The organism is Bradyrhizobium sp. BR 10289, from assembly GCF_019455385.1.
Taxonomy (GTDB): Bacteria; Pseudomonadota; Alphaproteobacteria; order Rhizobiales; family Xanthobacteraceae; genus Bradyrhizobium.
Genome location: NZ_JACOFR010000015.1, coordinates 113,178 through 167,415, shown reverse-complemented (window position 1 = coordinate 167,415; position 54,238 = coordinate 113,178). Strand labels below are relative to the sequence as shown.

Annotated in this window: 60 protein-coding genes (2 of these 60 only partly in view); 28 read left to right on the top strand and 32 right to left on the bottom strand. The window is 64.3% G+C overall.

Annotated features, from left to right (window positions below; all coding sequences use genetic code 11):
• Positions 1–566, top strand: partial view of a ChbG/HpnK family deacetylase gene (locus tag HYH08_RS23760; protein ID WP_220012247.1) — the 3' portion only. Its footprint begins 280 nt before the window's first position; the window shows 566 of its 846 coding nt (coding positions 281–846); its start codon lies beyond the left edge, outside the window; its stop codon occupies positions 564–566.
• 126 nt (positions 567–692) lie between these two features.
• The gene (locus HYH08_RS23755; protein ID WP_220012246.1) at positions 693–1,496 is read left to right on the top strand and encodes a DUF2076 domain-containing protein; all 804 of its coding nucleotides are present in this window, start codon (positions 693–695) and stop codon (positions 1,494–1,496) included.
• A gap of 206 nt (positions 1,497–1,702) precedes the next feature.
• Here HYH08_RS23755 and HYH08_RS23750 read toward each other — a convergent pair whose 3' ends face one another.
• The gene (locus tag HYH08_RS23750) at positions 1,703–2,515 is read right to left on the bottom strand and encodes a L,D-transpeptidase family protein (protein ID WP_220012245.1); all 813 of its coding nucleotides are present in this window, start codon (positions 2,513–2,515) and stop codon (positions 1,703–1,705) included.
• A 316-nt stretch (positions 2,516–2,831) separates the two neighbouring features.
• Here HYH08_RS23750 and HYH08_RS23745 point away from each other — a divergent pair, with 316 nt between their 5' ends.
• A complete protein-coding gene (locus HYH08_RS23745) occupies positions 2,832–3,623 on the top strand; it encodes a protein phosphatase CheZ (protein WP_220012244.1) in 792 nt (263 codons plus the stop codon).
• A 298-nt stretch (positions 3,624–3,921) separates the two neighbouring features.
• Here the strand turns inward: HYH08_RS23745 and HYH08_RS23740 are convergent, their stop codons facing one another.
• On the bottom strand, positions 3,922–4,446 hold the full coding sequence (locus HYH08_RS23740; RefSeq protein ID WP_220012243.1) for a hypothetical protein: 525 nt from the start codon (positions 4,444–4,446) through the stop codon (positions 3,922–3,924).
• Positions 4,447–4,761: 315 nt separating this feature from the next.
• Between HYH08_RS23740 and HYH08_RS23735 the strand changes: the two genes are divergently transcribed.
• The gene (locus tag HYH08_RS23735) at positions 4,762–5,058 is read left to right on the top strand and encodes a co-chaperone GroES (protein WP_008130129.1); all 297 of its coding nucleotides are present in this window, start codon (positions 4,762–4,764) and stop codon (positions 5,056–5,058) included.
• Between the two features lie 116 nt (positions 5,059–5,174).
• The gene (gene groL, locus HYH08_RS23730; RefSeq protein ID WP_220012242.1) at positions 5,175–6,806 is read left to right on the top strand and encodes a chaperonin GroEL; all 1,632 of its coding nucleotides are present in this window, start codon (positions 5,175–5,177) and stop codon (positions 6,804–6,806) included.
• Between the two features lie 13 nt (positions 6,807–6,819).
• Here groL and HYH08_RS23725 read toward each other — a convergent pair whose 3' ends face one another.
• The gene (locus HYH08_RS23725) at positions 6,820–6,987 is read right to left on the bottom strand and encodes a hypothetical protein (protein ID WP_220012241.1); all 168 of its coding nucleotides are present in this window, start codon (positions 6,985–6,987) and stop codon (positions 6,820–6,822) included.
• 17 nt (positions 6,988–7,004) lie between these two features.
• Between HYH08_RS23725 and HYH08_RS23720 the strand changes: the two genes are divergently transcribed.
• On the top strand, positions 7,005–8,216 hold the full coding sequence (locus HYH08_RS23720) for a hypothetical protein (protein WP_220012240.1): 1,212 nt from the start codon (positions 7,005–7,007) through the stop codon (positions 8,214–8,216).
• A gap of 132 nt (positions 8,217–8,348) precedes the next feature.
• Here the strand turns inward: HYH08_RS23720 and HYH08_RS23715 are convergent, their stop codons facing one another.
• Positions 8,349–8,747, bottom strand: a complete 399-nt coding sequence (locus HYH08_RS23715; protein WP_220012239.1) for an META domain-containing protein — start codon at positions 8,745–8,747, stop codon at positions 8,349–8,351.
• Positions 8,748–8,881: 134 nt separating this feature from the next.
• Positions 8,882–10,546 (bottom strand): L-lactate permease, encoded by a 1,665-nt coding sequence (locus HYH08_RS23710; RefSeq protein WP_220012238.1) that lies wholly within the window; start codon positions 10,544–10,546, stop codon positions 8,882–8,884.
• A 330-nt stretch (positions 10,547–10,876) separates the two neighbouring features.
• Here HYH08_RS23710 and HYH08_RS23705 point away from each other — a divergent pair, with 330 nt between their 5' ends.
• Positions 10,877–12,637, top strand: a complete 1,761-nt coding sequence (locus HYH08_RS23705) for an ABC transporter ATP-binding protein/permease (protein ID WP_220012237.1) — start codon at positions 10,877–10,879, stop codon at positions 12,635–12,637.
• 270 nt (positions 12,638–12,907) lie between these two features.
• On the opposite strand, the gene HYH08_RS23700 is transcribed toward HYH08_RS23705, so the two are convergent.
• Positions 12,908–13,942 carry a TorF family putative porin gene (locus tag HYH08_RS23700; RefSeq protein WP_220012236.1) on the bottom strand — a complete coding sequence of 345 codons (1,035 nt, stop codon included), beginning with the start codon at positions 13,940–13,942 and terminating at the stop codon, positions 12,908–12,910.
• Between HYH08_RS23700 and HYH08_RS23695 the strand changes: the two genes are divergently transcribed.
• Complete coding sequence (locus HYH08_RS23695; RefSeq protein ID WP_220012272.1) at positions 13,872–14,183, top strand: hypothetical protein; 312 nt, start codon at positions 13,872–13,874, stop codon at positions 14,181–14,183. The two genes, HYH08_RS23700 and HYH08_RS23695, sit on opposite strands and share 71 nt — an antisense overlap.
• A 156-nt stretch (positions 14,184–14,339) precedes the next feature.
• Here the strand turns inward: HYH08_RS23695 and HYH08_RS23690 are convergent, their stop codons facing one another.
• The 4 genes from HYH08_RS23690 to HYH08_RS23675 all read right to left on the bottom strand — a co-directional run bounded on the left by HYH08_RS23690 (position 14,340) and on the right by HYH08_RS23675 (position 18,896).
• Positions 14,340–14,690, bottom strand: coding sequence for a histone (locus tag HYH08_RS23690; RefSeq protein WP_220012235.1), 351 nt, complete (start codon positions 14,688–14,690; stop codon positions 14,340–14,342).
• Positions 14,691–14,774: 84 nt separating this feature from the next.
• Complete coding sequence (glcF, locus tag HYH08_RS23685) at positions 14,775–16,097, bottom strand: glycolate oxidase subunit GlcF (protein WP_220012234.1); 1,323 nt, start codon at positions 16,095–16,097, stop codon at positions 14,775–14,777.
• Complete coding sequence (locus HYH08_RS23680) at positions 16,094–17,332, bottom strand: FAD-binding protein (protein ID WP_220012233.1); 1,239 nt, start codon at positions 17,330–17,332, stop codon at positions 16,094–16,096. The genes glcF and HYH08_RS23680 overlap by 4 nt, the downstream gene beginning before the upstream one ends.
• Before the next feature lie 70 nt (positions 17,333–17,402).
• Complete coding sequence (locus tag HYH08_RS23675; protein WP_220012232.1) at positions 17,403–18,896, bottom strand: FAD-linked oxidase C-terminal domain-containing protein; 1,494 nt, start codon at positions 18,894–18,896, stop codon at positions 17,403–17,405.
• Positions 18,897–19,164: 268 nt separating this feature from the next.
• Here HYH08_RS23675 and cycA point away from each other — a divergent pair, with 268 nt between their 5' ends.
• The gene (cycA, locus tag HYH08_RS23670) at positions 19,165–19,560 is read left to right on the top strand and encodes a cytochrome c-550 CycA (RefSeq protein WP_220012231.1); all 396 of its coding nucleotides are present in this window, start codon (positions 19,165–19,167) and stop codon (positions 19,558–19,560) included.
• A gap of 21 nt (positions 19,561–19,581) precedes the next feature.
• Here the strand turns inward: cycA and HYH08_RS23665 are convergent, their stop codons facing one another.
• Positions 19,582–20,538: an alpha/beta fold hydrolase gene (locus HYH08_RS23665; RefSeq protein ID WP_220012230.1), complete on the bottom strand. Its 957-nt coding sequence runs from the start codon at positions 20,536–20,538 to the stop codon at positions 19,582–19,584.
• 329 nt (positions 20,539–20,867) lie between these two features.
• Between HYH08_RS23665 and HYH08_RS23660 the strand changes: the two genes are divergently transcribed.
• Entirely contained in the window at positions 20,868–21,050 is a 183-nt protein-coding gene (locus HYH08_RS23660; RefSeq protein WP_157328585.1) for a hypothetical protein, read from the top strand.
• 109 nt (positions 21,051–21,159) lie between these two features.
• On the opposite strand, the gene glf is transcribed toward HYH08_RS23660, so the two are convergent.
• Together glf and HYH08_RS23650 are read right to left on the bottom strand one after the other, a co-directional pair.
• Positions 21,160–22,341 (bottom strand): UDP-galactopyranose mutase, encoded by a 1,182-nt coding sequence (gene glf / locus HYH08_RS23655; RefSeq protein WP_220012229.1) that lies wholly within the window; start codon positions 22,339–22,341, stop codon positions 21,160–21,162.
• A 551-nt stretch (positions 22,342–22,892) separates the two neighbouring features.
• Positions 22,893–23,159, bottom strand: a complete 267-nt coding sequence (locus HYH08_RS23650) for a hypothetical protein (protein WP_220012228.1) — start codon at positions 23,157–23,159, stop codon at positions 22,893–22,895.
• A gap of 198 nt (positions 23,160–23,357) precedes the next feature.
• On the opposite strand from HYH08_RS23650, the gene HYH08_RS23645 reads away from it, so the two are divergent.
• Complete coding sequence (locus HYH08_RS23645; RefSeq protein ID WP_220012227.1) at positions 23,358–23,783, top strand: glycosyltransferase family protein; 426 nt, start codon at positions 23,358–23,360, stop codon at positions 23,781–23,783.
• A gap of 19 nt (positions 23,784–23,802) precedes the next feature.
• Here HYH08_RS23645 and HYH08_RS23640 read toward each other — a convergent pair whose 3' ends face one another.
• From HYH08_RS23640 to ykgO, 3 genes are all read right to left on the bottom strand, one after another.
• On the bottom strand, positions 23,803–24,063 hold the full coding sequence (locus tag HYH08_RS23640) for a hypothetical protein (RefSeq protein WP_220012226.1): 261 nt from the start codon (positions 24,061–24,063) through the stop codon (positions 23,803–23,805).
• 125 nt (positions 24,064–24,188) lie between these two features.
• Positions 24,189–24,830 carry a tetratricopeptide repeat protein gene (locus HYH08_RS23635; protein WP_220012225.1) on the bottom strand — a complete coding sequence of 214 codons (642 nt, stop codon included), beginning with the start codon at positions 24,828–24,830 and terminating at the stop codon, positions 24,189–24,191.
• Positions 24,831–24,936: 106 nt separating this feature from the next.
• A complete protein-coding gene (gene ykgO / locus HYH08_RS23630; RefSeq protein WP_006611362.1) occupies positions 24,937–25,062 on the bottom strand; it encodes a type B 50S ribosomal protein L36 in 126 nt (41 codons plus the stop codon).
• Between the two features lie 341 nt (positions 25,063–25,403).
• On the opposite strand from ykgO, the gene HYH08_RS23625 reads away from it, so the two are divergent.
• Positions 25,404–26,288 carry an amidohydrolase family protein gene (locus HYH08_RS23625; protein ID WP_220012224.1) on the top strand — a complete coding sequence of 295 codons (885 nt, stop codon included), beginning with the start codon at positions 25,404–25,406 and terminating at the stop codon, positions 26,286–26,288.
• A gap of 73 nt (positions 26,289–26,361) precedes the next feature.
• Here the strand turns inward: HYH08_RS23625 and HYH08_RS23620 are convergent, their stop codons facing one another.
• On the bottom strand, positions 26,362–27,096 hold the full coding sequence (locus HYH08_RS23620) for an SDR family NAD(P)-dependent oxidoreductase (RefSeq protein ID WP_220012223.1): 735 nt from the start codon (positions 27,094–27,096) through the stop codon (positions 26,362–26,364).
• A 161-nt stretch (positions 27,097–27,257) separates the two neighbouring features.
• On the opposite strand from HYH08_RS23620, the gene HYH08_RS23615 reads away from it, so the two are divergent.
• Positions 27,258–27,629: a winged helix-turn-helix transcriptional regulator gene (locus tag HYH08_RS23615; RefSeq protein ID WP_220012271.1), complete on the top strand. Its 372-nt coding sequence runs from the start codon at positions 27,258–27,260 to the stop codon at positions 27,627–27,629.
• Between the two features lie 105 nt (positions 27,630–27,734).
• Here the strand turns inward: HYH08_RS23615 and HYH08_RS23610 are convergent, their stop codons facing one another.
• Entirely contained in the window at positions 27,735–28,265 is a 531-nt protein-coding gene (locus HYH08_RS23610) for a hypothetical protein (RefSeq protein WP_220012222.1), read from the bottom strand.
• A gap of 217 nt (positions 28,266–28,482) precedes the next feature.
• Here HYH08_RS23610 and HYH08_RS23605 point away from each other — a divergent pair, with 217 nt between their 5' ends.
• The 4 genes from HYH08_RS23605 (at position 28,483) to HYH08_RS23590 (ending at position 31,382) form a co-directional block, all read left to right on the top strand.
• On the top strand, positions 28,483–29,169 hold the full coding sequence (locus HYH08_RS23605) for an LOG family protein (protein WP_349631457.1): 687 nt from the start codon (positions 28,483–28,485) through the stop codon (positions 29,167–29,169).
• A complete protein-coding gene (locus HYH08_RS23600; protein ID WP_220012221.1) occupies positions 29,166–29,576 on the top strand; it encodes an NUDIX hydrolase in 411 nt (136 codons plus the stop codon). The genes HYH08_RS23605 and HYH08_RS23600 overlap by 4 nt, the downstream gene beginning before the upstream one ends.
• 187 nt (positions 29,577–29,763) lie before the next feature.
• Positions 29,764–29,982 (top strand): hypothetical protein, encoded by a 219-nt coding sequence (locus HYH08_RS23595; RefSeq protein ID WP_220012220.1) that lies wholly within the window; start codon positions 29,764–29,766, stop codon positions 29,980–29,982.
• Positions 29,983–30,212: 230 nt separating this feature from the next.
• A complete protein-coding gene (locus HYH08_RS23590; protein ID WP_220012219.1) occupies positions 30,213–31,382 on the top strand; it encodes a tetratricopeptide repeat protein in 1,170 nt (389 codons plus the stop codon).
• 337 nt (positions 31,383–31,719) lie between these two features.
• Here the strand turns inward: HYH08_RS23590 and HYH08_RS23585 are convergent, their stop codons facing one another.
• The 4 genes from HYH08_RS23585 to HYH08_RS23570 form a co-directional block, all read right to left on the bottom strand.
• A complete protein-coding gene (locus tag HYH08_RS23585; RefSeq protein WP_220012218.1) occupies positions 31,720–32,442 on the bottom strand; it encodes a hypothetical protein in 723 nt (240 codons plus the stop codon).
• A gap of 225 nt (positions 32,443–32,667) precedes the next feature.
• Complete coding sequence (locus HYH08_RS23580; protein ID WP_220012217.1) at positions 32,668–33,198, bottom strand: VOC family protein; 531 nt, start codon at positions 33,196–33,198, stop codon at positions 32,668–32,670.
• Between the two features lie 105 nt (positions 33,199–33,303).
• Positions 33,304–34,152, bottom strand: a complete 849-nt coding sequence (locus tag HYH08_RS23575; protein WP_220012216.1) for an alpha/beta fold hydrolase — start codon at positions 34,150–34,152, stop codon at positions 33,304–33,306.
• A 27-nt stretch (positions 34,153–34,179) separates the two neighbouring features.
• The gene (locus HYH08_RS23570; RefSeq protein ID WP_220012215.1) at positions 34,180–35,067 is read right to left on the bottom strand and encodes an NAD(P)-dependent oxidoreductase; all 888 of its coding nucleotides are present in this window, start codon (positions 35,065–35,067) and stop codon (positions 34,180–34,182) included.
• Between the two features lie 143 nt (positions 35,068–35,210).
• On the opposite strand from HYH08_RS23570, the gene HYH08_RS23565 reads away from it, so the two are divergent.
• The 3 genes from HYH08_RS23565 to HYH08_RS23555 all read left to right on the top strand — a co-directional run bounded on the left by HYH08_RS23565 (position 35,211) and on the right by HYH08_RS23555 (position 37,429).
• On the top strand, positions 35,211–36,065 hold the full coding sequence (locus HYH08_RS23565) for a LysR family transcriptional regulator (protein WP_220012214.1): 855 nt from the start codon (positions 35,211–35,213) through the stop codon (positions 36,063–36,065).
• A 125-nt stretch (positions 36,066–36,190) separates the two neighbouring features.
• Entirely contained in the window at positions 36,191–36,922 is a 732-nt protein-coding gene (locus HYH08_RS23560) for a haloacid dehalogenase type II (protein WP_220012213.1), read from the top strand.
• 39 nt (positions 36,923–36,961) lie between these two features.
• The gene (locus HYH08_RS23555; RefSeq protein WP_220012212.1) at positions 36,962–37,429 is read left to right on the top strand and encodes a YbaK/EbsC family protein; all 468 of its coding nucleotides are present in this window, start codon (positions 36,962–36,964) and stop codon (positions 37,427–37,429) included.
• A 6-nt stretch (positions 37,430–37,435) separates the two neighbouring features.
• On the opposite strand, the gene HYH08_RS23550 is transcribed toward HYH08_RS23555, so the two are convergent.
• Both HYH08_RS23550 and HYH08_RS23545 read right to left on the bottom strand, forming a co-directional pair.
• Positions 37,436–37,777 (bottom strand): hypothetical protein, encoded by a 342-nt coding sequence (locus HYH08_RS23550; RefSeq protein WP_220012211.1) that lies wholly within the window; start codon positions 37,775–37,777, stop codon positions 37,436–37,438.
• Between the two features lie 94 nt (positions 37,778–37,871).
• The gene (locus HYH08_RS23545; protein WP_220012269.1) at positions 37,872–38,858 is read right to left on the bottom strand and encodes a tripartite tricarboxylate transporter substrate binding protein; all 987 of its coding nucleotides are present in this window, start codon (positions 38,856–38,858) and stop codon (positions 37,872–37,874) included.
• Positions 38,859–39,006: 148 nt separating this feature from the next.
• On the opposite strand from HYH08_RS23545, the gene HYH08_RS23540 reads away from it, so the two are divergent.
• On the top strand, positions 39,007–39,264 hold the full coding sequence (locus HYH08_RS23540; protein ID WP_220012210.1) for a hypothetical protein: 258 nt from the start codon (positions 39,007–39,009) through the stop codon (positions 39,262–39,264).
• 112 nt (positions 39,265–39,376) lie between these two features.
• Here the strand turns inward: HYH08_RS23540 and HYH08_RS23535 are convergent, their stop codons facing one another.
• Together HYH08_RS23535 and HYH08_RS23530 are read right to left on the bottom strand one after the other, a co-directional pair.
• The gene (locus HYH08_RS23535) at positions 39,377–39,898 is read right to left on the bottom strand and encodes an REP-associated tyrosine transposase (RefSeq protein ID WP_220012209.1); all 522 of its coding nucleotides are present in this window, start codon (positions 39,896–39,898) and stop codon (positions 39,377–39,379) included.
• 57 nt (positions 39,899–39,955) lie between these two features.
• Positions 39,956–40,891, bottom strand: a complete 936-nt coding sequence (locus tag HYH08_RS23530) for a LysR family transcriptional regulator (protein ID WP_145656329.1) — start codon at positions 40,889–40,891, stop codon at positions 39,956–39,958.
• A gap of 120 nt (positions 40,892–41,011) precedes the next feature.
• Here HYH08_RS23530 and HYH08_RS23525 point away from each other — a divergent pair, with 120 nt between their 5' ends.
• The 3 genes from HYH08_RS23525 (at position 41,012) to wrbA (ending at position 43,247) form a co-directional block, all read left to right on the top strand.
• Complete coding sequence (locus HYH08_RS23525; RefSeq protein ID WP_220012208.1) at positions 41,012–41,764, top strand: SDR family NAD(P)-dependent oxidoreductase; 753 nt, start codon at positions 41,012–41,014, stop codon at positions 41,762–41,764.
• A 34-nt stretch (positions 41,765–41,798) separates the two neighbouring features.
• Positions 41,799–42,497, top strand: coding sequence for a pirin family protein (locus HYH08_RS23520; RefSeq protein ID WP_220012207.1), 699 nt, complete (start codon positions 41,799–41,801; stop codon positions 42,495–42,497).
• A 150-nt stretch (positions 42,498–42,647) separates the two neighbouring features.
• Entirely contained in the window at positions 42,648–43,247 is a 600-nt protein-coding gene (gene wrbA / locus HYH08_RS23515; protein WP_220012206.1) for an NAD(P)H:quinone oxidoreductase, read from the top strand.
• Between the two features lie 45 nt (positions 43,248–43,292).
• Here the strand turns inward: wrbA and HYH08_RS23510 are convergent, their stop codons facing one another.
• The 4 genes from HYH08_RS23510 to HYH08_RS23495 all read right to left on the bottom strand — a co-directional run bounded on the left by HYH08_RS23510 (position 43,293) and on the right by HYH08_RS23495 (position 48,014).
• The gene (locus HYH08_RS23510) at positions 43,293–44,177 is read right to left on the bottom strand and encodes a protein-L-isoaspartate O-methyltransferase family protein (RefSeq protein WP_220012205.1); all 885 of its coding nucleotides are present in this window, start codon (positions 44,175–44,177) and stop codon (positions 43,293–43,295) included.
• Between the two features lie 82 nt (positions 44,178–44,259).
• A complete protein-coding gene (locus HYH08_RS23505; protein WP_220012204.1) occupies positions 44,260–45,405 on the bottom strand; it encodes a GNAT family N-acetyltransferase in 1,146 nt (381 codons plus the stop codon).
• 139 nt (positions 45,406–45,544) lie between these two features.
• The gene (locus HYH08_RS23500; RefSeq protein ID WP_220012203.1) at positions 45,545–46,891 is read right to left on the bottom strand and encodes an O-antigen ligase family protein; all 1,347 of its coding nucleotides are present in this window, start codon (positions 46,889–46,891) and stop codon (positions 45,545–45,547) included.
• A 55-nt stretch (positions 46,892–46,946) separates the two neighbouring features.
• Positions 46,947–48,014, bottom strand: coding sequence for a glycosyltransferase (locus HYH08_RS23495; RefSeq protein WP_220012202.1), 1,068 nt, complete (start codon positions 48,012–48,014; stop codon positions 46,947–46,949).
• A 252-nt stretch (positions 48,015–48,266) separates the two neighbouring features.
• Here HYH08_RS23495 and HYH08_RS23490 point away from each other — a divergent pair, with 252 nt between their 5' ends.
• Complete coding sequence (locus HYH08_RS23490; RefSeq protein ID WP_220012201.1) at positions 48,267–49,253, top strand: glycosyltransferase; 987 nt, start codon at positions 48,267–48,269, stop codon at positions 49,251–49,253.
• Between the two features lie 7 nt (positions 49,254–49,260).
• Here HYH08_RS23490 and HYH08_RS23485 read toward each other — a convergent pair whose 3' ends face one another.
• Positions 49,261–50,289, bottom strand: a complete 1,029-nt coding sequence (locus HYH08_RS23485; RefSeq protein WP_220012200.1) for a glycosyltransferase family 2 protein — start codon at positions 50,287–50,289, stop codon at positions 49,261–49,263.
• Positions 50,290–50,294: 5 nt separating this feature from the next.
• Complete coding sequence (locus tag HYH08_RS23480) at positions 50,295–50,510, bottom strand: hypothetical protein (protein WP_220012199.1); 216 nt, start codon at positions 50,508–50,510, stop codon at positions 50,295–50,297.
• Positions 50,511–50,685: 175 nt separating this feature from the next.
• Here HYH08_RS23480 and HYH08_RS23475 point away from each other — a divergent pair, with 175 nt between their 5' ends.
• The 3 genes from HYH08_RS23475 to HYH08_RS23465 form a co-directional block, all read left to right on the top strand.
• Entirely contained in the window at positions 50,686–51,486 is an 801-nt protein-coding gene (locus tag HYH08_RS23475; protein WP_220012198.1) for a class I SAM-dependent methyltransferase, read from the top strand.
• 276 nt (positions 51,487–51,762) lie between these two features.
• Complete coding sequence (locus tag HYH08_RS23470) at positions 51,763–54,135, top strand: exopolysaccharide transport family protein (RefSeq protein ID WP_220012197.1); 2,373 nt, start codon at positions 51,763–51,765, stop codon at positions 54,133–54,135.
• Positions 54,128–54,238 carry the start of a WecB/TagA/CpsF family glycosyltransferase gene (locus HYH08_RS23465; protein ID WP_220012196.1) on the top strand. 693 nt of this gene lie beyond the right edge of the window, so 111 of the gene's 804 nt are visible here — the first part of the coding sequence; it begins with the start codon at positions 54,128–54,130; its stop codon lies off the right edge, out of view. The genes HYH08_RS23470 and HYH08_RS23465 overlap by 8 nt, the downstream gene beginning before the upstream one ends.

Sequence of the window (54,238 nt, the reverse complement as noted above, 5' to 3'; positions counted from 1 at the left end):
TGCCGTTTCCAAAGCTGCTGCGCGCCGGCCTGATGCGGCGGCTCGACCGCGAATTCGTTCGCAACGAGGTGAAGGCGCAGCTGGCGGCCTTCCTGGAAGCGTTCGGCCACGTGCCCGATTTCGTCGACGGTCATCAGCATGTGCAGCTCTATCCGCAGGTGCGCGACGGCTTCGTCGATGCCGTCAGCGACGGCGCGCCGAACGCCTGGGTCCGCCAGGGCGGCCGCGACCTGCCGCTCGCTCAGCGGCTGGCGTCACCAAAGGCCATGGTGCTCGATGTGCTCAGCGCGCAATTCCGCCGCCGCGCCGGCTCGGCCGGCCTGAGCTTCAATCCCGGTTTTGCCGGCGCCTATGATTTCACGCGCGCGGCCGATTTCGGCGCGCTGATGCGGCAATTCCTGGAAGGCCTCCCCGATGGCGGCCTCGTGATGTGCCACCCCGGCTTCGTCGACGACATCCTCACCGGCCTCGACCCGATGACGGATGTCCGCGAACGCGAGCACGCCTATCTCGCCGGCGATGACTTCGCGCGCCTGTTGGCGGAGAGCCATGTGACATTGGGGTGAAACCTTCGGAAAGCGGGCCAAAAGGGCAGCTTGTCGCATACCGAAATTTAATCCGGCCGGCACTGTTGGGGCCACAATGGAACCCTACATCCTGTGCGCGCTTGGTTTGCGCAGAGGAGAGAGATCATGACGCCGCAGGAACGCCAGCTCGTTGACGACCTTTTCGACCGGCTTTCGAAACTGGAAAATGCCCCGCGCGATCCCGATGCGATCGCCGCGATCTCGGACGGGCTGCGCAAGGCGCCCGGTGCGGTCTATGCACTGGTGCAGACCACGCTGTTGCAGGACGAGGCGCTGAAGCGCGCTCATAACCGCATCCAGGAGCTTGAAGCGGCCCACGCGCCCGAGCCGGCGCAGTCCGGCGGCTTCCTCGACACCATGCGCGACACGCTGTTCGGCGGAAGCTCCTCGCGCAGCTCGGTCCCGAACGTGCCGCAGCGTGAGCAGCGGCCGGTGTGGAACACCGGTCAGGCGATGCCGCAGCCGGGTTACGGTGCACCGCCGCCTTACGGGCAGGCGTATGGCCAGGGTCCGGCTCCGGGCTATGGCGCTCCGCCGGCCGGCGGTGGCGGCGGCTCGTTCCTCGGCACGGCAGCGGCGGCGGCAGCCGGCGTCGTCGGCGGCTCGCTGCTGCTCTCCAGCATCCGCGGCATGATGGGCGGCGGCTCGCATCAGGCCTTCGGCGACACCACCATCATCGAGGAGCGCGGTGGCGGAAGTCCGTGGGGCGGCAGCGATCAGTCCAGCGGCTCGCTGGCGCGCGATGCAGGCCTCGACGACATCGGCTCGAACCGGGACTCACGTCAGGGCTTCTTCGACCAAGCCTCGAACGATCAGGACAATGACGACTTCGATCGCGACAGCGGCAACATGGACGTGGCCGACGACAGCGATTTCGGCAATGACGACGGCGGCAGCGATTACGCGTAAGGCTGCCCCAACGCCCAAACAAAAGCGGCCGCCGATGAGGCGGCCGTTTTCATGAGAACCTTCCTTCTCCCCTTGTGGGAGAAGGTGGCGAAGCGCCGGATGAGGGGTTTTCTCCACTCGCAAAACCGTTCGTGAGAATAGAGACCCCTCACCCGGTTCGCTGCGCGAACCAACCTCTCCCACAAGGGGAGAGGACAAAAAAGAACTCACATCACCACGACCTTGGTGCCGACATTGACGCGGCCGTAGAGGTCGATGACGTCCTCGTTGCGCATGCGGATGCAGCCCGAGGAGACGTTGGTGCCGATGGTCCAGGGCTCGTTGGAGCCGTGGATGCGGTAGAGCGTCGAGCCGAGATACATCGCGCGGGCACCGAGCGGGTTTTCCGGGCCGCCCTCCATGTGCCGGGGCAGGTCGGGCCGGCGCGCGATCATCTCCGCCGGCGGGGTCCAGTCCGGCCACTCGCGCTTGGCCGTGATCGACTTCACGCCCGACCAGGTGAAGCCGGGGCGGCCGACGCCGATGCCGTAGCGCATCGCGCGGCCGTTGCCCTCGACGAGATAGAGGAACTTGTTCGGCGTATCCACCACGATCGTGCCGGCACTTTCCTTGCCGCTATAGTCAACAGATTGTTTCTCGAATTTCGGATCGAACGGACGCTGGCGCGGGTCGACCGCGTCCTGCTGGACAGCGCCCTGCTGATATCCACCCTGCATCTGCGGCTCGCCCATCGGCGGCAGGCGGCGCTGGTCGTAATAGCCCGGCTGCTGCTGGTAGACCGGCGCCTGCGGCGCATAGGCCGGACCACGGCCGGGGCCGTCACCGAACAGGAACTCGATGAAGCCGCCGCCCATCTGCGAATTGGACGCGACGCGCACCGGCGCCGGGGCGACCCTCGGCTGGTAGAGCACCGCGGGCGGATCGTTCGGCACGGTATTGTCGAAGGCGCTGGCGCTGCCAGCGCCGCCAATGAAGGTGCAAGCGCTGCCGAGCAGCGCGACAGACATTTTCTTGAACATCGACGTACTCTGTACTGTTTCGTCTAGATCACATGCGTCGTGCGAAGGCGCCAGGCTGATCGGCGATCCGCGACGTGGTCAATAAAAAGCAAAAGCCGTTTTGTTTGGTAAACGGATCGGGCGTTTCGATTCACCACGTCGCCAGCGAGCTGCAATTTGGCGATCAGCGTTTATTTTCGATGAACGCCGCGCGGCCATGGTTAATCCCGGGTTTTCACGCCGTCGCGCGCGGCCGCACGACAGTTCCTGCTGTGAACTTCGTGTTAAATCGCTTCTGCCTACAAAGACGCGTGAGTGAGGTGGGGGGAGTATCCTGATGGCTGTTCACCGCAAGCGTTTTCGTGTCGAGGACATCCTCGGCGGAGAGATGCCGATTTTTGAGGCGACCGAAGAGGCTGGTCCGATGCATAGCGAAATCATGGCTGAGCTGCGCGCGATCCGCGCACAGATGGCGAAGGGCGTGACTGCTGCCCCGCTGTCCGGCAGCGCGGCGATGGCGGCGATCGACGCCTCCACGGCGCAAGAACTGGCCGACGCACGCACGATGCTCGAAACCTATCGGGCCCAGATCGAGCAGTGCGAGAAGCTGAAGATCGAGCTCGACCTCATCCACGACGCCATCGACCGCACCAAGCGCGAGATCGCGGTGCTCCATGGCAAGAGCTTTGACGGCGCGGAGATGGCCAAGGTCAATGGCGAACTCGGCGCGGTCGTGGGCGGCACCGAACAGGCGACCCAGCAGATCCTCGAAGCAGCCGAGTCGATCGACCAGGCCGCCAGCGCGATGTCCAAGGTGGACTCGGTCGACCAGCAGAAGCGGCTCGCCGACGACATCCAGGAACGCGTCATCTCGATCTTCGAAGCCTGCAACTTCCAGGACCTGACCGGCCAGCGCATCAGCAAGGTCATGACCACGATGAAGTTCATCGAGCAGCACATCAATGCGATGATGGACATCTGGGGCGGCGTCGACGCGATCAAGGCCCATGTGCCGGCGCACGTGCATGCCGACAACCGCAGCGACGACGAGAAGCTGCTCAACGGCCCGAAGCTCGCCGGCGACGTCGGCCACGCTTCCCAGGACGACATCGACGCGCTGTTCGACTGAGCGGGCGCGAGATCACGAAAAACGAAACGCCGGCGCGAGCCGGCGTTTTTGTTTTCCCTCATTGCGACGCTGCCTTCCCTTCTTCCTTTGTGGGAGAAGGTGGCATAGGCGGCCTTTGGCCGCCGTTCTTAAGGAACGCCGAAGCGAAGCTTCGGCTACGGCGCCGGAGGAGGGGTTCGCTCCGCGCATTCAAATGAGAGTTGGACTCGCGGAGAGAACGCCTCACCCGGCTCGCTTTCAGCGAAGCCACCCTCTCCCACGAGGGGCGAGGGTGCAGCTCGAACGTGGCGCTAGCTTATCACGCCCGCGGCGCGCAGCGGACGTAGACCATGTTGCCGTAGCGGGTGGCGGCGTCCTTGTCTATGAAGCGGGTGATCATGACGCGGCCGTCGAAGGAGACGATCTCGCGGTCCTGTTCGCCGGGGGTGGGACCTGCCGGGCCGATATAGTTCTTGCCGCTGGGCGAGCCCTTCAGCCGCAGCTCCTGCGGCGTTGCCTGGTCGGCCAGATGCATGACCACGCCGCCGGAGGTGCCGGCGGTGATCACGTAGGGGTTCTTGCACTGCGCCCTCGCCGCGGCCTCGGTGCGGGCGCGGTCGGCCGGGTTCTGGAACGAGGCGAGGCCCCAGCGGCCGACGATCTCGTCGGCGCGGATGGTCGCCGGCATTTCGGGACCGGTGCCGGTATCGGCCTCGGGCGGCGGCGAAGACGACGTGCCGAAGGACGGCAGGCTCAGGCCGCCGCCGCAGGCGCCCAGCAACAGCGCCAGAGAAGACGCGGCCGCCAGATTGGCAACCGTGCGCGCGCGAGCTGAACTGATCATGGCATTCCCCCGAACAAGACCATGGCCGCACCCCTCCCGCAGCCAAGCGCAAAACCGCCGCCGGAGCAATGACGTCCTTTGATACGCCGGGGCCCCGAACAAGTTTCCAATGCCACCATCCTATATCCGCCTCACCAATCGCTTAACCACCTTTGCTTGACAGGATCGCAGCCAAGCCATATTCCCGGAACACTCTTAGCACTCGGAAAGCCCGATTGCTAAGCGCGCCGTTCGATCCTCGCACAAGTGGGTGGACGGACGCGCCGCCCCACCCACTTCCGCTAGTTCCGAAGCGAGCCTCCAAAGGGAAACGTCATGGCTAAGTCCAAATTTCGTCCGCTGCATGACCGTGTCGTGGTCAAACGTATCGACGCCGAGGAAAAGACCAAGGGCGGCATCATCATTCCGGACACCGCCAAGGAAAAGCCGTCCCAGGGCGAGGTTGTCGCCGTCGGCCCCGGCGGCCGCGACGAGGCCGGCAAGCTGATCCCGATCGACCTCAAGGTCGGCGACCGCGTGCTGTTCGGCAAGTGGTCGGGCACCGAGGTCAAGATCGACAACGAAGATCTCCTGATCATGAAGGAGTCGGACATCATGGGCGTTCTGGCCTAAGGCCGCCCCCCTGAACGGCTGCTGAATGTCATGCCCGGATCGAGCGATCCGGGCATCCATCATTCCGGACACATCACGAAACAAGACACATCACGAAACACGAGGGATTGCAGATCATGGCTGCCAAGGACGTCAAGTTTTCCGGAGACGCGCGCGATCGCATGCTGCGCGGCGTCGACATTCTCGCCAACGCCGTCAAGGTGACGCTCGGCCCCAAGGGCCGCAACGTCGTCATCGAGAAGAGCTTCGGCGCGCCCCGCATCACCAAGGACGGCGTCACCGTCGCCAAGGAGATCGAGCTCGAGGACAAGTTCGAGAACATGGGCGCCCAGATGGTCCGTGAGGTCGCCTCCAAGACCAACGACCTCGCCGGCGACGGCACCACCACCGCGACCGTGCTGGCCCAGGCCATCGTGCGCGAAGGCGCCAAGGCGGTTGCCGCCGGCATGAACCCGATGGACCTCAAGCGCGGCATCGACACTGCGGTTGCCGCCGTCGTCAAGGACATCGAGAAGCGCGCCAAGCCGGTTGCCGCCTCCTCCGAGGTCGCCCAGGTCGGCACCATCTCGGCTAACGGCGATGCCGCCATCGGCAAGATGATCGCCCAGGCGATGCAGAAGGTCGGCAACGAAGGCGTCATCACCGTCGAGGAAAACAAGTCGCTCGACACCGAAGTCGACATCGTCGAGGGCATGAAGTTCGACCGCGGCTATCTCAGCCCCTACTTCGTCACCAACCCCGAGAAGATGACCGCCGAGCTCGAGGACGCCTATATCCTCCTGCACGAGAAGAAGCTCTCGGGTCTGCAGGCCATGCTGCCGGTGCTCGAAGCCGTGGTGCAGTCGGGCAAGCCGCTCGTCATCATCGCCGAGGACGTCGAGGGCGAGGCGCTCGCCACCCTGGTCGTCAACCGTCTCCGTGGCGGCCTGAAAGTGGCCGCGGTGAAGGCGCCGGGCTTCGGTGACCGCCGCAAGGCCATGCTGGAAGACCTCGCGATCCTGACCGGCGGCCAGCTGATCTCCGAAGACCTCGGCATGAAGCTCGAGAACGTCACGGTGAAGATGCTGGGACGCGCCGGCAAGGTCGTGATCGACAAGGAGAACACCACGATCGTCAAGGGCGCCGGCAAGAAGCCCGACATCGAGGCCCGCGTCGGCCAGATCAAGGCCCAGATCGAGGAGACCACCTCGGACTACGACCGTGAGAAGCTCCAGGAGCGCCTCGCCAAGCTCGCTGGCGGCGTCGCGGTGATCCGCGTCGGCGGCGCCACCGAGATCGAGGTCAAGGAGAAGAAGGACCGCGTCGAGGACGCGCTCAACGCCACCCGCGCCGCGGTGCAGGAAGGCATCGTGCCCGGCGGCGGCGTGACGCTGCTGCGCGCCAAGAAGGCGGTCGGCCGTCTCTCCAACGCCAATGCCGACGTCCAGGCCGGCATCAACATCGTGCTGAAGGCGCTGGAAGCCCCGATCCGCCAGATCTCCGAGAACGCGGGCGTGGAAGGCTCGATCGTCGTCGGCAAGATCCTTGAGAGCAAGTCGGAGACCTTCGGCTTCGACGCCCAGAACGAGGATTATGTCGACATGATCGAGAAGGGCATCATCGATCCCGCCAAGGTGGTGCGCACCGCGCTCCAGGACGCCTCCTCCGTGGCCGGCCTGCTAGTCACCACCGAAGCGATGGTCGCCGAAATGCCGAAGAAGGAAGCCCCGCCCGCGATGCCCGCCGGCGGCGGCATGGGCGGCTTCTGAGCCGATCCTTTCATTACAACGTCACGAAGGCCGCCTCCGGGCGGCCTTCTTTTTTGCCGACCATCCCCGCCGCTTTGCAATTCAACCGACGATCAAAACCAACTACGGTGGCGGCCGATTCGAATTTTCTGGGCATGATCCGACCGGAAAACCGCTTCACACTTTTCCGGATCATGCCCATTGCGCGAGGATTTCATCATGCGTGCGCTTCTGGTTTGTTCGACGGCCCTATTGGCGGCTCTGCTTGCCGTCTCGCCTGAGGTCGCATCCGCCCAGATGAAATTGTCGCCGAAGGCCACGGCGCCGGGTGGAACCGAGACGCGCTATTTCACGTCGATCGACGGTCTGATGGACGGCAATGCCGACGTGATCCTGAAGGAGACGCGCCAGGGCAAGACGGTGACGGCGGCGGTGCTCGACGTCTGCTATCCCGTCGCGAAGAATTCCGACCGCAAGGACCGCTTCGTCGTCAATCTCCAGGTCGCCGGCCAGACCCTGACCGGCACGACGCAGAGCCTCGGCGCGAAAGCGCCCGTGAGCGTCAAGCTGCTGCGCAAGCAGTCCGGAGACAATTTCGAATTCCGTGGCCAGATCAGCATCGGCCAGACCGTCACCGAGGTCACCTCGTCCGACAATTCCGATCTCAGCGAGAAGGAATTTCAGGACAACCAGACCTCCGACGACGGCATCACGCCGCAGCCGAAGGATTTCACCGACGTCTCCCCGGAGGCGATCGCGGTGAAGGTCAAGCTCGATGCGGCGACCGACTTCCTGAAGAGCCTGAAGGGCCAGGACGTCGAGGTGACGCTGTCGAGCCTCACCGTCGGCTGCGACGCGCTGCGCGCCGGCGAGCAGACCATCAACATGTCGGTCGACCCGGAGCGCGCCGCCGCGCTGCTGGCAAAATTCAAGGCGATGCCCGGCGTCACCGCCGCGGGCTGGACCGCCGGCATGACCGAGATGGACCGCACCATCCGCTTTGCCGCCGCCGACTGGCGCACCGGCGACAAGATCGACAGGGACAAGCTCGCCACTGCGGTGGCCGGGGTGCTGAGCAGGACGCTCGCGGCAAAGCCGGTTTCGCAAAACTTCAATCCCGCCACCGGCAAGCTCAAGCTGGTCTTCAAGCGGCCGAACCAGGATTTCCCCGCGCTCGATCTCACCGACACGATCGAGGTCGCAGGCCTGATCTCGCCCGACAAGCCCGGCACCACCGACAAGCTGATGCTCTGGATCGGCAGCCCCGCGACCACGACCTCCGATGAGAGCAGCGGCGCCAAGCTCATCCTCTCTGACGAAGCATCGGCCGACGAGGAAGGCGACCAGCCCGACGACAACGGCTCGATCGAGGCGCTCGCCAAGGAGTTGAAGGGCCAGCGCTGGGACGCCGACAAGTCGGCGTGGAAGTGACGTCGCCACGAACTCAGCTGTCGTCGCCCGGCTTGACCGGGCGATCCAGTACTCCGAGACACCTTTGATGAATCGAGAAGCCGCGGCATACTGGATTCCCCGCTTTCGCGGGGAATGACAGCGAGGGTTTCGCTAATTCCCCGTCGTCCTGAAGCGCAGCGGCTTCGGGCCGATCAGCGTCAGCACATCGCCCTGGCGCCTCCAGGTCTCGACGCTGCTCAGCGCCGCGACGAGCTCGTCGTCGGCCTGCGCTCTCGCCGGCGAACAGTTGCGGTCCTGGATCTGGCCGGGGACGAAGATCACGGTGTTGCCGGCGACCGAGAACTGGCCCTTGCCGCCCTTGCACCAGAGCTCCAGCACGACCTCGCCGTTGTCGCCGATCTCGATGTTCGGAATCCGCTTCGAGCCTGGCTGCGGCAGCGCTTCCAGCGTCATCTCGGTGCCGAAGGGAAAACCGTCCTCCGCGCGCGCGAGCGTGGACATCGCGAGCGTTGCAACCGCAAGACACATCACCTGCTTCAGCGAAACCATGAGACCTCTCGACCCGACCTGATTTGCCGCACCTTCTATAAGACGGCGGCGCCGTTGAGAAGGTTCGCCCCCGCATGATGCAAAAATCCCCGCGAGGCGCGAGCCCGCGGGGATCTGCGTCGAAGCGTTGCCTGCTACTTCAGGACCAGCGCCGTGAACGGCCAGACATAGGCCTGCAACGTCACGAGCACGCCGACGAGACAGGCGAGCACGATCGAGTGCCAGAACACGAAGCGCAGGATGGTGCCCTCGTGGCCGTACCAGTTGGTGGCGGTCGAGGCGACCACGATCGACTGCGCGTCGATCATCTTGCCCATCACGCCGCCGGAGGAGTTCGCCGCACCCATCAGGATCGGCGACAGGCCGAGCTGCTCGGAGGTGATCTTCTGCAAGTTTCCGAACAGCACGTTGGAGGCGGTGTCCGATCCCGTCAGCGCCACGCCGAGCCAACCGAGCAGCGTGCCGAAGAAGGGATAGAGCACGCCGGTTGCGGCGAAGGCGAGACCGAGCGTCGCGTCGACACCGGACAGCCGCGTCAGTGTGCCGATCGCGAGCATCGCCGAGATCGTGATCAGCGAGATCGCGCACAGGCGGATGGTGCGGCCGTACTCGGTCGCAAGCCGGCCTGGACCGACGCCCATCAGGAAGCCCGAGATGATCGCGGCGATCAGCATGCCCGTGCCGGTGAAGGACAGATAGGTGAAGCCGAACACCGCGCTCTCTTTCGTCGGCCCTGGCGCGACCGGCGGCATCTTGTTGATCATCTGATGCAGCTCCGGCACGGGATAATTCCAGACGAAGATCGAGTTCGCCCAGGTCTTGAAGCTGCCATTGCCCCAGATCAGCATCACGATGCAGACGATGATCCACGGCAGCAGCGCGCTGAACAGCTCGCTCTGCGTCAGCGGCGTCTTGTCCAGCGGCTTGGCTGCGGCCATGGTCGCGGCCGATTCATCGTTGCCGCGCAGCGCCGGCGAGAGCCAGAGCTGCTTCGGCTGCCAGACCTTCAGGAACAGGATCAGCGCGCCCATCGAGATCAGCGATGCGCCGATGTCGACGATCCAGGGATTGACGTAGTTCGAGATCACGAATTGCGGGATCGCGAACGAGACGCCGGTGACGAGGATCGCCGGCCAGACATCCTTCATGCCCCTCCAGCCCGCGAAGGCCCACACCACCCAGAACGGCACGATCAGCGAGAAGAACGGCAATTGGCGGCCAACCATCGCACCGAGGATGTAGGGATCGAGCCCAGTGACGGAGGCAAGTCCCTGGATCGGGGTGCCCAGCGCGCCATAGGCGACCGGCGCGGTGTTGGCGATCAGCGAGAGGCCGGAGGCTGCGAGCGGCGAGAAGCCGAGGCCGATCAGCACGGCTCCAGTGATCGCCACCGGCGTGCCGAAGCCCGAGGCCCCTTCGAAGAACGCGCCGAACGAGAATGCGATCAGCAGCAATTGCAGCCGCCGGTCCTCGGTGACGCCGCCGACCGCGCGTTTCAACAGCTCGAACCGTCCGGTGGTGACAGTCACCTGGTACAGGAAGATGACGTTGAGAACGATCCACCCGATCGGGAAGAAGCCCGTGACGATGCCGAGGATCGAGGCCCGGATCGACATGTTGGCCGGCATCGTGAAGACGAAGATCGTGATCAGGTTGGTCACGATGACGGCGATGATCGCGGCGATATGCGCCTGCACGCGGCCGCTTGCGATCAGGACCAGCAGCGTGACCACCGGCACAGCCGCTGCAATCGTCGACAGCACAGGGCTGTGCAACGGATCATAGATTTGATTCCACATGGTCTTCCTCCCCCACGCATCTGTTGGGCAAGCGGCCTTGCGTGGACGGCCAAGCCTGCTTGACGCTGGAAGCGATAACCCCCGAGCCGGACACGAATTCCTCGCGAATGCGGCGGTTCCCGCCTGCTCACAAGCTCGCGAATTCCGGGAGGTCCCCACCCCGCGCCGTTATGCCCATGCTAGGGTTGCGGGCTGCGACAAGCCAACGCAAATTGCAGAACTTGCGACTTTAGTCTAAGCGCGCCCATTTTCGCCATTGCCGCAAGCCTTTGGTTTCAGGCAATTGGGCTTCAGGCAATCGTGCACATCCCCTCGAGGAGACAGAGCTCTGTGAAGAACATCAGCGCCACGCTCGCGACCGTCTGGCGAATCGCCATCCCCTATTTCCGGTCGGAGGACAAATGGGCCGGCCGCGGCCTGCTCGGCGCCGTGATCGCGATGGAGCTGGCGCTGGTCGCGATCAACGTCCTGGTCAGCCAGTGGCAGAACCGGTTCTTCAGCGCGATCCAGGAATATCAGCTGGATCAGTTCGTCCGCGAGATCTGGATCTTCCTCGGCCTTGCCTTCACCTTCGTCGCGCTGGCGGTCTACAAGCTCTATTTGAACCAATGGCTCCAGATCCGCTGGCGGCAATGGCTGACGCAACATTATCTCGGTGAATGGCTCGAGGATGCCACGCATTATCGCATGCAGCTCAAGGGCGACGCCGCCGACAACCCGGACCAGCGCATCACCGAGGACGTCAAGAATTTCGTCGAGCAGACGCTGACCATCGGCCTCGGCCTGCTGTCGTCGATCGTGACGCTGTTCTCCTTCGCCTTCATCCTCTGGGGCCTGTCCAACAAGGCCCCGCTGCACATCAACGGGACCGACATCATCGTTCCCGGTTTCCTGTTCTGGTGTGCGCTGGTCTATGCGGTGCTGGGGACGGCGCTGACGCACTGGATCGGCTCTCCGCTCATCAACCTCAATTTCGAGCAGCAGCGCTTCGAGGCCGATTTCCGCTTCAACCTGATCCGCGTGCGCGAAAACTCCGAGCAGATCGCCCTGCTGAAGGGCGAGACCGCGGAGCGGGGAAGTCTCCTGCAGCGCTTCGGCTTCGTCATCGGCAACTGGTACGCGATCATGAGCCGGACCAAGCGCCTGACCGCCTTCACGGCGAGCTACAATCAGGCCGCCGTGATCTTTCCCTATGTCGTGGTGGCGCCCGCCTACTTCGCCAAGCGCATCCAGCTCGGCGACATGATGCAGACCGGCTCGGCGTTCGGCAGCGTGCAGGATGCGCTGTCGTTCTTCGTCACGGCGTACCGCTCGCTGGCGGAATGGCGCTCGGTGATCGCCCGCCTCGATGGCTTCGAGATGTCGGTCAGCTCGTCCGCCAACCTCGCGGCGCAGGAGCCGACCATCGGCGTTGCGCCGTCGAACGGCCATGCGATCACGCTCGGGCAGCTGCTGGTAAACCTGCCGAACGGCGAGCCGCTGGTCAGTGTCGCCGCCTTCACGGTGCAGCCGGCGGAGCGGGTGCTGGTGACGGGACCGTCCGGCTCCGGCAAGTCGACCCTGTTCCGGGCCGTCGCCGGCATCTGGCCGTTCGGCAGCGGGACGATCGCCATTCCCGAGAAGGCGAAACTGATGATGCTGCCGCAGCGCCCCTATTTCCCGATCGGCGCGCTCGGGGATGCCGTGATCTACCCCTCCGGGCACGGCACGATCGCGCCCGAGAAGATCGCGGACGCACTGGTCGCAGTCGGCATGCCGCGTCTGGCCAAACGGCTCAATGAGGACGGCCACTGGAACCGGACGCTGTCGCTCGGCGAGCAGCAGCGCCTGGGGCTTGCCCGCGCGCTGCTACATATGCCGGACTTTCTGTTCCTGGATGAGGCGACGGCCTCGCTGGACGAGCCGTCCGAGGCCCGGCTGTACCGCCTGCTGGCCGAGAAGCTGCCGCAGGCCACCATCGTCTCGATCGGCCATCGCTCGACGCTTGATGCCTTCCACACCCGCAAGGTGACGATGGTGAAGGACGGCGAGATCCACGTCCTCGGCAAGGACGGCGAGCCGGCCGCGAAGGAGACGAGCGCGGCGGGCTGAGGCGTGAAGGCGGGGGCCAGCAGCCCGTCGAAGAAGGAGGGGACGCTTCCTCTCGTGTCCCGGACAAGCCGCAACGCTCTTCAGCGTTGTGGCGCAGAGCCGGGATCCAGTGGTGCCCTCCAGAAGCATGGGCCCCGGCTCTGCAGCGCACCGCTGAAGGAGCGCTGCGCTGCGTCCGGGGCACGAGGACGAGGCGCCGCTCACCTCCGCCCCAAAGCAAAAGGGCGGCAGGTTGCCCTGCCGCCCTCGGAAGTCGTCTCGGGAAGAAACTTACTTCAGGTTGCTCATCGCCGTCAGGTCGAACGAGAGCTTGGCGACGCCAGCAGCGCTACACCAGTTGGAGCCGAAGGCGGTGGCAGCGCCCGCACCACCGTTGATCGGGGTGACGAAGCCGGGGCTCGAATTGGTGGCCGAGAAGTCGCTGGTGAAGGCGTTGCAATTGCCCTTCGACAGGTCGGTGTCGTAGTAGCGCAGGTCGAGCGTGAACACCTTGTAGGTGAAGCCGACGCCGATATTCCAGGTGTTGTAGCTCGGCTCCTTGATGCCGCCAGCGTACAGCGGGTCGCCGGCGATGCCGTAGAAGATGTCGGAGGTGCCGAGCCACTGACGGCCGAACTCACCCGACACGTACATGCCGACGCCGCTGGAGCCGAAGGTCGTGCTCGGCGCGGTCCACTTGGCGGTGATCGAGGAATAGTTGCCCCAGGCACCGAGGTTCAGGAAGTTCGGCGAATAGTACTCGTTGAAGCCGACCGTCCACTGGTCGTTGATGTTGATGTTCAGCTTGGCGTAGACTTCGTAGAAGCTCGCGTCCTTCTTGGCGAAGTTGCCGTTGATCGGAAGGCCGATGGCGCCCTGGGAATTGTCGAGGCTGGTGCCGCAATTGCCTTGGGCGAGCGTGCCCTGCGAGCCGAAGCAGCTTCCGCCCGGATACAGGTAGCCCCAGATACCGAAGTCGAAGGCGAACATGCCGAAGGTCGGGCGGATACCGCCGTAGATGTCGACTTCAGCCGCAGCGCGGTTCGGGAAGGAGATGCTCTCGGCCGACGCACCGACGTAGAGCTGGAGGTCCTTGTTGACGTTGTAGCGCGGCTCGAAATAGGCCGCGACCGACGGGTTATGGTTCGACTGGGTGACACCACGGAAGATGTAGTCGTTCATGATGCCGCCGCCGAAGGCGATATCCCAGGGGTCGAAAGCAGCGACCGGCGGGGCCTTCTTGGCCTTCACAGCCATGTCTGCCGCGAAAGCCGAACCCGTCGTCACCATTGCCAGCGCCGTTGCCAACAAAGCCACTTTTTTCATTTCGATCCCCATCACCAGTTTTTACCCAGTCGGTTTCCCGGAAGCCCCCCGGGGATGCGACCTGTCTGCAAAATTGCGTTACCGCGACAATTTGTATTGGGGGGCGCAAACCGTGAAGCAAAAAACGCGGGCACCTGCCGACTTTTTAGGCGTTTTGGCGATTCTACGAAAGGTTGTCAGTTTGTGTGGCTTCTGGATCACATTATTTGCATTCCAAAGTGCACAGGAGCGGCCGGGTTAGTACGGGGACCCCGGGGCGTGGTGCCCACGCACGAATCATTCTGGCGCAGGAAAGGGCGCGAGGCCTCCAGCGATGCAAAAAGGCCGCAGCGTCGCCGCCGCGGCCTTCCTGTGATCGATCAAGGTCGTCGGGACGGACCCGGCGTTCCGGCGGGGCCTAACCCTGCCCCTCGGCCGGCGTCGGTTCCGCAGAAGACGAAGGCATCGCCCAGCTGGTCTCGGCGACGGGCTCGGGAGCCGGAGCTGCCGCCGGCTTCGGCGCGGGAGCTGCCTTCGCCTTCTTCGGTGCTGCTTTCTTCGGAGCCGTCTTGGCTACAGCCTTCTTGGCCGACTTCTTCGCAGCCTTCTTCGGGGCGGCCTTCTTCGCTTTTTTAGCAGACGTCTTCGCGGACTTCTTGGCCGCCTTCTTCGTCGCCTTCTTGGCGGACTTCTTCGAAGTCTTCTTGGCCGCTACAACCTTCTTGGCCTTTTTGGCCTTCTTGCTTTTCTTCTTCTTCGCTTTCGCCATCGTGGTCCTCCTGTTGCCGCCGAACAATGGTCGATCGGGCGTCGTCTGCCGTCACCCCGGGAGGAAAGCTCAGGCTCTGAAAGCTCAAACTTGCGCAGTCAGTGCCGGCCGCGACCCGCCCGTAGCCCAATCGAGAAGCTCAATCGTGTGTACGACCGGAACTGACGTGCCACTGGCAATCTGCACCATGCAGCCGATATTGCCCGCGGCAATCATGTCCGGCTTGACGCTTGCGATGTTGGCGACCTTGCGGTCGCGCAACCTGCCCGCAAGCTCGGGCTGGAGAATGTTGTAGGTCCCCGCCGAGCCGCAACACAAATGGCTCTCCGGCACATCTTTCACCACGAATCCATTCTTGGAAAGCAATTCTTTCGGAAGCCCCGTGATTTTCTGACCGTGCTGCAACGAGCACGCCGAGTGATAGGCGACGACGATGTCGTCGTGCCGTGCAGTCGATTCCAATCCGAGGCCGGCAACGTATTCGGTGATGTCCTTGGCCAGTGCGGACACCTTCGCCGCATCGGCTGCGAAGGCTTGATCCTCGCGCAGGAGATAGCCGTAGTCCTTGATCACCGTGCCGCAACCGGACGCCGTCACCAGGATGGCGTCGAGGCCTTCGCCCGCCGCTTCCGCGCTCCATGCCGTGACATTGGCGCGGGCCCGCGCCAGTGCATCCTGGTCGTTGCCGAGGTGATGGGTCAGCGCCCCGCAGCACTGCTCGTCACGGACCAGGACGACCTCGATGCCGTGGCGCGTCAGCAGGCTGATGGCGGCCTGGTTGATGCGCGGCGCCAGCACCTGTTGGGCGCAGCCCTGGAGCAGCGCGACGCGGCCGCGCTTCTTGCCGAGCGCCGCGAACACGCTGCCGGGCAGCGCCCCCGGCGCAGGCAGCCGGTTTGGGGCCAGCGCCAGCATCGCCTTGAGGCGCTGGATCAGGCCGGGCGTGGCCGACGGCCGCGGCGTCGGCAGGAAGACGGCGAGCGGACGGGCCAGCCGTGCCAGCCACATGCTGGCGCGAAACCACTTCGGATCGGGCAGGACGAAGGCCAGCACCTGGCGCAGCAGGCGCTCGGCGAGCGGCCGCTGATAGCGCTGCTCGATCCGGACCCGGGCCTGGTCGACGAGGTGCATGTAGTTCACGCCGGAAGGGCAGGTCGTCATGCAGGACAGGCACGACAGGCAGCGGTCGACGTGCTTGACCACCTCGGCGGTCGGGGCTTGGTCCTTCTCCAGCATCTCCTTGATCAGGTAGATGCGGCCGCGCGGGCTATCGAGCTCGTCGCCAAGCAGCACATAGGTCGGGCAGGTTGCGGTGCAGAAGCCGCAATGGACGCAGGCGCGCAGGATCTTGTCGGCCTCTGCGACATCGGGATCGGCGAGCTGGGCCAGTGAGAATTCGGTTTTCATACCGCCGTGCCCCGTATCAGGCGTCCCCGGTTGAGAATGCTCTTCGGATCGAAGCTGGCGCGCACCCGCTCGCTCAGCGCGGCAATGCCCGGCGCCTGCGGATGGAACACATCGACTGCCCGCCTGACGTCCTCGCCCGCACGGATCAGCGTGGCATGGCCCCCGGCGGCGTTGGCACCCGCGCGCACGGCGGGCGCATGGGCATCGGCCTTCGGCGGCAGCGCCGCCCAGATCAGGCCGCCACCCCAATCGTAGATCACGTCGCCGCCGGTCTCTCGCGCCAATTGCGTGCCGAGCGCCGCACCCGAGGCCGGCGGGCAGACGATCCGCCAGACCGGCCAGGCGCCCAGCGCGCCGCCAGCCGCGAACGGCAGCACGTCCCGGATGGTGGTCCACAGCCCTGACGACGCGGCGTCCTCGATCAGCGTTGCGGTCCCAAACGGCGCGAGCAATTCGCGCAGCGAGCCGGCGCGGTGGCGGGCCGAGGCTGTGATGCCCTCGAGCCGCAGCACGGTCAGCGCCTCGCCCTGGCCTGCGATGTCACCAAGCCCGTCAGTGTTCGCCCGGAACGCGGATTTCGGCAGGTGCGCGGCGGCGGAGACGTCGAAGGGAGAGCCGAGCGCCGCGGTCATGGCCTTGTTGGCGGCGGCATCGTCGAGCCCGCGCAGCAGCAGCGTCCGCTCGGCCTCGGGCTTCGGCATCACCTTCAGCGTGACCTCGGTCATGACCGACAACGTACCCCAGGACCCCGCCAGCAGCTTGCAGAGGTCGTAGCCGGTGACGTTCTTTACCACCTTGCCCCCGGTCTTGAAGCTGTCGCCGAAGCCGGAGACGGCATGCGCCCCGAGCAAATGGTCACGCGCCCCGCCCACCTTGATCCGACGCGGACCGGCGAGGCCGGCCGCGATCATGCCGCCGATGGTTCCGACCGCCGGCGTGCCGAGCAGCGGCGCCGTGTTCATCGGCTCGAAGGCGAATTGCTGGGTCTTGGCGTCGATCAGCGACAGCACGTCCTCGAGCGGCGCGCCGGCCTGGAGCGTGATGATCAGTTCGTTGGGTTCGTAAGAGGTGACGGCGTTCAGCGCGGAGATGTCGAGCACGGCGTTGGTCGCCATCGCATGGCCAATGCTGCGCTTGCTGCCATGGCCGACGATCTCGAGCGGCTGCTCGTTGGCAATCGCCGCGCGCACCACCTCTTCGACGTCTTTGGCGTCTCTGACCTTGAGCGTATCCACGGGAAAAGCGGGTATCCAAGTTTAGAGCGGAAAGCAAATCTGGCGCATCGCAGCAATAAGCAGCGCTCGCCTAGAACCGCGGAATGTCCGGGAACGCCACCTTCCCGGCATGGACATGCATGCGGCCGAGCTCGGCGCAGCGGTGCAGGGTCGGAAACACTTTTCCGGGATTGAGCAGGCCTTGCGCGTCGAAGGCGCATTTCAGCCGCTGCTGCTGATTGAGGTCGATCTCGCTGAACATGTCCGGCATGAGGTCACGCTTCTCGATGCCGACGCCGTGCTCGCCGGTGAGCACGCCGCCGAACTCGACGCAGGCGCGCAGGATGTCGGCGCCAAAAGCCTCGGCGCGCTCGATCTCGCCGGGCTTGTTGGCATCGTAGAGGATGAGCGGGTGCAGGTTGCCGTCACCGGCGTGGAACACGTTGGCGCAACCGAGCTGGTATTTTTCGCCGAGCTCGCGGATGCGCGCCAGCGCCTTCGGCAGCGCGCCGCGCGGAATGGTGCCGTCCATGCAGAGATAGTCGGGCGAGATGCGTCCCACCGCTGGGAATGCGGCCTTGCGGCCGGCCCAGAACAGGTTGCGCTCGGCCTCCGAGGTCGAGATCTGGCAGGTGGTCGAGCCGCAGCCATTGGCGATGGTCTCGACCCGCGTGATCAGCTCGTCGACCTCGATCTTGGGACCGTCGAGCTCGATGATGAGCAGCGCCTCGACGTCGAGCGGATAGCCGGCATGGACGAAGGCTTCGGCGGCGTGAATCGCCGGCTTGTCCATCATTTCCATGCCGCCGGGAATGATACCGGCGCCGATGATGCGCGCCACGCACTCACCTGCCGCCTCGACCTCTGCGAAGCCGACCATCAGCGCGCGCGCCGTCTCCGGCTTTTGCAGGATGCGTACCGTGATCTCGGTGATGACGCCGAGCAGGCCCTCCGAGCCGGTGATGACGCCCATCAGATCATAGCCGGAATTCTCGCATCCCTTGCCGCCGATGCGCAGGATCTCGCCGCTCATCAGGACGATCTCGCAACCGAGCACATTGTTGGTGGTCATGCCGTATTTCAGGCAGTGCACGCCGCCGGAATTTTCCGCGACATTGCCGCCGATCGAGCAGGCGATCTGCGAGGATGGATCGGGCGCGTAATAAAAGCCGGCATGCGCGACCGCCTGGCTGATCGCCAAGTTCGTGACGCCGGGCTCGGTGACGACGACGCGATTGTCGAAATCGATCTCGCGGATGCGCTTGAACTTGCCAAGCCCCAGCAGCACGCCGTCCTCGAGCGGCAGCGCGCCGCCGGACAATGACGTACCGGAGCCGCGCGGCACCACCTTGATGCCGTGGGCAGCACAATATTTCAGGACGAGCGAGACCTGCTCGGTCGTGTCGGGCAGCACCACCACCATCGGCGGCTGGCGATAGGCCGTCAGCCCGTCGGATTCATAAGCCCGCATCTCAGCCGCGCTGTCGATCACGCCTTCGCCTGGCACGATTGCGCGCAATGCAGCAATGATCTCAGCGCGGCGCGCAAGCACCGCCTGGTCGCTTGCAGGCATCATGATGGCCATGACATATCCTTCCGACTCGTAGGCCCACGATCAAATTTGTCGCGGCAAATCAATCACGTCCGCGCCTGTTTGGGTAGGGCATCCGAAAGTCGGAGCGGTGTTCTCCGGCGAGTTCGCTCTGGGACAAGTAGGAAAGCATGAAACCTGTCATGGTTTCCTGGCTTGTCCAAGCCAAGCGGGCCTGTCACAACCGGCAGGTTCGACGGTCTGCCGACCGGCAAGAGACCGACCACTCTAGACCCACCAGGGAAGAGACGAAGAGCACCCGATGACAAAACTGATTTTTGGCGCACTGACGATCCTCACCGTGACTGCCACCGCACCCGCCGCGATGGCGCAGGACGCCGCGGCCGGCAAAACGTCGTTCAACAAATGCCTGGCCTGCCACGCGATCGGCGAAGGCGCCAAGAACAAGGTCGGCCCCGAGCTCAACGGCCTCGACGGTCGCAAATCCGGCACCGCGCCCGACTACAATTACTCCGATGCGAACAAGAATTCCGGCATCACCTGGAACGAGGCTCAGTTCAAGGAATACATCAAGGACCCAAAGGCCAAGATCCCCGGCACCAAGATGGCCTTTGCCGGCATCAAGAACGAGACCGAGATCAACAATCTCTGGACCTACGTCTCCCAGTTCGACAAGGACGGGAAGATCAAGCAGTAAGCGGCGAACGGCGGCCGTTGATTAATCGGCGGCCGCCTGCGCCGGAGCCATCGTCGCGATCATCGCCTCGACCTCCGTCTTCACCAGATCCGGCACGGCGTTCTGCACCATGTGGCCGAGATCGGGCAGCACGATCAGCTTTGCGTTCGGCACGGTCGCGGCGAACGGGCGCGCGTGGATGTCGGTCTTCACGGTCTTGTCGGGCTCGCCGGCGATGATCGTGACCGGCGCCTTGATCTCGCCGTAGCGCGGAGCTTGCGCCGTCACCGCCTCCTTCAGCGTCACCAGATCGCAGGCATTGGCGATGAACTCGCGCGGCCGCAACAGCAGCGGCGTCGCGGAGTCCTTGACGAAGCCGTCCGGCATGGTCTGCGGCAGAAAGACGCTGCGCGCGCCGGAATCAGTGACGAAATATCCGAGCGGCAAGGTGATGGTGTAGGCGAGCAGCGGGCCGATGACAGGCGTAGCGATGATCTCGTTGTAGCGGCCGACGCCGCCGCGCCAGGGATGGGTGACCGGCGCGAGCATCATGAGGCCCGCGACGCGGCCGGGATGGTCGAGCGCAATCCTCGCGCCCAGCGCCCCGCTCCAGGAATGCACGACGAAGATCGCGCGATCGATCCCGAGCTGATGAAGCGCCTCGTCGATCATCCGCGCCTGGACCTGCGGCGTCGAATCCTCCCGTCGCGCGCGCGTGCTCCAGCCATGGCCGGGGCGATCGATCAGGATGACGCGATGGTCTTTTGCGAGAAGGTCGCCGAGCGGGCGCCGCATCACCTCGAGGTTCGAGCTCGCCCCGTGCAGTATCACGATCGGCAAGCCCGCATCATGCGGGCCGATCTCGACGACGTGAAGCACGGCGCCGTCGACCTCGATCATACGGCCCTGGGGCGGAAAGGCGCGTTGCACGGCAACGACACCGGCCTGCGTGACCAGCGCCAGCAGCACCAGCGCGGTCGCGACTGACATCACGATCATGGAAAGGGTCCGGGAAATCCTGCGCACATCGCAGCTACGGGTTTGGCAGCCGGCAGTTTCGCCCCGCACGCTCCGGCATTTCCACCGGAAATGGCGGGGCTGTGGATATGTGCATAATTGCCGAACCAAAATACTCAATGGAATCAATGCAGCACGCCAGTGACGGCAAGCCTCGCACCAGCTTCATGCTGCGGTCATAGCCGCTTCCTTATAATCGCCACGGTCGGTTCCGCCACTTGGACGCGGGTGGGCGCCGATCCTCCTCGCAACCTCAAGGGATGTTGGGAAAGGCCGGCAGGATTTGTCCTGGTTTGAACCGGAGAATGTCGATGAGCTTCAGATCCAACGACACCGCGATCGACGAGATCGTGGCGAGCTGCAACGGCGACCTGCGCGGTGCCGTGCGGGCGCTGCTCCTGATCAACGAGCATCTCGAAACCGAGCTTGCCAAGGCTTACGCCGCAGCGGCCGACCGCGGCCTCGCCGAACGCGGCGGCAGCGCCTTGCATTAGTTCGAAGCCGCTCGATGGCTGACACTGCCTTGTATGGGCCGTGTCTCGTCTCCCAACCTTCGATCGCCGGATGAGCGCCCTGCTCCCGTCCCGCATCGACGCATTCCGCTCAGCCCGCCACCGCGGCGGTTGAGGGCATCGCTTGGCCGGCAAGGAACGCGGTGACTTCGTTCTCGAAGGTCTTGAGCGCCGCCCCTATCGCCTGGTGCATGTCGAGATATTTGTAGGAGCCGAGCCGGCCGCCGAAGACGATGTTCGGATACTTGTCCATCATCATCCGGTAACCGGACAGGATGGCCCGGTCAGTGGCTGTGTTGATCGGATAATAGGGCTCGTCCTTGCGGCCGGCGAAGCGGGAATATTCACGATAGATCGTGGTCTTCGGCTCCCGATAGTCGCGCTCGGGATGGAGATGCCTGAACTCGTGAATGCGGGTAAAGGGCACGTCCGCATCGGCGTAGTTGATCACCGAAGTGCCCTGGAAGTCGGCGACGTCATGCACCTCGCGTGCGAAGTCGACAGTGCGCCAGCCGAGCTCGCCGCAGCGATAGCGGAAGAAGCGGTCGATCGGGCCGGTATAGATCACGAGCTGGTCGGGGCGGATCTGGTCGGCGACATCGAAATAATCGACGCCGAGATGCAGCTCGATATTCGGTGACTTGAGCATGCGGTCGAAGATCGCAGTGTAGCCGTCCAACGGCATGCCCTCGTAGCGATCGTCGAAATAGCGGTCGTCGAAGCTGAGCCGCACAGGCAAGCGGCCGATGATGTCGGCCGAGAGCTCACGAGGCTCGGTCTGCCACTGCTTCTGCGTATAACCGCGGATGAGAAGGTCATAGAGCGTGCGGCCGACGGAGGCGATCGCCTTGTCTTCCAAATTCTGGGCGGCGTTCGCGCCAACTGCGTCCGTCTCCGCCGCAATCGCGCGCCTCGCCTCTTCCGGCGTCATGGCGCGGCCGAACGCGGCCGAGATGGTCGCAAGGTTGATCGGCATGGAATAGAGCCGCCCCTGCGCCACCGTGAAGACGCGGTGGCGATAGCCGGTGAATTCGGTGAAGCGCTGGAGGTAGCGCCAGACCACCTCCGAATTGGTGTGAAAGATATGCGTGCCGTAGCGATGCACCTCGATGCCGCTGTCGGGATCAATCTCCGAATAGGCGTTGCCACCGACATGCGCGCGCCGGTCCAGCACGCACACCTTCCGCCCGAGCGCGTTCGCCACCCGCTCGGCAATGGTCGCGCCGAAGAAGCCGGCGCCCACGACCACGACATCGAAGCTATCGAGTTGCATGCGAGTCCCCCATCCCTCTGCGTCGGAGGCACGGCCGACGAGGCTTCAACGATGCGGTTCGCGACTTCAGGCGCAACTATTGCGGGGTGCGCCATCAAATCGCGCGCCCGGGAGAGGTGTCCCGAGCGTTCAACGTGAGCGGCGAGACGGCGCTGCAATCGGCAAGCCGGCCACGCCATTGTTCCTCGGAGACTGCCGACCATGTCCCTGATCTGCATCCTGTCCGCGACCAACAGCGCCTATCTGTCGGTGCGCGGCCTCCTCCTGATGGCGGCCGCCGAGCTCGACCGGCTCGGCCATGAGGTCAAGGTCCTCGATCTGGAGGCGCCTGACACGCCGGCGCGGATGGAAGCGCTGCTGCCGCGGCGCGACGAGATGATGGCACTGGTGATGTCGGGAATCGGCCTCGAGATCTTCGCCAGGGACGGCAAGCTGCTCTGGGACGCGGCGGAGCTTCCCGTATTCAACTGGAATTGCGACCACCCTTCCTATTTCCCGCGCCGCCACCGGCTGAGCAGTCCTTACATCGTGCACGGCTACGTGTTTCCGGATCATGCCGCGTTCAACCAGAACCATCTGCACGCCAACGGCGCGGCGTTCGGGACCCATATCGGTATTCCCGATCCCGGCTTCTTCGGCGCCCGGCCGGCGGACAAGCGCAACGGCCGCATCGTGTTCGCCAAGTCCGACTGGAATCCGGCCAGGCTAGAGCGCGCCTGGCGCACGATGCTGCCGCCAAAACTGTTCGCCATCCTGTTCGATGCGATCGCCACCGCGCGCGGCAGGAATTGCTCGGCGTTTCCCGAGATCATCTGCAACGTTGCAGCCGAGCATCTGGTCCATCTGACGCCGGGCGGGGATGTCTTCAATGCGATCCTGACCCGGCTCGACAATTACACGCGGGCGGTGCGCACCCGCGAGGTGGGCGCGGTGCTGTCGAGATATCCGGTGGATTCATCGGCGGCGGCTGGGAGGATTTCAAGGGCGAGACGCCTCACGCCCGTTTTCTCGGGCCCATGCCGTTCGACGGCTTGCGCGAAAATCTCGGGACTTATCTTGGCGCGGCCTCGCTCAATCCCAATGTCGATCTCTCGGTACACGACCGCGTGTTCTTCGCGCTCGGCGCCTCGACGGTGCCGATCTTCGATGCCAACAGCTTCTCGCAGGCGAATTTCCCGCGCCTCTCCCGCTTCGGCTTCGCCCAGGATGCCGACAGCATCGCTGCGGCCGTCGAAGCGGTGCTCGAAGATCCCGAGGCCGCGCAGGCGGCTACCGCCGCGACGCTCCATGAGACCTATCCGCGATTGTCGATGCAGCGCTCGGTGCAGGACATCTGCGAGATCACGACGCGGATGGCGGGCAAGGCCGGCGCAAAACTGAGTCCCGCCGCGCCCTCGCCGTCGAGCTATTGGCCCAAGGAGCGGCCGCCGGCGGCAGCCTGAAGGGGCCGCGGTCGCCGACCTAGTTCGAGCCGTCCTCGGCCTTCTCCTCGTCGGGCGTCGGCGCGGGACAGGCGCGGATGGTCGAGCGGGCGAGCTTGGCATCGGCCTTGGACTTGTAGGGGCCGTCGCCGAACCAGATGTCGCCGTCGATGACGGGATTGCTGGTCACGATGTTGCACTTGCCGGTGGCGCGGTTGCCGACCACCCAGAACAGCCCGTCGGCGAAGCTCACCGTTCCCGACGCAAGCAGCAGGACGCCTGCAAAGATCAAACGCTTCATGGCTTTTGCTCCTGCCCTGCAGGTAGGCCTGCGGCGGCGCCGGCAATAGTCCTGAAGATGCCGCGCTTCGGATCGTGGTTAATCCGCGGATGCCGCATTCGCTCAAGACATGATCGACTTGTCGGCTAAATATCCCGGCCCTCGACCTTCTCGGTCAGCGCCTTGACCTGGTCGGGGATTTTCTCGAGATACGGATTGACGGCGAGCGCCTTGCGGTAGGCGTCGAGCGCACGCTTCTCGTCGCCCACCTCCTGCATGATCATGCCGAGGCCTGCGAGCGCGCCGAAATGACGGGGCTCGCGGATCAGCACCTCGCGGATGTCGGCGAGCGAGCGGGCGTAGTCGTTCTGCATGTAGTAGAGCGTGGCGCGCCGGTTCCAGGCCTCGATATAGTCGGGCCTGAGCTTGATGACCGAATCCAGCAGCTTGATCGCAACATCGATTTTCTTGGCGTCGACCGCGGTCTTGGCCCGCGCCATCAGCAGCGAGGCGGTGTCGCTCGGGGTCTGGATCCAGATTGCCCAGATCCGCGCCTCGACATGCTTGGCACTGGCCTCGTCGGGAGCGGCCTTCAGCGCGCCGAACAGGAAATCGAGATTCTTGGTGCGGTCGACCTTGGGCAGTTTTGCAGGCGCCTCCGGGAGCTTCTTCTGCTCCTTGCCGGGCGGGGCCGGCAGTTCCTTCTGAGCAAGGGCCGGAGCCGAGCCCATGGCGCCCAGCACGAGGGCCAGGCACAGGGTGCGCGCACAAAGGAATCTCACTGCCATGGACGAAGTCTAAACGCGCAAAGCCGCCCTTGCATAGCAGGGGCGGCGTCAAACTCGTGTGAAACCGTGGTCTTGCGGGGCGCGCGCGAGGGCTTAGCCGCTCAGCTCAGCCCTGGCGAGCCTTGAAGCGGCGCTGCACCTTGTTGATCACGTAGACCCGGCCCTTGCGGCGGACCAGGCGGTTGGCGCGATGGCGACCGCGCAGCGACTTCAGCGAGTTACGGACCTTCATGGCAGAATCCTGAACGTTCGAAAGGCCGTGTTCGGCACACCCGTTTCGGCACGCGCGAATGTGGCAAAATGAGATCTTTCCCGCTGGCGGACCGACCGCCCGGGACGGGGCGGTTCTTAAGGCATGGCGGGAGGTCATGTCAATGTTAACCGCCCGGTTCCACCCCGGCAAAATCTCGAAAACAACCCCATGCACAGTAGATGAGGCCGGTTCGGCCCGATCCGTCCTGCCGCCGGTCAAGCACCGCAAAGACTTTCGCGGGCGGCGGTTTCGCCGCCGCCGGCGCTTGCCAAATTCGTTATATCCTATAATCAATTTGACAACCGGTCGGGAGGACACCAATGCCGAAGCTGAAGCTGCCTGATATCGACAAAGTCGTCGCCATCGACATCCACACCCATGCCGAGGAGCCCTGCGGCACCCATCCCGACGACGGCTATGACGATTTCCAGGCGCAGATGGCGGAGTATTTCAGGTCGCCGCACAAGCATCCGCCGACCGTGCCGGAGACCGCGGCCTACTACCGCTCCAAGAACATCGCCGCCGTGATCTTCCCGGTCGACGCCGAGCGCGAGACCGGCTTCCGCCGCTACAAGAACGAGGAGATGCTGGAGATCGCCTCCGAGCATCTCGACGTCCTCATTCCCTTCGTCTCGATCGACCCGCACAAGGGCAAGCTCGGGGTGCGCGAGGCGCGCAAGCTGATCGAGGAGTACGGCGTGCGCGGCTTCAAATTCCACCCGACCATGCAGGGCTTCTACGCCAACGACCGCATGGCCTATCCGCTCTACGAAGAGATCAACAATGGCGGCGCGATCGCGCTGTTCCACACCGGCCAGACCGGCGTCGGCTCGGGCATGCCCGGCGGCATGGGGATGCGGCTGAAATATTCCAACCCGATGTACATGGACGACGTCGCGGCCGATTTCCCCGACCTCAAGATCATCCTCGCCCATCCCTCCTTCCCATGGCAGGAAGAAGCGCTCTCGGTCGCGACCCACAAGCCCAACGTCTATATCGACCTCTCCGGCTGGTCGCCGAAATACTTCCCGCCGATCCTGGTGCGCTACATCAACTCGATCCTGCAGGACAAGATGCTGTTCGGCTCGGACTGGCCGGTGATCACGCCCGACCGCTGGCTGTCGGACTTTGCCAAGATCGACATCCGCGACGAGATCCGGCCGAAGGTGCTGAAGGCCAACGCAAGGAAGATTCTGGGGATTTAGGAAGCGCGCACGCGTCAACGCATCGAGGGCTTCGATCGAATGACCGAAGCCCTCGCCTTGACGCGCTCAAGCCTCAGACTTGCGCGAGACCGCCGTCGACGAAGACCTCGCCGCCGGTCATGTAGCTGCTGTCTGCGGAGGCCAGGAACGCAGCGACCGCACCTGTCTCGGCCGGATCAGCGACGCGCCCGAGCGGCGTTGTGCTGCCGAGCGCATCGAACGCTTCCTCGCCTACGATCTCCAGCGCGAGCTCGGTCTTGGTCGGCCCGGGAGACAGCACGTTGACGCGGATGCCGGTGCCGCGCAGGTCCTGGGCCCAGCTGCGCGCGAGATTGCGGATCGCGGCCTTGGTCGCGCTGTAGATGCTGAATTGCGGCGTCCCCATCACGCCCGTGCTCGAGCCGGTCAGGATGATCGACGAGCCGCGGCGCATCAACGGCAGCGCCTTCTGCACCGAAAACACAAGACCCTTCACGTTGACGTCGAAGATGTGGTCGTAGTGCTCGACCGTGATCTCGCCGAGCGGCGCGAACAACCCGGTGCCGGCGTTGGCGAACAGAATGTCGAGCCCGCCGCGCTCGGCTTTCACCGTTGCGTACAGCCGGTCGAGATCGGACATGTCAGTCACCGAGCCCCTGATCGCGCGCGCCGAGGAGCCGAGTTGCGCAACGGCCGCATCAAGCGGCTCCTGCCGCCGTCCGAACAGATAGACGAACGCACCTTCGTCGACGAACCGCTTCGCGGCTCCAAGTCCGATCCCGGTTCCGCCGCCGGTCACCACTGCCGTCTTGCCTTGTAGTCTGCTCATGATGTGCTCCTTCATTGAGGTTGCACTGAGCTGGCGGCGTACCCACCTATCGACAAGTATGCACCTTTTGGTAAGTGCCAAAAAAAATGTCGATCGATCGTTCAGACCCAATCTCTTCGCGGGCGCAGACGCCACCAGCGGTCCAGCGCTGCACGCCGACTCTGCCCGGCTTCACCTGCGGCCTCGATGCGACTCTCCGGGTCATCGCCGGCAAGTGGAAGCCGCTGATCCTCTACTTCCTCGCCCAGGACGGCCCGACCCGCTACGGCGAGCTCAGGCGCGCCGTGCGTGATGTCAGCGACAAGGTGCTGATCCAGCAGCTCAAGGAGCTCGAGGCCGACGGCCTGGTGAAGCGGACCGATTACAAGGAGGTGCCGCCGCGGGTGGACTATAGCCTCACGCCGTTAGGCCGGAGTCTGGCCGAGGCGCTCGTGCCGCTCTGCACATGGGGCACGGAGCATGTTGCAGAGGTCAGCCAGGTCTTCGCCGAGCGGGCGACGTGGACGCGGCGAGAACGTCAGCCGACCGGCTAGGTTGGTCTGCCCTTCGCTCGAGGTCTGCAACGCTCCTGATAGCGGCGTATCGGCGCAGTTCGTCCGGGGTCCGGCTTGGGCCAGAAGCGGACCCTCGATCTTTGATTATTTTCGCAACGACCTCAGCCGCTCTCGCTCAAAGTCAATGATCTCTTGCTGCCACTCGTTGTACTTGGCAGCGCTTATAGGAATTTCGATAAGGTGAAACCCCAAGGCGTCTTCGTACATCGCGACAAAATAGTCCCGCGCGAGCTGGCTCGGGATGCTGGGCCCCAAAGCGTAGTCGTACTTTGGATCGCCCCCACCGAACCTAACATTTAGGCGATCTCGTTCTGGTCGCGGCCCGCGAATGACATTGAGCACCTGTAACGAAGCTGACCAGGGCTCGCGGAGCTTTTCCGCCGGGGGACGCCCGGACTGATCGGGAAGAAGCAGAAATGTGGGTCGATCCATGACCCGCACCTTGGCGAAGATGACCTGACCCGTTGACGGCAGGAGTTCAGGCTTCGGAACTTCAACAGGCACTTCGTCTGAAAAGTAAGCAAGTCGGCCGTCGGCCGCTCTTACGACGGAGCTTCCCGGAATCATCACGAATGCTGCCATTAGCAGGATGTAGACGTCACGAATGTTGTGCATCACAAAGTTCGGCCATCCCTACTCGACAATCGGACTGGGAACGCCTTACCACAAGACCGATCCCCGGTCCGCTTCGGGTCAATGAGCGAAGAACTCAGATTGAGCAATTCTGGTCCGCTCTGGCTCAACGAGCGGACTTCCGACCGCCGAGGCGCAACTTCGCAGATGGGCCAAGAGGCGAAGTGATACGCGCCAGGAGGTGCTCTGAAAAAAGGCTATGAAGCGCGATATCGGGCCGCTTGCCTCTCCAGGCTCAAGAGGACGATATCGAGTTCGCGTCCTGATTCCCTACAGGTCCCTGCGAAGCGCGCACGAGGTCGCCATGCGGATATGTGTATTTTGCGGATCAAGTCCGGGTATCGATCCCTACTACGGCGTTGCCGCCGCTGCCGCAGCACGTGCCATTGCGGCAACCGGCGCAACGATCGTCTACGGTGGAGGGCGTGTCGGACTCATGGGAGTGATCGCCGACGCTGCAATGAACGCGGGCGGGAAGGTCATTGGCGTCGTGCCGCGTGCGCTGGTTGAGCGCGAGATCGCGCATCGTGGCCTCACCGAACTCCATGTGGTCGAAACGATGCACGAACGAAAGACCAAGATGTCTGAGTTGGGCGACTCATTCATGGCACTTCCCGGTGGAGCTGGTACCCTCGAAGAGATATTCGAGCAATGGACCTGGGGTCAGTTGGGCATCCACGCCAAACCATGCGGCTTCCTCAATATCAAACATTATTTCGATCCGCTTCAGGCGATGATTACCCGAATGGTGGCGGAAGGTTTCATGATCCCGGCCTTTGCAGACATGGTGAGCTTCTCCGACCAGGTTGAGGCGCTGCTTGCCGCGTTCCAGTCCTATGTGCCCCCACCGCGAAAATGGTCTTCGAACGACGTAGTCAAAGCATGACGGCTCAAATTATCGTCGCCGCAGCGTTGGTGCAAAACGCGATTGGAGAGGTTCTGCTTGTTCGCAAGCGCGGTACGGACCGCTACATGCTGCCGGGAGGCAAGATGGAGGCGGGCGAAACGCCTCTGCAAGCGCTTGTGAGAGAGCTTCGCGAAGAGCTGGGCGCAACCTTCCAAAGCTTGGGAGCGCGTTTTCTGGGCGTATTTACAGCCGCGGCTGCAAACGAACCCGAACACGAAGTGGTCGCGCATCTCTTAGCGGTTAGCCTCGACGCGGATGTCAGTCCCTTGGCGGAAATTGAGGAGGCCATCTGGGTCGATATTCTCAAGCCTCACTCCCTCCCGCTTGCACCGCTTGTAACGACAGCAGTCTTGCCGATCATCTGCAAAATGGGCAATTCGTCCTGATTGCCAATGTTCGCCGTGGGACATTCGTGTCGATTTGGCCGCGCCTCTAGGATGACCGGTCTAGCCCCGATTGCCGACGTACGGGACAGCAGAGCCGACCTTCGCCTTCGGGCCAAAAGCTGACATTCTCAAACGAGAGACCGCCAATCGAGGTGGCGCAGTTCCCGCAACATGATAAGCTCGCACAATGGGGAAGTTGACGTTCGAAGACCGGATCGTGGAATACCAATGGGCGAGCGACGTCGAGTTCGACGGAATTCGCATGGAAGTTCTTTCGGACGATGGGAGAACGCTCTTTGACCTTAGTGTGCCCGATGATGGTCCAATCACCATCAACACCTTCGGCAAAGAGATTGCGGCCTCTCTGATCGAAGCAGCAATCGAGGTCGCGCGCCGTCCACGATAGCCAAGTTGATGCTGGGCGCGATATCACTGATATCACCATCCGTGACCCGTGACCCATATCGGCAATGTCCGCAGAGCGCGTAGGATGGGTTGAGCTCTTGCGAAACCCATCGCTGCCTCGTTGCGAGGCTTTGATGAGTATCGCTTTCGCTCTACCCATTGTACGAGCTAGCCTCGTCAGTGTGCACCGGATAAATTGCCCTCAATCTCCCTTTACAAGACGGAGTTGCCGTGCGGTTGCTGTTGCTGATCGTTTTCCTTGCCGCGACGTCGCCGGCGCTCGGCAGGTGGGTGGGCGTGGAAGAGGAACGTATCCCGGTCGCCAGGCTCATCGAAAATCTGGAGAAGATCGCCAAGGACGATCCTACCAGCGTCGAGGCATTGCTGAACCTCGGTCGTGCGCACGGCATGGCTTACGCCCAGAAGTCCGACCCGCTGACGGTGCCGAAGGCATACCATGGCATTGAGCCGCCAGCCGTTCCTTTCGGTGCGGTAACGGCGGCCGCTGACCTCACTCTGACTACCGCCTCCCAGGCGCATCTGGAAGCCGCGTTGAAAGCGTACAAGCAGGCGTTGGAACTGGACAAGGATAACCTTGTGATCCGGCTCGGCCTCGCCTGGCTGACCGAGCAGGCCGGCAGGAAGGACGATGCTGTGGAGCAGTATCGAACAATCGCGACCGACGCCTGGGAGAAGGAAAAGAGCTTGACGGTGGTTGGTTTCCGCGGGCGGACGCTGACGGGCGAAGTCGCCTCTTATCTCATCCCCCTTCTCGACGCCGAGAAGGATAAGCGCGAGATCGAGACGCTGAAGGAACACGCCGCCACCTTGGGAAAGCGGCCTCACCCGGTCACACCCATCGCAGTGCCGCTTGCCGATGGCCTCACTGCCATCGACCTCGAAGCACCAGGCACGCGGGTGACGTTCGACGTCGATGGCAGCGGGCTAGGTCGGGAATGGAGCTGGATTACTCCCAAAGCTGCCTGGTTGGTCAGCGACCCCGCACGCGATGGCAAGATCGACAGCGGCCGCCAGTTGTTCGGCAACGTCACGTTCTGGATGTTCTGGAGCAACGGATACGCGCCACTCGCCGCACTCGATGACGACCGTGACGGCATTCTGACCGGCAAAGAACTGGCCGGCCTCGCCCTGTGGCACGATGCCAACGGCAATGGCGTGGCAGATCTTGGGGAAGTCAAGCCGGTTTCGGCCTATGGTATCGTCGCGATATCGTGCAAATGGCAGACGCTGAACAACAATTCGGACAAGGTCGCCTTCAGCCCGAAGGGCGTGGTGTTCCAGGATGGAAAGACGCGCCCGAGCTTCGATCTGGTCTTGAAGCCGCAGCTTGGTCTCCAGGTCACGTTGCGGAAGCCAGACGCGCTGCGGAATAATCCCTGAATCACTCGAATGACGGGTGGCGCCCTATTTGAAGCAACATTTTGCTGAGCCCGTGCCAGCATTCTGAGCGCCAGCCAAAACTTCCGTTCTGGGGTCAAAAGCCGACCGATCAGAGCATGCCTCAGCTGGTCAGCTCTGGGCCACAGCCGAAGTCCGTTGACGTCGCGAAGCGACCGCGGGAAGACGGCTTTGGTCACATCCAAACTTCTTCGCGGCAACCGCGGCATCGATGGATGGGCACCATTCGGTCATTCTTCACGTCAGGGATCGACACCGTTTACCGCGAAGAGAAATTGCACTTCGGGCATGTGGTATTGGCGCCGAGGCCAACCGCCTCCTAAGCAGCGCAGATGAGTTCCAGACGCGCTTCGAACCTGATGCTGCGCTTGCCGGCAAGCGCCGTACCCTCAAGGACTGCGCCCTTCGCATCGCACGTTCCTGCAAATCCAATTCCGATCTCGTGTCCGCCAAATACCGGGTCTTCGCCTCGCGCCGGCGTGTGCTCCTGATTGACCATCTGGCCCTTCCATCGACCGTCGGCGGAGGAATACGACCCGAGATAATAGAAGAAGGCGTCGCCGCCCAGGATTCGGCCGTTGTTCAACAGCATCACCCCGGTCAGACCGCCGGGCACGCCGTCCAAAATCTCGAGATGGATAGAGTATAACCCGTTGGAAATGCCGCCTTCGCCAATCATCCCGGGCGCAGGAAGGTCGGTTTCGTCCAGCGGGGTCATGACGGACCGAAACACGGCGCCGGGCACCTGCGGCGAACTGCCCTCGAAGTGAAACGCCTTGCCGACTGCCCCTCCAACGACGGAAATCGATGAAACGTCGGACCCGAGCAAAGACTGGTGATCCGCCCCGAAATTGTGCCGCCGGCTGGTGACATCGACCCGGATGGAATCCCCCTCGACATGATAACTTCCGATATGCGCAAAGCCTGAATTGCCCCCCAGCAACTTGCCCCCGCGCACATACGTGACACTCCGTCCGACCATCCGGTTGATCGAAAACTCGCTTTTGAAGAGGCCGTCAAAAGCGCTCGATAACCCGTTCATTCCCGCCCCGCCCTTTGACTCCGCCCCCGATTTTGCTCGGCGGCTATGCTAGCGGCGGAGCATGCGCTTGTATACAGGCGGCGCTTGGCGAAGCAATTTAGCTTGAGGCCAGAAGTCAGGGATGTCGGCCAATCTCAGAACCATAAGGACCGGACATAGCGACCGACAGTGGCTTAGAGCACCAAGTTGAACGCCTGCTCCTCGCCACCCCTTTTCGCACCCAGCTCAGTCCTCATCCTGCCACCTGCGCAGATCCGTCTGGTCATGATAGGCCATGCGGTCCGGCGTGGTGATGAATTCCATCGTCGTGCCCCACGGCATGCGGCAGTAGCAGACCTTGTTTCCAGGACCTTTCTCGGTTGCATAGGGAATAGCGCGCGGCGTGGTGAGGGGTGTGCCTCCCGCCTTCGCGAAGCGCTCGACCGATGCGTCGATGTCGTCGGTGTAGAGAGCGAAATGCGTGATGCCGAAGTCACTCGCCCGGATCGGCCCGGCTTGCTCGGGACCGTGCATTTCGAACAGCTCGATATCGGGGCCGGTTCCGATCTTGACCATCGCCTGCGCACGCACGACCGTTCCGGGAAAAGCGCCGACGGCCCGCTCGAATTCCGCTCCCTGCCGCGGCGGATCCTGCGGTCCGAAGGACTGATAGATCACCTGGCCGCCGAAAGCTTCCACCAGGAACGATTTTGCTGCTTCGATGTCGGGCACCGTGATGCCGATATGATTGACGCCGCGAATGACGGGTGCGGTCATGACAGTCTCCTTTGCTGTTTATTCGATCCATCGCGATCGCTGAAGGCGCAAATTCGCCAACAGCCTCTTGATCCGCCCGGCCCACGATGGCCCGGACGCCGGGTTTCAATTGGCTTTGAGGAATTCGATCAGGGCGGCTGCGACTTCATCCGGCCGCTCATCCGCGACATAGTGGCTGCACCGCGCGATCGAGCCGCCCCTCACATCGGTGGCGAACTCCTCGAGCATCGGCACCATCTGCGCACCGAACCGCTGATCCCCACCGAGGCCCAGCACCGGTATCTCGAGCGGCTGCTTCTTGTAGTCGAGCGCAGCCGCATGATCGGCGGCGAGGCTGCGGTACCATTCCATTCCGCCACGCGTGCGGCCAGGAAGCGCCATCGCTTTTGCGTAGATCTCGATGTCCGCCGGATTGAAGGTGCTGTGATCGTAGAACCGCTCTGCCATGAAGGTCGAAACATAGTCATGTTCACGGCCATGAAGCAGGCGCTCGGGCAGGTCCCGGTTCATATGGAAGCTGAAGTGCCAGAGCCTTGCGATCGTCGCCTCCCATCCGGTCCAGCCCGGAAGGGGAACGTCGAGGACGGCCAGGTGGGTCACGGCTTTCCGATAGATGGCGGCCTGCGGCAAGGCGACCATTCCGCCGATGTCATGTCCGCACACGGCGTAGCGTTCATGCCCGAGGGCAACCATCACTTCATGCGCGTCGCGCGCCATCGTCGCCTTGTCGTAGCCGTCGAGCGGGCAGTCGGAAAAACCCGCGCCGCGCAGATCCATGGCCACCACGCTGAAATGCCCGGCCAGCAGCGGCATCACCTTGTGCCATTCCCACCATGTTTCCGGCCAGCCGTGAAGCAGCAGGACCGGCGGGCCCGAACCTCCCGTGACGGCGTTGATCTTGATGCCGTTCACCGGCACCAGCTGCTGGGTAAACCCCTTCAAAGTCGCGATCATGATCGCCTTCCAGTCGGATGTTGATGTTCAAACGGAGCTCGCGGCCGGCGCCACGCTGTCGCCGCCGCGAACCGTCATCTCGGCCATGATCGACCAGTCCTTCTCGCCGAGGCCCGCCGAGACAGCTTTGCTGAGCCCCTCGCGGACAGCTTCAAGCATCGGGAGCGAGCGTCCGATCTCGTTGCTGGCCTCAGTCGCCAAGCGCATGTCCTTGAGAGCGAGCCTGGCTTTGAAACCGGGCTCGAATGATCGTTCCGTGATCTGCGCGCTGTAGCTCTCATAGGCGCGGCCCGAGAACAGGGTGCCGAGGATGAGCTCGAAGAAATCGGCACGGTCGAGGCCGACGCTCTCGGTCAGCACGACACCCTCAGCCATCGCCTCGATCGCCATGGCGATCATCATGTTGCAGGCGAGCTTTGCCGCATTCGCCCGAGCAGGGTTCTCACCCAACTTCCAGACCTTCTTGCTGAGCGGGGCGAGCAGCGGCTCGATCGCGGCAATTGCATCGGCCTTCCCGGCCGCCAGGATGTTGAGCTGGCCAGCCGCCGCGACGTTCGGTCGACCGAGGACCGGTGCGGACACATAGCCGAGGCCCGCCTCATCGTGCAGCAGCTCCAGCTCCCGCGCGAATGCGACCGAGATCGTCGATGTGACGACATGGGTCAGCCCTGGTTGCGCGCTTGCGAGCAGGCCGGCATCGAGGATCACCTCCCGAATGGCTGCGTCGTCGGAGAGCATCGTGAAGACTGCGTCAGCCTGGAAAGCGTCCGCCGCGAGTTCGACAAGCGTTACCCCGGGGACGCTACCCTGTGCGACCTTGCTACGGTTCCAGGCCCGGACATCATGGCCTGCCTTCACCAGGTTCAGGGCCATTGCCGAGCCCATACTGCCGAGACCGATGAAGCCGATCTGCATGTTCTATCTCCTGTTGTTCGGTCAGAGCTGTGCGCCGAACCGGACGCAGGCTGCCGCGCGATGGCAGGAAGCTAGGTGCTTAGATTTGTTCTTTAACTGACATAATTGTACTGTCGGCGTTCAGTTTTGTGTGGGTACTCGCGATGGAATGGAGTGACGTCAGAATCTTTCTTGCTGTTGCGCGATCCGGCACGCTCGGCGGCGCCGCGCGTTCGCTGCGGACGAGCCACCCGACCGTTGGCAGGCGCCTTCGCGCACTCGAGCAGGCGATCGGTCACACGCTCTTCCAGCGCACGGCGGACGGCCTTGTTCTGACCGACGAGGGCCACGGGATCATCGCGCTGGCCGAGCAAATGGAAGAAGGTGCGCTGGCCATGGAGCGCCGGCTTGCGGGGCAGGAGCAGAATCTCAAGGGCAGCCTGCGCATTTCATCAACGGACTGGTTCGGGGCCTATGTCCTGCCTCCCATCCTGGCAGATTTCTCGAACGCCTACCCCAATGTCGACGTTGAGATCCTGACCGGCACGCGCCGGTTCAGCCTCGCCCAGCGGGAGGCCGACGTCGCTTTTCGTGCCGTTCCGTTCGACACTGCCGACGTCATTCAGCGGCGGCTCTTCAGGCTCGAATACGGCGTCTATATCGCGGAGGAGGCGGCTGATCCCAAGTATGGCGATGGGACCGGTTTTCGGCTGATCGCGCCATCCACGCCCCACTTCCCTGACATTGCGTGGCTCGTCGAGAGTTTCCCCAATGCGAGACCGGTCCTGCGGTCGAACAACCGCAACGTCCAGGGGCGCATGTGCAGGCAAGGCGTCGGCATCGCCGTCCTGCCCCGCGTGGTCGGCAATCAGACCCCTGGTATCCGCAGACTGGACCTACCGACGCCGCCGCCAGCCCGGGACATCTGGATGGGATACCACCGGGACCTGCGGCGTCTTGGGCGTCTTCGCGCCTTCATCGCGACGGTATCGGACCATCTCGTGAACGCGACCGCATGATGTGCGGCCCGGGCATACTCATGGCTCTCGCAGTGGCGGACGTCCGCTGCGCTTTGGTAAGCTGACGACGATATGCATTCCCCAATCGAAGGGGTGGGGATCGCAAAACCGCGGAAGGACAGCCAATGCCCATCGAAGCCGTCGTGTTCGACGCCTACGGGACGCTCTACGACATCCAGTCGGTGGCCGAGATCACCGAGGATGCGTTTCCGGGCTATGGCGAGATCATCACGCAAATCTGGCGGATCAAGCAGCTCGAATACACCTGGCTGCGTTCGCTGATGCGGCGCTACCAGGATTTTGCCGTCGTCACCCGCGACTCGCTGGCCTATACGCTGCGCCTGCTCGGGCTGGCCTATGAGAAAGAGGCGTTCGAGCGCGTCATCGAAAAATATCTGCATCTCGATCTCTATCCGGACGCGGCGGCCGCGCTTGCGGCGCTCAAGCCGCGAAAACTTGCCATCCTCTCCAACGGCAGTCCGGAGATGCTGAATGCGCTGGTGCGCAATTCGGGGCTCGACCAGCTGCTCGATGCCACCATCAGCGTCGATGCGAAAAAGATTTTCAAGCCGAGCCCTGAGGCCTATGAGCTGATCGGCGAGGTGCTCGGCACCGCGCCGGATGAAGTCCTGTTCGTCTCGTCCAATCCCTGGGACGTCGCCGGCGCAAAATCGTTCGGGCTGAACGTCGCCTGGATCGAGCGGGTGACGCCAGAGGCGATGGCGCTGGCTTGCGTCGAGAACGAACTCGTGGCACCGCTGACCATGTTCAAGGCGATCCGCACCCAGATGGACGAGCTTGGCTTTGCGCCGGACTACCGCGTCCGCGCACTCTCCGAGTTGCCCGGGATCGTTTGAACCCCGCCTGAAAGATCATTGCCCGCCCATGAGACTTGAATGAGCCTGGAATCCGTTCGCGCCTTCTTCGCCGAAAGAGCCCCCGACATCTCCGTCATCGAATCCCCGATCAGCTCCGCGACCGTGGCGCTGGCCGCCGAGGCCTATGGCGTCGAGCCCGGCATGATCGCCAAGACGCTGTCCTTGCGCGTCGGCGACCGCGTGATCCTGATCGTCGCGGCCGGCACCTCGCGGATGGACAACAAGAAGGTGAAGGCGCAGTTCGGCGGCAAGCCGAAGATGCTCGGGCTGGAAGAGGTCGCCGACATCACCGGCCACGAGGTCGGTGGCGTCTGCCCGTTCGGGCTGAAGTCGCCGCTGCCGGTCTATTGCGATGTCTCGCTGAAGGCTTTCGAGGTGGTGGTGCCGGCCGCAGGCTCGACCCATAGCGCGGTGCGCATCACGCCCAACAGGATGGCTGAGCTGACCGGGGCCGAGTGGGTCGACGTCTGCGAGCACCGACCCTAAAGGGTTCTAATCATCGTCATCATAAGGCGACCGCGGCGCAGGCGGAGGCGGCGCATTATTGTAGCGCTGCTGCGGCACGGCGCGACCGCGCGGCACCGGCTGCTGCATCTGGTTGTTGGACTGGAACACCGCACGGCAGCCGCTCGACAGCTGCGGCGTGTTCTGCTGCAGGCAGGCGGTGATGCGGCCGACGTCCGGAATCTGGTCGCTGCACAGGCGCCACACATCGGGCGTGCAGGCCATCTGCTGTTCCATGGTGCCGCGATATTCTTCGGCGAATGCTGCGCCCTGCGCGACGATGCCGCCGATCGCAAGCGCCACACCCAGCGCAATCCGCTCTGTTCGCATGGTCCTGATCCTTCCAAATCGCCCGAATTCTTCTCAATCAATGAGGCGCGGACAGGTTCTGGACCAACAAAAAAATGTGAAGGCGGATCCGGAACTATTCGACCTTGCCGATCTTCTTGACCGCCGCGATCAGCCGCTTGCTGTCGTCGGCAACGAAGTCGGAGAACGCCGGGGCATCCTGATAGGCGACGAGACTGCCTGATGTCTCGAACGCCTTGAGCACATCCGGGCTCGCCATCACCTGCGCCATCGCCTCGCGCAGGCGGCTCGCGATCGGGGCCGGCAGCGCGCGCTGCGCAAACAGGCCGGCCCAGATATACATCTCGACGTCCTTGTAGCCGAGCTCCTGGAAGGTCGGCACGTCGGGAAAGCTCGCGATGCGCTGCGCGCCGCAATTGCCGAGCACGCGCAGCCTGCCGTCGTCGACCTGCGGCTTCAGCGTGCCCGGTGCCGCGGCGATGGCCTGCACAGTGCCGCCGAGCAGCGCGGTGAGCGCTGGACCGGCGCCACGGAACGGCACATGCAGCAGCTTGATGTCGGCGCTGCTCGCGAACATCTCCATCGCCACGTGCAGCGTGCCGTAAGGCCCGGACGAGCCGTAGGTGATCTGACCCGGCCGCTTCTTCGCGTCCTCGACGAAATCCTGCGCGGTCTTCCACGGCGCCGAGGCCGGCACCGCGAGCAACGTGGGATCGGCCAGCACGCGCGCGATCGGCATGAACTGCGAGACCTCGTAGGCGACGGGCCGGCCGAACAACCGGTCGGCCTCGGGAAGCACCGCGAGCGAGGACAGCGTCATCAGCAGCGTGTAGCCGTCGGGCTCGGCGCGCGCGGCGGCGGCATTGCCGACCGATCCGCCACCACCGCCGGCGCGGTTGTCGACGATCACGGGTTTGCCGAGGATCCGCTCCAGCGCCATCGCCACCGGGCGCGCCGCGAGATCGGCCTGCCCGCCGGCCGGGAACGGCACGATCATGGTGATGTTGCGCGCCGGATAGGTTTGCGCGAAAGCTTCATCAGGCAAAACAGCCCTCAGCAACGGCAATGAAGCAGCCGCGCGCAAGAGATCGCGTCGATCCATCATGGTCCCCTCCCCCGATTTTCTTTTGTACGGCCAGCCTAGCCTGTCGCACGGCAAGAACAAGGCATTAACGAAGCATTGACCATGTCCGGCCCGGTCAGGAACGCTTCCGTGCAGCCGCTGTTGCCGTCCTCGAGGGAGTGTGGTGATGCGGAATCTTGCGGCCATCGACATCGCGCTGGACGAGATGCTGGTCAATCTCGCGGCGATCGTGCTGCGGCTTTCGAAGCCCGAATTGACGCAAACGCCGGAAGCGCGGCGCGCACTGGCGCAGTCGGTCCATCAATACGCCGTGTGCGCGGCGCGATCGAGCGACCCGCGGGTGCACGAGTTGAAGACGCAGCTCGAAGAGACAGTGAAGCCGAATTTGCGCATCGTGGCCGTCGATGGCGTGGAGGTGTCGTAGTCGGGCTCCTCCGGCAAAGTCGTGGGCACGCTGCGCTTTGCCCACCCTACGAGAGACGAGCGAGCTGCCGTAGGGTGGGCAAAGGCGCGCTCTTTGCGCGCCGTGCCCACGATCACTCGCCGTAATGCCCCGCAATATCCCGTATATCCCCTCCCCAATCCACGGGAAGCATCCCCTGTTTGACGTAGCGATGGAAGCTGCTGAGCGACCAATCGCCCACGCGTGTGACGAGGCCGTGCTTGACGGGATTGTAATGAATGTAATCGACGTGTCGTTCCAAATCCGCATCGTCGCGAATGGCGTGCTCCCAGTAGCGGCGTTGCCAGATGCCTTTCTCGCGCTTAAACAGCTTGCTTGCCGAACGCTCTTGCGGTTCTAGGCCGCGCGAAAAGCCGCCCTTGATCAGATTCCACCGCAACGAAAAATCGACGTCGTGGTCCGGAAGCGACCAAACGGCATGGAGATGGTCGGGCAGGATACAAATAGCGACCGTCTCGAATGGACGGCGCTGCTGGATGGTTTGATAAATTCGCCTCAGGCGATCAACGTGGTCGACGAGCAGAGTGCTTGAACGATCGGCGAGCACGACCGTGAAGAAGAATGTGCTGCCATGTGCCCGCCGATATCGAGACACTTGCGATTCCCTCTGACAAAGTCGTGGGCACGCTACGCTTTGCCCACCCTACGATAGTTACCCCGTTTTGCCACCTTTCTTCGGCCGCCGCTTGCAGGTGCCGGGCAGTTTTGCTGCGAGGAAGTCGCCGAGGGCTTCGACGCGGGCGGGGCGCGGGCCGCCGGGCGGGGTGACGAGGTGGACGGCGCCTTCGGCCTGTTTCCAGTCTTTCAGGATGACTTCGACCTCGCCGGAGGAAATCGCTTCGCCGACGATGAACTCGGGCAACTCGGCAATGCCGAGGCCTGCGATCAGTGATGGCATCACGGCTTCACCGTTGTTGACGCGAAGCTGGCCGCCGGGGCGGACGCTGGCCTGCTCGCCGGCGGAATTGGTGTAGTGCCAGACGTTCGGCGTCGAGAGATAGGCGTAGGCGAAGCATTTGTGCTCGGCCAGATGCATCGGATGCGTCGGCCGGCCGTGCTTCTTCAGGTAGGACGGCGCGGCCACCGTGAAGCGCGGCATGGTGAACAGGCGCCGCGCGATCAGTGAGGAATCCGGCAGGCGCGCGATGCGCACCGCCATGTCAAAGCCCTCGCCGATCAGATCGACGGTCGCATCGCTCAGATGAAGATCGACCGAGACTTCCGGATAGGCCTCGAAGAATTCCGGCAGCAGCGGCGCCACCGCCTTGATGCCGAACGTCATGGGCACGGCAAGCCGCACCAGCCCGCGCGGCGCCACCGATTGGGCCAGCGCCTCGTTCTCCGCGGCTTCGCCATCGGCGAGCAGGCGGGTGGCGCGGTCGGCGAGCTTGTGGCCGGCATCGGTCAGCGCGAGGCGGCGCGAGGTGCGGTTGAACAGGCGGGCGCCCAGCCGCTCCTCCAACCGGGTGACCGCCTTGGACACCGTCGCCTTGGACATCGTGAGCTCGCTGGCAGCCCCCGCAAAGGACCGTAACTCCACGACTTTTGCGAAGATCGCGAGCGCCTCGAAATCGGGGAGTTTGGCCATGGCGGGGGATCCAATCAGGATATTTATTGAAACAATGCGTTTCAACAGTTTCTATTTCTATACCACAGCCGGGAGCTTATCCAAGGGTCAATCGCAAACCCCACGGACTGGAGAAATCCAATGACCAAGAAGCTCTCAGGCAAGGTTGCCCTCGTCACCGGCGGCTCGCGCGGCATCGGCGCGGCATCGGCCCGCGCTCTCGCCGACGAAGGCGCAGATGTCGCCATCAGCTACGTCGCTTCGCCCGACAAGGCCGAGGCCGTCGTTAGTGAATTGAAGGCAAAGGGCGTCAAGGCCCGCGCGTTCAAGGCCGACCAAGCTTCGGCCAAGGACGTGACAAAACTCGTCAACGATGTCGCGAAGGAATTCGGCCATCTCGACATCCTCGTCAACAATGCCGGCGTTGCCGCGGGCGGCGCGACCGACGACGCCAAGGCCGACACGGACGCGCTGGAGCGGCAGGACCAGGTCAATGTGCATGGCGTGATCGCGGCGATCCGCGCCGCCTCGCAATTGATGGGTGACGGCGGCCGCATCGTCACCGTCGGTTCGATGCTCGCCGACCGCGCCTCGTTCCCGGGCCTTGCCGATTACGTCGCCACCAAGGCGGCCGTCGTCGGCTACACCAAGGGCGCGGCGCGCGACCTCGGTCCGCGCGGCATCACCGTCAACGTGGTGCAGCCCGGCTCGATCAACACCGACATGAACCCGGACGACGACCGCGACTTCGCGGAAGCGCAACGCAAGCAGCACGCGCTGCAGCGCTTCGGCCGCCCCGAGGAGGTCGCCGCCGGAATAGTCTTCCTCGCCAGCCCGGAAGCCTCCTTCGTCACCGGCACCGTGCTCAATGTCGACGGCGGGTTTGGCGCATAGCGCCACCCCCCCTCTATCCCAAGGAAACATTCCCATGATCGAACTCAGACCATTTGCTAAACTCGGCGGCGCCGATCACGGCTGGCTGAAAGCAAAGCATCATTTCTCCTTCGCCAGCCATTATGACCCGAACAATATGGGCCACGGCGCGTTGCGGGTGTGGAACGACGACGAAATCGCGCCGAACACCGGCTTTCCCGCCCATCCCCACGCCAACATGGAGATCATCACCTATGTGCGTGAAGGCGCGATCACCCATCAGGACAGCCTCGGCAACGAGGGCCGTACCGAAGCGGGCGACGTGCAGGTGATGAGCGCCGGCAGCGGCATCCGCCACTCCGAGTATAATCTGGAACCGCACCAGACGCGGATCTTCCAGATCTGGATCGAGCCGACACAGCGCGGGGGACAGCCGACCTGGGGGTCAAAGCCGTTTCCGAAGGCCGACCGCTCCGGCAAGCTCGTGACCATCGCCAGCGGGATCAAAGGTGACACCGACGCGTTGCCGATCCGCGCCGATGCGCGGGTGCTCGCCACCACGCTGAAGGCCGGCGAGAGCGCGGAGTACGCGCCCGAGAGGTCCCGGCATCTCTACCTCGTGCCGGCAGCGGGATCCGTCGAGATCAACGGCGTGCGCGTCAATGCCCGCGACGGCGTCGCGATCCGCGACGAAGAGAGCCTGAAGATCACGGCGCTCGAAGACTCCGAACTCGTGCTCGTCGACGCGGCGTAACCACACGAGAAGTCGTCTTGCCCGGGCTTGACCCGGGCATCCATCCCTTCGCAAGGAGCTTTTCGAAGAGCGATGGATTGCCGGGTCAGGCCCGGCAATGACAGCGCACAAAACAACTCAACCCATCAGTTCCACTCAACGGAGACCATCATGACCAAAGTTCTCGTCCTCTATTATTCCGCCTATGGCCACATCGAAGCGATGGCCAATGCCGTCGCCGAAGGCGCGCGCGAGGCCGGCGCCACCGTCGACATCAAGCGCGTGCCGGAGCTGGTGCCGGCCGAGGTCGCCAAGGCCTCCTATTACAAGGTCGATCAGGCCGCCCCGGTTGCCAAGATCGAAGACCTCGCCAACTATGACGCGATCATCGTCGGCACCGGCACCCGCTTCGGCCGGATGGCCTCGCAGATGGCCAACTTCCTCGACCAGGCCGGCGGGCTCTGGGCCAAGGGCGCGCTGCACGGCAAGGTCGGCGGCGCCTTCACCTCGACCGCGACCCAGCATGGCGGCCAGGAGACGACGCTGTTCTCGATCATCACCAATTTGCTGCATTTCGGCATGGTCGTGGTCGGCATGAATTACGGCTTTGCCGGCCAGATGAAGCTCGACGAGGTCACCGGCGGCGCGCCCTACGGAGCCACCACGATCGCCGGCGGTGACGGCAGCCGCCAGCCCAGCGCCAACGAGCTCGCCGGCGCGCGCTATCAGGGCCGCCAGATCGCGGAGACGGCGAAGAAGCTTCATGGCTGATGCGATGCGGGCGGCATTCTCTTTCGGGGATGCCGCCGTCGCATGCTAAGTCTGCGTGATATCCGCGTAGGGATTGATCGACGCAGTCGCAGCCGGCGCCGGTGCCGTCGACAGCCACCAGCCCTCGCCGGCGAACCAGCAGGTCTCGTCGGGAGCCCCTTCCCTTCGCAACGACTGCACGCTCTCCCATCCCTTTGCGAAGGCGTCGGCCAGCCGCCGGGCGGCCTCCGCATCCTGCAAACCCGCACAACCGATGAACTGCGCACGGCTGAGGAATTTCGCCGGCCAGATCGCGCCTTCGTCCGGGCGCGTGATCATCAGCATGCCGCCGAGCATGCCTTCGGGCGCGAGCGGAAACAGCAGCCGCCCGCCGGGCCGCAAGGCGTCGAGCCATTCCGCGGCCGGCTGCGCCGCGCCGGCGCAGACATAGATCACATCGGTCCTGGGCAGATCGGCCGCGACGCCCGAACGGTCGCGCACCTCGACGTGAGGAACGTCCTTCAAATTGTCGCGCGCAAGGGCCGCCAGGCGTTCGTCGATCTCATAGGCATGGACGCGGCCGCCGGGGCCGACGAGATGCGCCAGGATCGCGGTGTAATAGCCGCTGCCCGCGCCGATCTGGATCACGGTCTCGCCTTCCTTTACGGCGCAGCCCGTGAGCCAATAAGCGTGCGCGCCGGGCATTCCGATGTTAAGGCCCCGCGCGCTGTCGAGCGCGAGCAGCGTGTTCTGATAGAGGAAGGCGGGGTCATCGTCGGGCGTGACGACGTAGGGGTGGCCGCCGAGCGCGATCGACCACGGGCCGGGCCCGGCGAAGGGCTCGCGCCTGACGGTGCGAAAAGCGTCCTCGAGACGGGGATCCGTGGCTCTTGCCGCGGCACAAATCAGTTGCGCATAGAATGCGCGATATTTTGCCGAACGATCTTCCATGTCGCCTCCGGGCTGCTGCGGCGACGATAGCACAACGATTGCGTTATTCGCGTGACCCTGCAACCCGCAGGTCGCAGCCGCGCTAGCGCGTGCCTTTCCCCATCGCGCGCGCCGCGAATGCGGCGAGCCTCGGATGGCGGCGCAGGCCCTGCGCGGCGTGATCGCGCCAGGCGTAAGGAGCGCCGCGCCAGGACAGTGCGACGCTGACATCGGTCAGCGGCACCCGTTCGGCCCCGAGTCGGCGCTTGTAGTCCTGATTGCCGATGCTGAGATCGAAGCGGCGCACGCCCTGTGTATGGAGCGCCTCCATGGTGCATTCGGTCACGAGCAGCCCTGGCGAGAAATTCGCCCAGGTCTTGCCGGTGTGGCTGATGCGTAGCAGGAAATAGGTCGCGCCATAGCGGACGCCGAACGTGGTCGCAACGACGCCCTTATCGCAGACCAGCGCGGAGACGACGGCATAGCCGTCTGCAACACCTCGGCGCGCTACCTCGCGATAGAAGCCGGCATGGACATCGTCGTTGAGAACGAAGCGCGAGCCGAGCTGCCGCATTCGTTCCTCCTGCTGCCCATCCATCACATCGAGCAGCTCGCGCGCACGCGCCACATCCCTGGCGATCTCGAACCGCGCATCGCCGAGACGGCTGAACACGCGCCAGCAGCGCGGCAGCTGGAGACGCCTGATCGATGCGCGATAGTCGACGTAGTCGTCGCCGGTGAGCACGAGGTTGCCGTTGACCGAGCACGATCCCAGACGGCCGAGCGACACCAGCGGGTTCGGCTTGCTACCGACATGGGCCGGCATCTTCTTCAGACGCAGCAGATCGAAGCCGTCGGGCAAGGCGCGCAGGCCATCGACCAGTGCCGTGCCGATGGCGCGTGCGTCGGCTGGATCGAATGCCGCATCGCTGGCCAGGATCGGCGCGTTGTTGTCAGAGACCCCGAGATCGGCGAACTCAACGATGCGGATGCCGCGCCTGACATGGCTGATCATCGGCACCAGCGCGATCTCCCTGCCGGTCGCGGCATCGGAGATCACGGCGATCAGCGGGGCATGATCGTGAAATGCCGCGTACCAGGCGTCGAGCCAGTAACCATGCTGGAAAGCGGTACGGTGGCCGGCCTTCAGGCGCGATGCGGCCTGCCGCCAGTCACGCAGGAAATCGACCGCGATTCCCGACGCGCTGGACACAAGATCACCTGGTTGCTCGACGCTGAGAAACGTCATTTGCGTGGCATGCAGTTACTGAATGTTTCCAGCTAGATAACGTTTTGCCGGCGACCACAAGCGACGTCGGTGCTTATCGTTAAGCCGATGCCACCATCCGGTCCTGCGAGAGATCGGCAGCTGCGACAAGCTGTCAGCGTCACGGTTCCGTCCGCTCGACGCACTGGAACCTCGCCAGGAAGTGCAGGCCGGCGACGGCCATGGCAAACATGAACCAGACCGGATTCTGCCGCTCGAGCAGGAAGGTCTCGGTCGTGCCGAAATACAGGCCGAACAGCCAGATGGTCAGGAACAGCTTGCCCAGCGCATTGCTGCGATTATGGGCCTGGACCGCCTGGAAGTTGCGGAGCGGGGCGAGCACGAAGATGAGCACGACCAGCAGCAGGCCCGGCAGGCCGATGGTGATGGCGAGATCGAGATAGCTGTTGTGACTGTGCGCCGCAGTCACCGCCCATTCCGAGCCCTTGGCCGTCTCGCGCTCGGTCACATCGTCCCAGAACGCCGCATAGCCGTGGCCGATGATCGGCTTTTCGGCGACGGCCGCGAGCGCGAATTCCCAGATGTCGGAACGGCCGGTGAAGGTGGGATCGACCCGCAGCAGCCGCGTCGCCGACCCCAGCGCCGGGCTCAGGACGCTGCCGACCGTCAGCAAGTTCATCACGATCAGCGGTGCAAAGCAGATGACCCGCTTCAGCCACAAGCTTGGCGTGACGTAGACCAGCGAGGCCAGCGCATAGATGGCGAGGCACAGCACCGAGGAGGTCTTGCCGCCGGTGAAGATCAGGAAGACGCCGGCCAGCAGCGCGATCGCGGGTCCCATCACGAAGGAGCCGACCGCGGACAGGTAAATGCCGACATAGACCAAAATGGTCATCACGGGCGAGGCGACGTTCTTGTGGCCAAAGCTGCCGCGCCAGTCGCCGGCAAGCTGCGGCTCAGTGATGTCGAGCGCGGTGTGGATGGAATATTGCGGGGCGAGGACGACGCCGAGATAGCACAGTATCAGCAGCACCAGCGCGGCGCCGCCGAGGCACAGATTGAAGCTGCGCTGCGTCGGCGGCAGCAAGGGCAGCACCACGGCGAGCGACGTCACGCTGGCAGCGAGCGCAAAGCGCTGCATCGACACGCCGCGGCTCTCCGAGAAGGCGATGTTGATCAGCATCCAGCCGACGAGGCCGAGATGCAGCGGCGTCACCAAGCTCTTCAGTGCGGGGGCATCGGCGGCGGCCACGAACAGCACCGCCACCGCGGCGAGCAGGCCGAAGGCGACGTAGTTCAGCGCCATGCGGCCGCCGACGACGGTGGCGACATCAGGATTGCGCAAGTCCGGAAAGGGATCGAGCGTCACCAGCACGAGCAGCAAAGCGGCCACCACGATGAGGCAGCGCGCCGCCTGCGCGGCATTCAGCTCGGCCAGCCCGTCGCGCAGGACGTGACCGAGCGATCGGGCCTCGACGTCGGTCATGTCAGCGGCGCTGCGATCCATGGCGTGAGGCAGGTGGCTCAGGTGCAGTCTGGTAAACCGGGGCAAGCCTCAGGTCTTAGCCGATCCGCCTTAACCATCCGTCAACCAGCATTCCGGAGGAGGCGGCCGCCTTCTGCTGCCGCGCCACGCCGCGCGCGATCTCGTAATATTGCAGCGCGCGCTGCTCCAGCGTGAGATTGTCGAGCACGAAGCCGCGCGGGTCGAACCGACCGGCGGCACAGCCAGCCCAGAAATCGTCCCAGCCTGCCTCGAAAGCGGCCCTATCGGTGAACCTCGCGCCGCAGCGCGCATCCCAATACGGCACCGACGACACCGGCCCGAACTGCACGCGGTGCGGATAATAATCGGGGTCGCGCCAGGGACCACCGGGATCCCACGCGAACACCGGCACGCCGCAAGACAACGCCTGCTGATAGGCGATGCCCTGGCTTTCATTCTGGCACAGGAAGATCATCGCGCGCGAACGCGCCAGCGCGGCCTGGAAATCCTCTTCCTTGTAGCTGCCGTAGCGCAGCTCCGTGAACGAGCGTCCCTCTTTCCGGAGCCTGGCGCGGACGGGCTCGATCAGGTCGGGCGCATAGCGCTCCCGGTCCCAATGGACCTTGTCGTAGATCAGGACGTCGACGGACTTCTGCGAGGGCCGTGACGGCGCCCAGAGATCGGTGTCGATGCCGACCGGCCAGGCCTCGGTGTCGGGCCAATGCGGCCGGTACATCTCGGCGTACCACGGGCCGGGCACTACGACCTTCTTCACCGGCAGGCGCTTGAACAGATCGGGGTCGTCGAGCGGATGATTATGCGCGGCGACCCCAAGAAGGATCGGATTCTTCCACGCGAACTTGTCGAGCAGGAAGGTGCGGCCGATGATGCAGGCGACTTCGTCGGGATGCTGCGCGATGTAGCCGTAATCGTTGACGCGGTAGCGGATGCCGAGGCGATCGAGGCCGGCGCGGAGATTGAGGAACACGCGCAGCTGCCCGCTCATGCGCGGCTCGCCGAACAGCATGCGGCGCGCCATGCGCCGCAGATGGCGGTCGCCGGGAAACCAGCGATCGTCCTTGTCCTCGTAGAAGAGGTTGAGGACCATGTCGTCGGAATCGTAGTCGAATGTCTTTGCGGGCACTTCAGTCCATCCGCGGCAGCAAGATGACGCGCATTCTCGCATGGGACCGGCTGCCGCACGCGTCCAATTTTGCGACAGGCTTAATGCCATCGGCTTAACGCTAATTGACGAAACCGGCCTCGCGGCGGCCTTCGCAAAAACGATTTGGCCGTAATGCGGGTATCATCCTCGGCGGCCGAGATTGCGATCGCCGGCATCTGCCGGTTCGGCAGATGCGCCCTGGTTAACAGACCCTTAAGAACGAGCCGCAGCTTGATCATTGCTGACGCCATTCTCGATCTACCGACCGCGCCGCCCCTCGCGCCAGGCGCGCACGACCCGTTGCCGGTGATCCCGGCCGCGCCGGTCTCCATCGTCATTCCGGCCAAGAACGTTGCGGCCTATATCGGCGAAACCATCGCGAGCGCGCTGGCACAGGACGAGGTCGCCGAGGTGATAGTCGTGGACGACGGCTCGATCGACGGCACCATCGCAATCGTCCGCGCCATGACCGATCCGCGGCTGCGCCTGATGACCAACAATTCGGCCGGCGTATCGTCAGCACGCAATCTCGGCGCGCGACATGCGAGCGGCCACTGGCTCCTCTTCCTCGACGCCGACGACCGCCTGCGTCCGGGCGCGGTGGCGGCCCTGCTGGCGGCCGCGCGCCGTGCGCCTCACGCCGTTGTCGTCTACGGCGACTACAACACGATCGACAGCGAGGGCCGGCAGATCGGCCGGCGCGAGCTGCTGAAAGGACGCCGCAAGCCGTCCGGCGACGTGCTGGCGCGGCTGACGAGCGGCAACTTCATCGTCAATGGCGGCATCGCCATCGCGCGCGCGGAGGCCTTCCGCGCGGTCGGCGGCTTCGACGTGGGGCTGAGATATTGCGAGGACTGGCATTGCTGGTGTCGTCTTGCCGCGATCGGCGAGTTCGCGTTCACACCACGGCTGCTGCTGGATTATCGCGTGCACACGGCCAACACCATGAACGCCGCGGCACGGACGCCGCAAGATTTCCTCCCGGCGGTCGCGCGCATCTTCGACGACGGTCTGATCCTGGCAAGGCTGCCCACGGGCTCCGCGGCCGGACTGCGCCGGGCCGCCGAGATTCATCTCGTCACCTATTCGGCGATGCAGGCGGCCCGCTTCCGCCGGTATCGCGAGGCTTTCAGCTATCTCGGAATGATTGGGCGGCGGTCGCTCAAATCCGTGCCGCGCTCCGCGCTCAGGGTCGTCCTCACCTGCTTCGGCCTCTAGCAAATCGTCAAGAGACGATCTTGGAGGCCGCATAGGGTTTGGGATCGAAACCGAACGCCGCGAGCGCCGAACCGAACGCGACCATGACCGGATGCACCGCGACCACGGCTTTCGACGTCGGCAGCAGACGGGCCGCACGCACGAGTGATAACGGCAGCCGCCCCAGCATCTGCGCGAACACGCGCGCCCGAGCCGCTGCGCCCTGCGCGGCCTTGTACTGCACACGATAATTGATCGCGCCGATACGCAGGCCCCGCTTTGCGATCCAGCCGGTGCTGGTGCGGCTTTGCGGCACGGTCTCGGTGATGACCGCCTCCGCCGTCCAGTGGAAGATCATGCCGGCATCGCGGCAGCGATAGAAGAAGTCGCAGTCGCCGCCGCCGAGGAAGTTGAAGCGCAGGTCGAAGGCCGGACTGCCGAGCCGCTCGAACGCTGCGCGCGTGATCAGGCAATTGCCGCAGCCATAGATCAGCGGCACCGCGCCGGTGTAGTCGTAAGCCGGACAGAAGGCGGGATGACGCGCGAGCCAGGGCTTGCTGTCATCGTCGAACACCGGCAGCACCGGCCCGCCGACCACGTCGGCGCCGGTGGCCTCCGCGGTGCGAACCATCAGCTCGAGCCAGTCGGGCGATGCGATCTCGTCGTCGTCGATCATCAGGAAACGCGTCGCGGCGGGAAACAGCGCCTGCGCCGTCTCGAAGGCAGCGTTGATCGCCTGGCAATTGCCCTGGCGCTGCTCGACCAGACAAATGCCCTGGAGCCTGCCCGCGGCGAGATATTCCGCGGCAACCGGAGCGCTCTCGCGCCTGGCGGCATCATTCTCGACCATCACCACCGCGAAGGAGCGCGGGGTGCGCTGGTTCACCAGCGAGTCCAGCGTCAGCCGCAGATGCTGCGGGCGGCGGAAGCAGGGAATGCAGACGACGATGCCGACCGACAGGTCGATGACGCGCGAGCTCGCCGCGATCTCGCGATCGGGATCGCGCACGGCATCCGAGATTCGGCTCGCGGACAGCTCTGTCGGGATCAATGTCATGGCGCCTAGATGCCCGAGATATGTTGAAAAAGCCCTGCCTGCATCGCCGCCGTCCCGCGACGGCACAGCGCGACGGAACAGATGCGTGCCAAAGTGAACGGCGGGATCGCGCCGCGAAATGCCATCAACGCGCGGCTCTCCCTGCAATGCCCGCTTTCCGGCATACGCTTAACCGCTCTCACGTGTTTTCCCGGCAGATCCATGCGCGCGTGGTACTGCAATTCGCAGTCCAGTGCCTCCCGATAGTGCGATGCGAAGAATGCCGTAGTTAACGGCCATGCGCATTAACCCGAACGTAAGCACCGCGACCGGTGAAGCGGCGCGGCATCGGTTTTGCTCTTCGGGCTTGCGCGATTTTTCCTGTAAATTTGAATAGAACAAGCGCGGTCAGAAAATATGAACAAGTCAGCCACGATCGATTTCGCGACAGCCACGGCGATCAGCACCCCCGCGGCCACTGCACACACCCAGGCCCTGCTCGATCTTGTCCCCGGTGAAGCGCGCGACAGCCTGCTTGCCGTTCATGAACTGCTGCGCCGCGAACTGCCGCAGGGCCGGCTCGCGACCTATGAAGCCGGCGGCGGCTCGTGCAGCTTTCTGCCGACCGAGCTGCTGAGCCGCAGCCACGTCACCGTCGTCGACATCGACGAGGATCAGGTCAAGAACAACGACTACGCGGACGAGGCCATCCTCGGCGACGTGCAGACCTACCGCTGCGCGCCCGAATCCTTCGATCTCGTCATCTGCTACAACGTGCTCGAGCATCTTCCCGACGTCGAGGCTGCGCTGTTGAACTTCCGCGACGCGCTCAAACGCGGCGGGCTGATCCTGATCGGCGCGCCCAATCCGCACTCGCTGTCCGGAATCGTCACCAAATACTCGCCGCACTGGTTTCACGTCTGGTTCTACCGGAACATCCGCGGCATCAAGAATGCCGGCCTGCCCGGCGAGCCGCCGTTCCCGACCTTCTTCCATCCGCTGGTGACGTTGTCGCGGCTCGAGGCTTTCGCGCGCGCGAGCGGCCTCGAAATGATCTACCGCCGCGAGGTCGAGAGCCCGCGTTATCCCGAGATGCGCCTGCGCAAACCGCTGGTCGCGACCCTGGTCGATGCCGGGGCCGCCGTGCTGAATGCCGTGCTGCCGCGCGGGACGGACGTGCGCCGCGGCGATTACCACGTCATCCTGCGGAAGAGCTGACAATGCGCGCGCCCCTCGTCGAACGACAGGCGAAGCTTCGCGGCGATGCTGCGCGCGGTAACGAACCGTTAATCTCTCGGGGGCCTCTACGTCACTGCGACGCGTCGAACAGCGGCATGCGCTTAAACGCTTTGTTTGCCATTTCGGTGAATAGTCCCTCAATGAGTATGGTTAATTTTCCCTGTTGCGTTGATTGGGCACCTATATCCCGGGTGCGTGGCGTAAAGCGAAGAGTAACCCCTCAGCCCGCGGCAGCTGGAATGGAAGCTGGGGATCATGCTTGACTATAACCAGCCGATCGATCGGGCCAAAAATCCGGCCAAGCCGGAGGGCCCGCAGCAGAGACATGAAGCCGGCTTCAGCGTGCTGGAGCTGGCCAATCTGCTTTGGCGCCGGAAGATCGCGATTGCCGCTGCCGCCCTGCTCGGCGCGACCCTTGCGGTCACCGTCGGCAAGAGCCTGACGCCCCGCTACACCGCCACCGCCCAGCTTTACGTCGACCCGCGCGAGCTTCAGCTCGTCGATCGCGAACTCACCCCGCGTGCGCAGGACGTCTCCGGCATGGCCATGGTGGTGGAGAGCCAGGCGCGCCTGATCACCTCCAACAGCGTGCTGCTCCAGGTGATCCAGCAGGCAGGTCTCGACAAGGATCCCGAATTCGGCGGCGGCGACGAAAAAGCGCTGATATCGTCGCTGCTCGGCCTGATCGGCCTCCAGCCCCGCGCGCCGTCCGCCGCGGAGACCAGGGAAGTGCAGCTTGCGGCGCTCGAGGCGCTGAACCGGCACATCACCATTCGCAAGACCGAGAAGAGCTTCATCGTCGATATCGAGGTGTGGTCGATCGATCCGGCCAAGGCGGCGATGCTCGCCAACACGCTGACCAATGCCTACCTCGCGGAGTCCCGCAATTCGCAGGCGCTCGCGGCGCGGCGCGCCACCACCGATCTCTCCGGCCGCTTGCGGGACCTGCGCGAGCGGCTGCGCAACGCCGAGACCGCGCTTGCGACCTACAAGGCCCAGAACAATTTCGTCGGCACCCAGGACGCGCTGATCTCCGACCAGCAGCTCTCCTCCAGCAACCAGCGGCTGTCCGCCGCCCGCGCCGCGACGATGGACGCGCAGGCCCGCCTCGACCAGATCGAGGCGACCCGCCGCACGGCCGCCGACGCGGGCGCGATTCCGGAAGCGCTGCAATCGCCGACGATCGCGAATCTGCGCGCGCAATATGCCGATGCCCGCAAGAAATACGCCGAGCAGACCGCCGAGCTCGGCCCGCGCCATCCGGCGCTGCGCCAGACCGAGAAGCAGGTCGAGGACCTCAAGCGCACCATCAGCGAGGAGATCGATCGCTTCGCCCAATCGGCCAAGAACGATCTGACGCGCGCCAGGGATTACGAGGCGTCCCTGAACCGCGCGCTGGAAGCGCAGAAGCGGCAAAGCGTGCAGCTGAGCCAGGCCGCCGTGCGCCTGCGCGAGCTCGAGCGCGAGGCCGACGCCAGCCGCGACGTCTATCAATCCTTCCTCAAGCGTTCGCGCGAGACCGAGGAGCAGGAGAGCCTGAACACCTCGGCCGCCCGAATCATCGGCGAAGCCACCGTGCCGCAGCGACGCTCGTATCCGCCGGGGATGAGCCTGTTCGCCATGATCGGCTTCATCTTCGGCGCGCTCGCGGCGTCGAGCTGGTTCGCCGCGGCCGAGCTGCTGTTTGGCGGCGCTCCCATGCCGGTCCGCCGTGAACGCAACACCGCGCCGCAGCCACCCCGGACTTCTGAAACCAAGCGGACTCCCGAGATGGCCCGACCTCAACCGGTTGCGCGATCTCAGGACCTCGCTGACGCTCCCCCCGAAATTGTCGCGCCGCCGCTGCAACCCGCGATGGCCGAACCGCCTCCGATCGAAAAGCCGCTGATCGCGCGTCTCCAGGAGGCCGACGTCATCCATACGCTGGGCGCCATTCTCGCCACCGGCGGCGGCGTCGACCTGACACGGGTGGGCTGGCCGACGCTGCGTCCCGGCTTCCCCCTGACGAGCCTGCTCAACGCCTGGCGCGACATGCGCGCGGCAACGGCCCGGCGCGGCGGCGGCAAGGCGATGCCCGTGGTCGCGCTGCTCGGTGCCGGCGACACTGTCGGGCGCAGCGTGACCGCGCTGAATTTCGCGCTCGCAGCCGCGCGCGACGGCGCCCGCGTGCTGATGATCGATGCCGACCATCAGGCCCATTCGCTCTCCAACAAGGTCAATCGGTCCGGCAAGAGCGAGCCGAGCGCACGCGGCTGGCTCTCGATCGGCAGCAAGGCCGCGCGCGAGATCAAGACAGTCAACGGCATCTCGGTGCTTCCGGCCGCGGACGGCGACACCGGCAAGGCGGCTGAGGCCATCCGCAAGGCGATCGCGCAGGCGCGCTCCGCCGGCGGCTACGACCTCGTGGTCCTCGACGGCCCCGCAATGCCGCTTGCGGCCGGTAGCCGCAGGCTGCTCGACGACACCGATGCTCTGGTGGCGGTGCTGCCCACCAGCCACGACATCAACGACAGCCTCGAAGAAATCCTGAGCATGCTCGGCCGTGCCGAGCGCAAGCTCGTCGGCGTCGTGCTCGACGAACTCACCCCCGCAACCCAAGCGCGCCAGCGAGGCAGACAATATGCTTGAGCGCCGCGTCAATCTGGACGGTCGTGCTGCAACCGCAGACGTGCCGCGGATCACCATCGGCGGCCTTCGCATGGCCGCGCTCGACATGGAAGCGACCGCCGAT

What these genes read in the sequence shown, in the direction of transcription:
- HYH08_RS23755 (WP_220012246.1), top strand. Translation starts at nt 693, where the DNA reads ATGACGCCGCAGGAACGCCAGCTCGTTGACGACCTTTTCGACCGGCTT.
- HYH08_RS23750 (WP_220012245.1), bottom strand. Translation starts at nt 2,515, where the DNA reads ATGTTCAAGAAAATGTCTGTCGCGCTGCTCGGCAGCGCTTGCACCTTC.
- HYH08_RS23745 (WP_220012244.1), top strand. Translation starts at nt 2,832, where the DNA reads ATGGCTGTTCACCGCAAGCGTTTTCGTGTCGAGGACATCCTCGGCGGA.
- HYH08_RS23740 (WP_220012243.1), bottom strand. Translation starts at nt 4,446, where the DNA reads ATGATCAGTTCAGCTCGCGCGCGCACGGTTGCCAATCTGGCGGCCGCG.
- HYH08_RS23735 (WP_008130129.1), top strand. Translation starts at nt 4,762, where the DNA reads ATGGCTAAGTCCAAATTTCGTCCGCTGCATGACCGTGTCGTGGTCAAA.
- groL (WP_220012242.1), top strand. Translation starts at nt 5,175, where the DNA reads ATGGCTGCCAAGGACGTCAAGTTTTCCGGAGACGCGCGCGATCGCATG.
- HYH08_RS23725 (WP_220012241.1), bottom strand. Translation starts at nt 6,987, where the DNA reads ATGGGCATGATCCGGAAAAGTGTGAAGCGGTTTTCCGGTCGGATCATG.
- HYH08_RS23720 (WP_220012240.1), top strand. Translation starts at nt 7,005, where the DNA reads ATGCGTGCGCTTCTGGTTTGTTCGACGGCCCTATTGGCGGCTCTGCTT.
- HYH08_RS23715 (WP_220012239.1), bottom strand. Translation starts at nt 8,747, where the DNA reads ATGGTTTCGCTGAAGCAGGTGATGTGTCTTGCGGTTGCAACGCTCGCG.
- HYH08_RS23710 (WP_220012238.1), bottom strand. Translation starts at nt 10,546, where the DNA reads ATGTGGAATCAAATCTATGATCCGTTGCACAGCCCTGTGCTGTCGACG.
- HYH08_RS23695 (WP_220012272.1), top strand. Translation starts at nt 13,872, where the DNA reads ATGTCTGCCGCGAAAGCCGAACCCGTCGTCACCATTGCCAGCGCCGTT.
- HYH08_RS23700 (WP_220012236.1), bottom strand. Translation starts at nt 13,942, where the DNA reads ATGAAAAAAGTGGCTTTGTTGGCAACGGCGCTGGCAATGGTGACGACG.
- HYH08_RS23690 (WP_220012235.1), bottom strand. Translation starts at nt 14,690, where the DNA reads ATGGCGAAAGCGAAGAAGAAGAAAAGCAAGAAGGCCAAAAAGGCCAAG.
- glcF (WP_220012234.1), bottom strand. Translation starts at nt 16,097, where the DNA reads ATGAAAACCGAATTCTCACTGGCCCAGCTCGCCGATCCCGATGTCGCA.
- HYH08_RS23675 (WP_220012232.1), bottom strand. Translation starts at nt 18,896, where the DNA reads ATGGCCATCATGATGCCTGCAAGCGACCAGGCGGTGCTTGCGCGCCGC.
- cycA (WP_220012231.1), top strand. Translation starts at nt 19,165, where the DNA reads ATGACAAAACTGATTTTTGGCGCACTGACGATCCTCACCGTGACTGCC.
- HYH08_RS23665 (WP_220012230.1), bottom strand. Translation starts at nt 20,538, where the DNA reads ATGATCGTGATGTCAGTCGCGACCGCGCTGGTGCTGCTGGCGCTGGTC.
- HYH08_RS23660 (WP_157328585.1), top strand. Translation starts at nt 20,868, where the DNA reads ATGAGCTTCAGATCCAACGACACCGCGATCGACGAGATCGTGGCGAGC.
- glf (WP_220012229.1), bottom strand. Translation starts at nt 22,341, where the DNA reads ATGCAACTCGATAGCTTCGATGTCGTGGTCGTGGGCGCCGGCTTCTTC.
- HYH08_RS23645 (WP_220012227.1), top strand. Translation starts at nt 23,358, where the DNA reads ATGCCGTTCGACGGCTTGCGCGAAAATCTCGGGACTTATCTTGGCGCG.
- HYH08_RS23640 (WP_220012226.1), bottom strand. Translation starts at nt 24,063, where the DNA reads ATGAAGCGTTTGATCTTTGCAGGCGTCCTGCTGCTTGCGTCGGGAACG.
- HYH08_RS23635 (WP_220012225.1), bottom strand. Translation starts at nt 24,830, where the DNA reads ATGGCAGTGAGATTCCTTTGTGCGCGCACCCTGTGCCTGGCCCTCGTG.
- ykgO (WP_006611362.1), bottom strand. Translation starts at nt 25,062, where the DNA reads ATGAAGGTCCGTAACTCGCTGAAGTCGCTGCGCGGTCGCCATCGCGCC.
- HYH08_RS23625 (WP_220012224.1), top strand. Translation starts at nt 25,404, where the DNA reads ATGCCGAAGCTGAAGCTGCCTGATATCGACAAAGTCGTCGCCATCGAC.
- HYH08_RS23620 (WP_220012223.1), bottom strand. Translation starts at nt 27,096, where the DNA reads ATGAGCAGACTACAAGGCAAGACGGCAGTGGTGACCGGCGGCGGAACC.
- HYH08_RS23610 (WP_220012222.1), bottom strand. Translation starts at nt 28,265, where the DNA reads ATGCACAACATTCGTGACGTCTACATCCTGCTAATGGCAGCATTCGTG.
- HYH08_RS23605 (WP_349631457.1), top strand. Translation starts at nt 28,483, where the DNA reads ATGAAGCGCGATATCGGGCCGCTTGCCTCTCCAGGCTCAAGAGGACGA.
- HYH08_RS23600 (WP_220012221.1), top strand. Translation starts at nt 29,166, where the DNA reads ATGACGGCTCAAATTATCGTCGCCGCAGCGTTGGTGCAAAACGCGATT.
- HYH08_RS23595 (WP_220012220.1), top strand. Translation starts at nt 29,764, where the DNA reads ATGGGGAAGTTGACGTTCGAAGACCGGATCGTGGAATACCAATGGGCG.
- HYH08_RS23585 (WP_220012218.1), bottom strand. Translation starts at nt 32,442, where the DNA reads ATGAACGGGTTATCGAGCGCTTTTGACGGCCTCTTCAAAAGCGAGTTT.
- HYH08_RS23580 (WP_220012217.1), bottom strand. Translation starts at nt 33,198, where the DNA reads ATGACCGCACCCGTCATTCGCGGCGTCAATCATATCGGCATCACGGTG.
- HYH08_RS23575 (WP_220012216.1), bottom strand. Translation starts at nt 34,152, where the DNA reads ATGATCGCGACTTTGAAGGGGTTTACCCAGCAGCTGGTGCCGGTGAAC.
- HYH08_RS23570 (WP_220012215.1), bottom strand. Translation starts at nt 35,067, where the DNA reads ATGCAGATCGGCTTCATCGGTCTCGGCAGTATGGGCTCGGCAATGGCC.
- HYH08_RS23565 (WP_220012214.1), top strand. Translation starts at nt 35,211, where the DNA reads ATGGAATGGAGTGACGTCAGAATCTTTCTTGCTGTTGCGCGATCCGGC.
- HYH08_RS23560 (WP_220012213.1), top strand. Translation starts at nt 36,191, where the DNA reads ATGCCCATCGAAGCCGTCGTGTTCGACGCCTACGGGACGCTCTACGAC.
- HYH08_RS23555 (WP_220012212.1), top strand. Translation starts at nt 36,962, where the DNA reads ATGAGCCTGGAATCCGTTCGCGCCTTCTTCGCCGAAAGAGCCCCCGAC.
- HYH08_RS23550 (WP_220012211.1), bottom strand. Translation starts at nt 37,777, where the DNA reads ATGCGAACAGAGCGGATTGCGCTGGGTGTGGCGCTTGCGATCGGCGGC.
- HYH08_RS23545 (WP_220012269.1), bottom strand. Translation starts at nt 38,858, where the DNA reads ATGGATCGACGCGATCTCTTGCGCGCGGCTGCTTCATTGCCGTTGCTG.
- HYH08_RS23540 (WP_220012210.1), top strand. Translation starts at nt 39,007, where the DNA reads ATGCGGAATCTTGCGGCCATCGACATCGCGCTGGACGAGATGCTGGTC.
- HYH08_RS23530 (WP_145656329.1), bottom strand. Translation starts at nt 40,891, where the DNA reads ATGGCCAAACTCCCCGATTTCGAGGCGCTCGCGATCTTCGCAAAAGTC.
- HYH08_RS23525 (WP_220012208.1), top strand. Translation starts at nt 41,012, where the DNA reads ATGACCAAGAAGCTCTCAGGCAAGGTTGCCCTCGTCACCGGCGGCTCG.
- HYH08_RS23520 (WP_220012207.1), top strand. Translation starts at nt 41,799, where the DNA reads ATGATCGAACTCAGACCATTTGCTAAACTCGGCGGCGCCGATCACGGC.
- wrbA (WP_220012206.1), top strand. Translation starts at nt 42,648, where the DNA reads ATGACCAAAGTTCTCGTCCTCTATTATTCCGCCTATGGCCACATCGAA.
- HYH08_RS23510 (WP_220012205.1), bottom strand. Translation starts at nt 44,177, where the DNA reads ATGGAAGATCGTTCGGCAAAATATCGCGCATTCTATGCGCAACTGATT.
- HYH08_RS23505 (WP_220012204.1), bottom strand. Translation starts at nt 45,405, where the DNA reads ATGACGTTTCTCAGCGTCGAGCAACCAGGTGATCTTGTGTCCAGCGCG.
- HYH08_RS23500 (WP_220012203.1), bottom strand. Translation starts at nt 46,891, where the DNA reads ATGGATCGCAGCGCCGCTGACATGACCGACGTCGAGGCCCGATCGCTC.
- HYH08_RS23485 (WP_220012200.1), bottom strand. Translation starts at nt 50,289, where the DNA reads ATGACATTGATCCCGACAGAGCTGTCCGCGAGCCGAATCTCGGATGCC.
- HYH08_RS23475 (WP_220012198.1), top strand. Translation starts at nt 50,686, where the DNA reads ATGAACAAGTCAGCCACGATCGATTTCGCGACAGCCACGGCGATCAGC.
- HYH08_RS23470 (WP_220012197.1), top strand. Translation starts at nt 51,763, where the DNA reads ATGCTTGACTATAACCAGCCGATCGATCGGGCCAAAAATCCGGCCAAG.